This is a genomic window from Streptomyces sp. NBC_01224 (assembly GCF_036002945.1).
Lineage (GTDB): Bacteria > Actinomycetota > Actinomycetes > Streptomycetales > Streptomycetaceae > Streptomyces.
In genome coordinates this window covers 4,965,872-5,022,852 of the sequence record NZ_CP108529.1, presented here as the reverse complement: position 1 = coordinate 5,022,852, position 56,981 = coordinate 4,965,872, and the positions used below count along the sequence as shown (strand labels likewise).

The 56,981-nt window shown below is 69.6% G+C and carries 50 protein-coding genes, 1 tRNA gene and 1 pseudogene (2 of these 52 running past the window's edge); 23 read left to right on the top strand and 29 right to left on the bottom strand.

Annotated elements, in window-relative coordinates; genetic code table 11:
* From OG609_RS22455 to OG609_RS22445, 3 genes are all read right to left on the bottom strand, one after another.
* A protein-coding gene (locus OG609_RS22455; RefSeq protein ID WP_327274456.1) for a sodium-translocating pyrophosphatase crosses the window boundary here: on the bottom strand, positions 1-322 show its 5' end (the start). It extends 2,120 nt beyond the left edge of the window; only the first 322 of its 2,442 coding nucleotides appear in the window; the start codon lies at positions 320-322; the stop codon falls past the left edge of the window.
* Positions 323-616: 294 nt separating this feature from the next.
* On the bottom strand, positions 617-1,099 hold the full coding sequence (locus OG609_RS22450) for an ATP-binding protein (RefSeq protein ID WP_327274455.1): 483 nt from the start codon (positions 1,097-1,099) through the stop codon (positions 617-619).
* 410 nt (positions 1,100-1,509) lie between these two features.
* Entirely contained in the window at positions 1,510-1,863 is a 354-nt protein-coding gene (locus tag OG609_RS22445) for an STAS domain-containing protein (RefSeq protein WP_003967428.1), read from the bottom strand.
* 78 nt (positions 1,864-1,941) lie between these two features.
* Between OG609_RS22445 and OG609_RS22440 the strand changes: the two genes are divergently transcribed.
* Positions 1,942-4,479: a DEAD/DEAH box helicase gene (locus tag OG609_RS22440; protein WP_327274454.1), complete on the top strand. Its 2,538-nt coding sequence runs from the start codon at positions 1,942-1,944 to the stop codon at positions 4,477-4,479.
* Here OG609_RS22440 and OG609_RS22435 read toward each other — a convergent pair.
* The 7 genes from OG609_RS22435 to ssd all read right to left on the bottom strand — a co-directional run bounded on the left by OG609_RS22435 (position 4,361) and on the right by ssd (position 9,461).
* A complete protein-coding gene (locus tag OG609_RS22435) occupies positions 4,361-4,741 on the bottom strand; it encodes an Rv3654c family TadE-like protein (RefSeq protein WP_327274453.1) in 381 nt (126 codons plus the stop codon). The genes OG609_RS22440 and OG609_RS22435 overlap by 119 nt on opposite strands.
* Before the next feature lie 122 nt (positions 4,742-4,863).
* Positions 4,864-5,274, bottom strand: coding sequence for a TadE family type IV pilus minor pilin (locus tag OG609_RS22430; RefSeq protein ID WP_327274452.1), 411 nt, complete (start codon positions 5,272-5,274; stop codon positions 4,864-4,866).
* Entirely contained in the window at positions 5,261-5,461 is a 201-nt protein-coding gene (locus tag OG609_RS22425) for a DUF4244 domain-containing protein (protein ID WP_327274451.1), read from the bottom strand. The genes OG609_RS22430 and OG609_RS22425 overlap by 14 nt, the downstream gene beginning before the upstream one ends.
* Before the next feature lie 58 nt (positions 5,462-5,519).
* The gene (locus OG609_RS22420) at positions 5,520-6,314 is read right to left on the bottom strand and encodes a type II secretion system F family protein (RefSeq protein WP_327274450.1); all 795 of its coding nucleotides are present in this window, start codon (positions 6,312-6,314) and stop codon (positions 5,520-5,522) included.
* Entirely contained in the window at positions 6,311-7,192 is an 882-nt protein-coding gene (locus OG609_RS22415; RefSeq protein WP_327274449.1) for a type II secretion system F family protein, read from the bottom strand. Before OG609_RS22415 ends, OG609_RS22420 begins: the two co-directional genes overlap by 4 nt.
* Positions 7,189-8,337, bottom strand: a complete 1,149-nt coding sequence (locus OG609_RS22410; protein ID WP_327274448.1) for a TadA family conjugal transfer-associated ATPase — start codon at positions 8,335-8,337, stop codon at positions 7,189-7,191. The genes OG609_RS22415 and OG609_RS22410 overlap by 4 nt, the downstream gene beginning before the upstream one ends.
* The gene (ssd, locus tag OG609_RS22405) at positions 8,334-9,461 is read right to left on the bottom strand and encodes a septum site-determining protein Ssd (protein ID WP_385648427.1); all 1,128 of its coding nucleotides are present in this window, start codon (positions 9,459-9,461) and stop codon (positions 8,334-8,336) included. The genes OG609_RS22410 and ssd overlap by 4 nt, the downstream gene beginning before the upstream one ends.
* A gap of 500 nt (positions 9,462-9,961) precedes the next feature.
* On the opposite strand from ssd, the gene OG609_RS22400 reads away from it, so the two are divergent.
* The gene (locus OG609_RS22400; protein ID WP_327274447.1) at positions 9,962-10,801 is read left to right on the top strand and encodes an HAD family hydrolase; all 840 of its coding nucleotides are present in this window, start codon (positions 9,962-9,964) and stop codon (positions 10,799-10,801) included.
* Positions 10,802-11,329: 528 nt separating this feature from the next.
* On the opposite strand, the gene OG609_RS22395 is transcribed toward OG609_RS22400, so the two are convergent.
* Positions 11,330-12,154, bottom strand: a complete 825-nt coding sequence (locus OG609_RS22395; RefSeq protein ID WP_327274446.1) for an oxidoreductase — start codon at positions 12,152-12,154, stop codon at positions 11,330-11,332.
* A gap of 102 nt (positions 12,155-12,256) precedes the next feature.
* On the opposite strand from OG609_RS22395, the gene OG609_RS22390 reads away from it, so the two are divergent.
* Positions 12,257-13,252 (top strand): ATP-binding protein, encoded by a 996-nt coding sequence (locus OG609_RS22390; RefSeq protein WP_327274445.1) that lies wholly within the window; start codon positions 12,257-12,259, stop codon positions 13,250-13,252.
* Positions 13,253-13,360: 108 nt separating this feature from the next.
* Here the strand turns inward: OG609_RS22390 and OG609_RS22385 are convergent, their stop codons facing one another.
* Positions 13,361-14,701 carry a hypothetical protein gene (locus OG609_RS22385; RefSeq protein ID WP_327274444.1) on the bottom strand — a complete coding sequence of 447 codons (1,341 nt, stop codon included), beginning with the start codon at positions 14,699-14,701 and terminating at the stop codon, positions 13,361-13,363.
* A 286-nt stretch (positions 14,702-14,987) separates the two neighbouring features.
* Between OG609_RS22385 and OG609_RS22380 the strand changes: the two genes are divergently transcribed.
* From OG609_RS22380 to OG609_RS22355, 6 genes are all read left to right on the top strand, one after another.
* On the top strand, positions 14,988-17,783 hold the full coding sequence (locus tag OG609_RS22380; protein ID WP_327274443.1) for a bifunctional SulP family inorganic anion transporter/carbonic anhydrase: 2,796 nt from the start codon (positions 14,988-14,990) through the stop codon (positions 17,781-17,783).
* A 208-nt stretch (positions 17,784-17,991) separates the two neighbouring features.
* The gene (acs, locus tag OG609_RS22375) at positions 17,992-19,992 is read left to right on the top strand and encodes an acetate--CoA ligase (RefSeq protein WP_327274442.1); all 2,001 of its coding nucleotides are present in this window, start codon (positions 17,992-17,994) and stop codon (positions 19,990-19,992) included.
* A 218-nt stretch (positions 19,993-20,210) separates the two neighbouring features.
* A complete protein-coding gene (gene nhaA / locus OG609_RS22370) occupies positions 20,211-21,617 on the top strand; it encodes a Na+/H+ antiporter NhaA (RefSeq protein WP_327274441.1) in 1,407 nt (468 codons plus the stop codon).
* 47 nt (positions 21,618-21,664) lie between these two features.
* Positions 21,665-22,198, top strand: coding sequence for a phage holin family protein (locus OG609_RS22365; protein ID WP_327274440.1), 534 nt, complete (start codon positions 21,665-21,667; stop codon positions 22,196-22,198).
* Complete coding sequence (locus OG609_RS22360; RefSeq protein WP_327274439.1) at positions 22,195-23,286, top strand: alpha/beta fold hydrolase; 1,092 nt, start codon at positions 22,195-22,197, stop codon at positions 23,284-23,286. Before OG609_RS22365 ends, OG609_RS22360 begins: the two co-directional genes overlap by 4 nt.
* A gap of 106 nt (positions 23,287-23,392) precedes the next feature.
* Complete coding sequence (locus tag OG609_RS22355; protein WP_229845996.1) at positions 23,393-23,596, top strand: hypothetical protein; 204 nt, start codon at positions 23,393-23,395, stop codon at positions 23,594-23,596.
* A gap of 117 nt (positions 23,597-23,713) precedes the next feature.
* Here the strand turns inward: OG609_RS22355 and OG609_RS22350 are convergent, their stop codons facing one another.
* From OG609_RS22350 to nth, 3 genes are all read right to left on the bottom strand, one after another.
* A complete protein-coding gene (locus OG609_RS22350; RefSeq protein ID WP_327274438.1) occupies positions 23,714-24,919 on the bottom strand; it encodes a MarP family serine protease in 1,206 nt (401 codons plus the stop codon).
* An 88-nt stretch (positions 24,920-25,007) separates the two neighbouring features.
* Positions 25,008-25,853 (bottom strand): NUDIX hydrolase, encoded by an 846-nt coding sequence (locus OG609_RS22345; RefSeq protein ID WP_327274437.1) that lies wholly within the window; start codon positions 25,851-25,853, stop codon positions 25,008-25,010.
* A 62-nt stretch (positions 25,854-25,915) separates the two neighbouring features.
* Positions 25,916-26,863 (bottom strand): endonuclease III, encoded by a 948-nt coding sequence (gene nth / locus OG609_RS22340; RefSeq protein ID WP_442817993.1) that lies wholly within the window; start codon positions 26,861-26,863, stop codon positions 25,916-25,918.
* 253 nt (positions 26,864-27,116) lie between these two features.
* On the opposite strand from nth, the gene OG609_RS22335 reads away from it, so the two are divergent.
* Positions 27,117-27,791 carry a Crp/Fnr family transcriptional regulator gene (locus OG609_RS22335; protein WP_014046869.1) on the top strand — a complete coding sequence of 225 codons (675 nt, stop codon included), beginning with the start codon at positions 27,117-27,119 and terminating at the stop codon, positions 27,789-27,791.
* 86 nt (positions 27,792-27,877) lie between these two features.
* Here the strand turns inward: OG609_RS22335 and OG609_RS22330 are convergent, their stop codons facing one another.
* The 4 genes from OG609_RS22330 to OG609_RS22315 form a co-directional block, all read right to left on the bottom strand.
* The gene (locus tag OG609_RS22330) at positions 27,878-28,708 is read right to left on the bottom strand and encodes an MBL fold metallo-hydrolase (RefSeq protein ID WP_327274435.1); all 831 of its coding nucleotides are present in this window, start codon (positions 28,706-28,708) and stop codon (positions 27,878-27,880) included.
* A complete protein-coding gene (locus OG609_RS22325; RefSeq protein ID WP_327274434.1) occupies positions 28,705-29,613 on the bottom strand; it encodes an NUDIX hydrolase in 909 nt (302 codons plus the stop codon). Before OG609_RS22325 ends, OG609_RS22330 begins: the two co-directional genes overlap by 4 nt.
* A 259-nt stretch (positions 29,614-29,872) precedes the next feature.
* Positions 29,873-30,343, bottom strand: coding sequence for a RidA family protein (locus OG609_RS22320; RefSeq protein WP_114245273.1), 471 nt, complete (start codon positions 30,341-30,343; stop codon positions 29,873-29,875).
* Positions 30,343-30,501 (bottom strand): DUF4177 domain-containing protein, encoded by a 159-nt coding sequence (locus OG609_RS22315; RefSeq protein WP_003967454.1) that lies wholly within the window; start codon positions 30,499-30,501, stop codon positions 30,343-30,345. The genes OG609_RS22320 and OG609_RS22315 overlap by 1 nt, the downstream gene beginning before the upstream one ends.
* Positions 30,502-30,572: 71 nt before the next feature.
* Between OG609_RS22315 and OG609_RS22310 the strand changes: the two genes are divergently transcribed.
* Both OG609_RS22310 and OG609_RS22305 read left to right on the top strand, forming a co-directional pair.
* Positions 30,573-31,559: an ArsA family ATPase gene (locus OG609_RS22310; RefSeq protein ID WP_327274433.1), complete on the top strand. Its 987-nt coding sequence runs from the start codon at positions 30,573-30,575 to the stop codon at positions 31,557-31,559.
* The gene (locus tag OG609_RS22305) at positions 31,556-32,935 is read left to right on the top strand and encodes an ArsA family ATPase (RefSeq protein WP_327274432.1); all 1,380 of its coding nucleotides are present in this window, start codon (positions 31,556-31,558) and stop codon (positions 32,933-32,935) included. Before OG609_RS22310 ends, OG609_RS22305 begins: the two co-directional genes overlap by 4 nt.
* 13 nt (positions 32,936-32,948) lie before the next feature.
* On the opposite strand, the gene OG609_RS22300 is transcribed toward OG609_RS22305, so the two are convergent.
* Positions 32,949-33,299, bottom strand: coding sequence for a WhiB family transcriptional regulator (locus tag OG609_RS22300; RefSeq protein ID WP_176740522.1), 351 nt, complete (start codon positions 33,297-33,299; stop codon positions 32,949-32,951).
* A gap of 386 nt (positions 33,300-33,685) precedes the next feature.
* On the opposite strand from OG609_RS22300, the gene OG609_RS22295 reads away from it, so the two are divergent.
* On the top strand, positions 33,686-35,929 hold the full coding sequence (locus tag OG609_RS22295; RefSeq protein ID WP_327274431.1) for a transglycosylase domain-containing protein: 2,244 nt from the start codon (positions 33,686-33,688) through the stop codon (positions 35,927-35,929).
* A 96-nt stretch (positions 35,930-36,025) separates the two neighbouring features.
* Here the strand turns inward: OG609_RS22295 and OG609_RS22290 are convergent, their stop codons facing one another.
* Entirely contained in the window at positions 36,026-36,490 is a 465-nt protein-coding gene (locus tag OG609_RS22290) for a GatB/YqeY domain-containing protein (RefSeq protein ID WP_327274430.1), read from the bottom strand.
* 79 nt (positions 36,491-36,569) lie between these two features.
* On the opposite strand from OG609_RS22290, the gene OG609_RS22285 reads away from it, so the two are divergent.
* A complete protein-coding gene (locus tag OG609_RS22285) occupies positions 36,570-37,508 on the top strand; it encodes a metallophosphoesterase (RefSeq protein ID WP_327274429.1) in 939 nt (312 codons plus the stop codon).
* Positions 37,509-37,609: 101 nt separating this feature from the next.
* Positions 37,610-37,683 (top strand) — tRNA-Pro (locus OG609_RS22280).
* A 410-nt stretch (positions 37,684-38,093) separates the two neighbouring features.
* Here OG609_RS22280 and OG609_RS22275 read toward each other — a convergent pair.
* From OG609_RS22275 to OG609_RS22260, 4 genes are all read right to left on the bottom strand, one after another.
* Entirely contained in the window at positions 38,094-40,394 is a 2,301-nt protein-coding gene (locus OG609_RS22275; RefSeq protein WP_327274428.1) for an MMPL family transporter, read from the bottom strand.
* 133 nt (positions 40,395-40,527) lie between these two features.
* The gene (locus OG609_RS22270) at positions 40,528-40,797 is read right to left on the bottom strand and encodes a hypothetical protein (RefSeq protein WP_327274427.1); all 270 of its coding nucleotides are present in this window, start codon (positions 40,795-40,797) and stop codon (positions 40,528-40,530) included.
* A complete protein-coding gene (locus OG609_RS22265) occupies positions 40,794-41,123 on the bottom strand; it encodes an ArsR/SmtB family transcription factor (RefSeq protein WP_327274426.1) in 330 nt (109 codons plus the stop codon). Before OG609_RS22265 ends, OG609_RS22270 begins: the two co-directional genes overlap by 4 nt.
* A gap of 392 nt (positions 41,124-41,515) precedes the next feature.
* Complete coding sequence (locus OG609_RS22260) at positions 41,516-42,910, bottom strand: hypothetical protein (RefSeq protein ID WP_327274425.1); 1,395 nt, start codon at positions 42,908-42,910, stop codon at positions 41,516-41,518.
* Between the two features lie 162 nt (positions 42,911-43,072).
* Here OG609_RS22260 and OG609_RS22255 point away from each other — a divergent pair, with 162 nt between their 5' ends.
* Positions 43,073-44,386 carry a molybdopterin-dependent oxidoreductase gene (locus tag OG609_RS22255; RefSeq protein ID WP_327274424.1) on the top strand — a complete coding sequence of 438 codons (1,314 nt, stop codon included), beginning with the start codon at positions 43,073-43,075 and terminating at the stop codon, positions 44,384-44,386.
* Positions 44,387-44,735: 349 nt separating this feature from the next.
* Here the strand turns inward: OG609_RS22255 and OG609_RS22250 are convergent, their stop codons facing one another.
* The 3 genes from OG609_RS22250 to OG609_RS22240 are packed head-to-tail and all read right to left on the bottom strand — an operon-like array spanning position 44,736 to position 46,989.
* Entirely contained in the window at positions 44,736-45,563 is an 828-nt protein-coding gene (locus tag OG609_RS22250) for a class I SAM-dependent methyltransferase (RefSeq protein ID WP_327274423.1), read from the bottom strand.
* Entirely contained in the window at positions 45,560-46,237 is a 678-nt protein-coding gene (locus OG609_RS22245) for a TIGR04282 family arsenosugar biosynthesis glycosyltransferase (protein WP_327274422.1), read from the bottom strand. The genes OG609_RS22250 and OG609_RS22245 overlap by 4 nt, the downstream gene beginning before the upstream one ends.
* Positions 46,234-46,989: a glycosyltransferase family 2 protein gene (locus tag OG609_RS22240; protein WP_442817992.1), complete on the bottom strand. Its 756-nt coding sequence runs from the start codon at positions 46,987-46,989 to the stop codon at positions 46,234-46,236. Before OG609_RS22240 ends, OG609_RS22245 begins: the two co-directional genes overlap by 4 nt.
* A 114-nt stretch (positions 46,990-47,103) precedes the next feature.
* Here OG609_RS22240 and OG609_RS22235 point away from each other — a divergent pair.
* A pseudogene (locus tag OG609_RS22235) lies at positions 47,104-47,388 on the top strand (response regulator); the annotation flags it as partial.
* On the opposite strand, the gene OG609_RS22230 reads toward OG609_RS22235, so the two are convergent.
* Positions 47,364-48,449: an NAD-dependent epimerase/dehydratase family protein gene (locus tag OG609_RS22230; RefSeq protein ID WP_327278137.1), complete on the bottom strand. Its 1,086-nt coding sequence runs from the start codon at positions 48,447-48,449 to the stop codon at positions 47,364-47,366. The pseudogene OG609_RS22235 and the gene OG609_RS22230 overlap by 25 nt on opposite strands.
* 356 nt (positions 48,450-48,805) lie before the next feature.
* Between OG609_RS22230 and OG609_RS22225 the strand changes: the two genes are divergently transcribed.
* From OG609_RS22225 to OG609_RS22200, 6 genes are all read left to right on the top strand, one after another.
* Positions 48,806-49,627, top strand: a complete 822-nt coding sequence (locus OG609_RS22225) for a hypothetical protein (protein ID WP_327274420.1) — start codon at positions 48,806-48,808, stop codon at positions 49,625-49,627.
* Entirely contained in the window at positions 49,624-51,882 is a 2,259-nt protein-coding gene (locus OG609_RS22220; RefSeq protein ID WP_327274419.1) for a hypothetical protein, read from the top strand. Before OG609_RS22225 ends, OG609_RS22220 begins: the two co-directional genes overlap by 4 nt.
* Position 51,883: 1 nt before the next feature.
* Positions 51,884-53,650 (top strand): vWA domain-containing protein, encoded by a 1,767-nt coding sequence (locus OG609_RS22215; RefSeq protein ID WP_327274418.1) that lies wholly within the window; start codon positions 51,884-51,886, stop codon positions 53,648-53,650.
* A 15-nt stretch (positions 53,651-53,665) separates the two neighbouring features.
* The gene (locus OG609_RS22210) at positions 53,666-54,343 is read left to right on the top strand and encodes a vWA domain-containing protein (protein WP_327274417.1); all 678 of its coding nucleotides are present in this window, start codon (positions 53,666-53,668) and stop codon (positions 54,341-54,343) included.
* Between the two features lie 356 nt (positions 54,344-54,699).
* Positions 54,700-55,671 carry a protein phosphatase 2C domain-containing protein gene (locus OG609_RS22205; RefSeq protein WP_327274416.1) on the top strand — a complete coding sequence of 324 codons (972 nt, stop codon included), beginning with the start codon at positions 54,700-54,702 and terminating at the stop codon, positions 55,669-55,671.
* Positions 55,668-56,981: the 5' portion of a hypothetical protein gene (locus OG609_RS22200; RefSeq protein ID WP_327274415.1), read on the top strand. 339 nt of this gene lie beyond the right edge of the window; 1,314 of the gene's 1,653 nt are visible here — the first part of the coding sequence; the start codon lies at positions 55,668-55,670; its stop codon lies beyond the right edge, outside the window. Before OG609_RS22205 ends, OG609_RS22200 begins: the two co-directional genes overlap by 4 nt.

The following is a 56,981-nucleotide window of genomic DNA, read 5'->3' as shown; positions in this document are numbered from 1 at the left end:
GCAGCAGAAGCAGGAAGAAGACCACGACGGCAAAGATGCCGACGGTACGCAGCTGCCTGGCCAGATAGGCATTCGCGCCCTCCTGGACGGCTGCCGCGATCTCCTTCATACGGTCGGTGCCCTCGCCGGCCGCCAGCACCTGGCGCACCAGCAGCCGGGCAACGACCAGCGCGGCGATGGCGACGACCGCGACGACGATCACGATGACGCGGTTGTCATCGGTGAGTACCGCGGCCGCGAGAGATGCGGGTCGATCGGAAGGTGTGGAAAGTGCGGAATCTTGCGTCAGTCCTGCCAGTGGGGTGTTGAAGAACTCCGCCATACGTCCTCCTTGACGCTCAGCGCTCAAGACGTGGACGGATTGTAGGGAGCGGGAGCTGATCAAAACAGTGCGCGGTAAATGTAATTGACCTTAACGGCGGATCGGCAAATGATCGCGACCGCGGTTCGACCCGAATGCAGTAATGGGGCAGGCACATTTTCTGTAGATCAATGATCACACAGAAATGAAAAAAGGCCCTGCTCAGCAGGGCCTCAAAAGAGGGATCAAGGAATGGACCGGGGGATGGATTCGGGGGGATCAGGACGGCCGGCCCCCCGTGACGCCCGCGGCGCCTCAGGGAAGCACCGTCACGGACGTCTTCGGCCAGCTCATGCGGATCACTCCGCCGTTGGCCCCCGATCTGACTTCCACATCATCGACGAGGCCGCTGATGACTGCGAGACCCATCTCGTCCTCGCCGTCGGCGTCGGCCTCGGAATCCGGGCCATCGAGTCCCACGCCGGGCGTGGCGCCGCGTGTCGCGGAGGCTCCGGCGGGTCCGCCGGGAGCGGGCTCGGTACCCGGCCCGGGCACCTCGTCGCCGACCTCGATGGAGAAGGACTTCTCCTCCTCGATCAGGACGACGGAGACGGGAGCGGTGATGCCATGGCTGCGGTGCAGCCCGACTGCGCGGCTGCAGGCTTCTCCGACGGCGAGTCTGACCTCGTCGAGCACGGCTTCATCGACCCCCGCCCGGCGCGCCACGGCGGCTGCCACGAGGCGGGCCGTCCTGACGTGTTCGGGCTGGGCGCTGAAGCGGAGTTCAACGGTGGCCATGCGATCCCCCTCAGACGTACGGGCGTGCATCCCAGGGACCCGGGCGGGCTGCCCGACACCCCTGCTCTTCTTCCGGTCTTCTTCCGGAACTGGCGAAGCCGTCGGCCGACCGGCCTGGTCGCCGACCGCCGGCCCACTGACGGACAGCTGTCGACTGACCGACAGGCGCCCGAACCGGCAGACGGCTCACTCCCAAGCGGCCGAATGCCGAACAGCCGACCGGCAAGCAGCCGACCGGTAGAGCCGGACACCGACGGGTTGCTCAGCAGTCGGGGCACTGGCTACCCAGGTCCCGACCGTTGACTGCCCGACCGGCCGACTGCCTGACTGAGGCAACCGGCGGTCAGGCCGCCCGCAGGTCACGGCTACCGGTGCACCGGCCGCGCGCCGGACCGGCCGCGGACCGACCGTCAGTCGGTGGCCGCAACTGCCTCGTCGACCGTGGTGTGAATCGGGAACACCTTGGTCAGACCAGTGATCCGGAAGATCTTGAGAATGCGCTCCTGGTTGCAGACCAGGCGCAACGAGCCCTCATGGGCCCGGACACGCTTCAGGCCGCCCACGAGCACGCCGAGGCCGGTGGAGTCGAGGAAGTCGACGCCTTCCATGTCGACAACCAGGTGATAGCTGCCGTCATTCACCAACTCGACCAACTGCTCGCGCAGCTTGGGCGCGGTATACACATCAATCTCGCCACCGACCTCGACGACCGTACGGTCGCCACCAGGGCCGGACACATTGCGAGTCGACAAGGACAGGTCCACGGATCCTCCAGCACCTTGCTATCGAGCGGTCGCCCCTCGGTCTCCCCGGCGGAGCCAGGGGACGGATCGCCAGCCGCGATGGCATTCAATCACTTACCAGCAGCCATGCACGACGCCTTGGGACCATTGTCCGTCACGCCAGTGACACACTCGGTGCCGATGGCCAAGAATCACCGCCCCAGTCGACCACCCGAGAACAGGGACTCCCGCCCCTCTCCCGCCATGGTCCTCGACCGGCTCGCCGCAGCGGCGGGCCGGTCCGCGCGCATCACTCATACGGAGCACTTGCCCCCGCGTACGGGAACCCATGCCATCTGGCCCGATCGCATCCGGCCAGAAGTGATCGCCGCAATCCAAAAAGCCGGAATCGACCACCCTTGGACGCACCAGGCGGCCGCCGCCGAGCACGCCCTGGACGGCGAATCCGTGGTCATCGCCACCGGCACGGCGTCCGGCAAGTCGCTCGCCTACCTCGCCCCGGTGCTCACCGCACTGCTCGACGGCTCCGAGGCCCCGAACGGCCGTGGCGCGACCGCCCTGTATCTCGCCCCCACCAAGGCCCTGGCCGCCGATCAGAGGCGTGCGGTGAAGGAACTTGCGGCACCGCTCGGCACCGCCATCAGGCCTGCGGTCTACGACGGCGACACCCCGGTCGAGGAACGCGAGTGGGTGCGCCAGTACGCCAATTACGTCCTGACCAACCCCGACATGCTGCACCGCGGGATACTCCCGTCCCACCCCCGCTGGTCCTCCTTCCTGCGCGCCCTGCGCTTCGTCGTCATCGACGAGTGCCACACCTACCGGGGTGTCTTCGGCTCCCACGTCGCCCAGGTCGTGCGCCGGCTACGCCGTCTGTGCGCCCGCTACGGAGCGGATCCGGTCTTCCTCCTCGCCTCGGCCACCGCGGCGGAGCCCTCCGTCGCGGCGGGCCGCCTCACCGGTCTCCCGGTCAAGGAGGTCGCCGACGACGCCTCTCCGCGCGGCGAAATGGTCTTCGCCCTGTGGGAGCCGCCCCTCACCGAGCTGCACGGCGAGAAGGGCGCGCCCGTACGCCGTACCGCCACTGCCGAGACAGCCGACCTCCTCACCGATCTGACCGTCCAGGGCGTCCGCTCGGTCGCCTTCGTGCGCTCCCGGCGCGGCGCCGAACTGATCTCGGTCATCGCCAAGGAACGCCTCGCCGAGGTGGACCGTTCCCTGCCCGCCCGGGTCGCCGCCTACCGCGGGGGTTATCTCCCCGAGGAACGCCGCGCCCTGGAGCGTGCCCTGCACTCCGGTCGGCTGCTCGGCCTGGCCGCCACCACCGCTCTCGAACTCGGCGTCGATGTCTCCGGCCTGGACGCCGTCGTCATCGCGGGCTATCCCGGCACCAGGGCGTCGCTGTGGCAGCAGGCGGGCCGCGCCGGACGCTCCGGCCAGGGCGCCCTGGCCATCCTGGTGGCCCGCGACGACCCGCTGGACACCTTCCTCGTCCACCATCCCGAAGCGCTCTTCCAGCAGCCCGTGGAGTCGACCGTCCTCGACCCGGACAACCCGTACGTCCTCGCCCCGCACCTGTGTGCCGCCGCTGCGGAGCTCCCGCTCACCGGGCCCGATCTGGAGCTCTTCGGCCCGGCCGTGGCCGAATTGCTGCCGCAGCTGGAGGCCGCGAGGCTGCTGCGCAAACGCGCATCGGGCTGGCACTGGACCCGCCGCGAGCGCGCCGCCGATCTCACTGATATCCGCGGCGAGGGCGGCCGCCCCGTCCAGATCGTCGAGGAGGGCACCGGCCGACTGCTGGGCACCGTCGACGAATCGGCCGCGCACACCGCCGTCCACGAAGGCGCCGTCCACCTCCACCAGGGCCGCACCTATCTGGTCCGGAAGCTGGATCTGGAGGACTCGGTGGCTCTGGTCGAGGAGGCCAACCCGCCGTACTCGACGACCGCACGCGACACCACCGCCATCGCCGTCCTGGAGACCGACACCGAGATCCCGTGGGGTGACGGGCGGCTCTGCTACGGCTCCGTGGAAGTCACCAACCAGGTCGTCTCCTTCCTGCGTCGCAAACTGATCAGCGGCGAGGTCCTCGGCGAGACCAAACTGGATCTGCCGCCCCGCACTCTGCGCACACGCGCCGTGTGGTGGACGGTCACGCAGGACCAGCTCGACGCCGCCCGTATCAACCCGGAGATCCTGGGCGGCGCCCTGCACGCCGCGGAGCACGCATCGATCGGGATGCTGCCGCTCTTCGCCACCTGCGACCGATGGGACATCGGTGGCGTCTCCGTGCCGTTGCACCCGGACACCCTGCTGCCCACGGTCTTCGTGTACGACGGTCATCCGGGCGGTGCCGGATTCGCCGAGCGGGCCTTCCACACCGCCCGTACGTGGCTGACCGCGACCCGCCAGGCCATCGCGTCCTGCGAATGTGAGGCGGGCTGCCCGTCCTGCATCCAGTCCCCCAAGTGCGGCAACGGCAACGATCCGCTGCACAAGCGCGGCGCCGTGCGCCTCCTCAGCGAACTCCTCCGGTCCGCACCGCCGGACCCGGGGGAGCCGGGCCCTCCGGAACCGTCGGAGGCGACGGATCCGGGGAGCCGGGGGCAGACGCCGGAGGGCCGGCCCGGGACCTGACCGCCGGTTCGTACGGCCCGAAACTCACCCGGGCCGTCACATCGGCGATCTCCCCACGCACGGTGCACCGGACCACCACCGCCCCCTGTGCCGCAGCCACATCCTCGGCCGCCCCGCATGCCTCCCCGGGCCCCTGCAGGGCCCGGTCGGCCGCGGCCAGCGCTGCCAGGTCCGCCGCACCGCCGGCCCGGTGCCGGGCGACCATCACCTGCCCGAGCGCCAGCACGACCGCGAACACCGCGCACAACGTGGCCGTGGTCATCGCCACCCACACCGTCGCCAGGCCTCTGTCCCGGTCCGGGGCCCGACCTCGATTCCGACCGTGATCCCCACTCCTGTGCAGCCACCCGAGGACGGCCTTCCGGGCTCCCCCTCCTGTCCCGGTCACAGCGTCACCCCCACCGTGTCCTCTGCAAGTGCTGCCGCCTCCGCATGGAGCTTGAGGGCCAGTGGACCGGGTCCGGGCATCGGCGCCGCCACTCGTACCCGCCACAGCTCCCCGGCCCGCTCCATCGCGACTTCCGCCCCATCGGGTGCCGCCGAACGAGTGGCTTCCAGCACCTGCGCCTCGGGTTCCGAGCGGGCCGCCGCCCTCGCCCCGGCCCGGGCCGCGTCCACGCAGCGGATCTGGGCGGAGGCGGCCATCAGCGCCCAGACCAGCGCCAGGGCGAACACCGCCAGCACCGGAATCGCCATAGCCGCTTCCGCCGTCACTGCCCCCCGGTCTCCGCCCCCGCACACGGTCCTGGAACGGCCTCCGGCGTACGCCCCAGAACTGCTCCTAGAACTTCGCATCGAGCGCGTCCTTGAGCAGTGATTGCAGTGCGGACATGACCGGCTGGCTGGTGACCACCTTGTAGAGCACCGCCGCGAACGCACAGGCCGCGATTGTCCCCACCGCATATTCGGATGTCGTCATTCCGTTGTCCGACCGGACTCGGCGCACCATGCTCCGCACCCAGCCCCTGATTCGCTGTGCCATTTCAACCCCCGCGAAATGCATAATTCATATTGAATAGATACTTACTAGTACTTTTCTGTCACCCGTTGTGAAGCAGGCCGGTCGCCAGACCGATCACCACCGGCGCCACTCCGACCGCCAGGAAGGCGGGCAGAAAGCAGAGCCCGACCGGTGCGGTGATCAGCACGCCTGCCCGCTGGGCACGCGCCACGGCCGCGCTCGCCCGCTCCGCCCGCATCGCCTCGGCCAGCCGCGCCACCGGCTCCGCCGCTGGAGCCCCGGTCGATCCCGCCCGGTCCAGGCAGCGGGACAGCGCACCCGCGCCCGGTATCTCCCCGAACCGCCCCCAGGCCACCGCAGGCTCACCACCGAGCCGGATCTCCGCGGCCGTCCGCGCCAGACGCATGCCGACCGGTCCGCCCAGCGATTCCCCCACCGCCTCCGCTGCCTCTCGGGGCCCGGCTCCGGCAGAAATGCAGGCCGCCAAGAGGTCCGCCGCCAAAGGGAGTTGACGTGAGACCTGCGCCGCTTCCACAGCGCCGACCCCCGATTCGCGACTGCGCCGGGCCCGCTGCCACCTCCAGGCGCCGTACACCCCTGCCAGCCCGGCCGCGAACCCTGGCAGTCCGCCGATCAGGACCACTCCTGTCGCCAAAGCACCCAGTGGCGCGATCCATTCCTTCACCCGGGCGCCGGAAACCGTCCGCCCGCGCCGACGCCTCTCCGGGCCGATGGCCAGCAGCACCGCACCCCGACGGTGTACCGTCCGCCTCCGCCGCCGCCTCGCCAGGGCGAGGGCCAGATACGCGACCGTGCCCAGAACCGCCCACACTGCCGCCGCCCGGTGAACGACTTCGCCGGTGACCCCGTTCACGCCGCCTCCCCCGCCCGTACGATCCGGCCGGCCCAACAAAGCCCGGCCGCTTCCAGCAACCCACCCGCCACCAGACAGACCAGCCCGGCCGGCGTGTGCAGCAGCACCCTCAGTGGATCGGCTCCGAGCGCCGCCCCCAGACCCAGCCCCAGCACCGGCAACAGCGCCAGCACAGCCACCGTCGACCAGGCACCGGCCAGTTGGGCCCGTAACTCCTCCCGTCTGCGTCGCTCCGCCCGCAGCGCACCCTCCAGGCGGTCCAGGCCCGCCGCGAGCCCGGTCCCGCCGTCCACCGCCACCCGCCAGCAGGCCGCCACCCCGGCAAGCCCGTCCAGACCCGGCTCCCGAGCCGCCTGCCCGAGCGCCCCCGGCACATCGCCGCCGAACCGCGCGGCAGCGGACACAGCGGCCTCCGCCGTTCCCATCACCCCGGTCCCGTGGACAGCGACGAGCAACGCCTGCCCCGGCTCGTGCCCGGCCCGCAGCTCACCCACGACGGCGCCGCACAGCGCCACCACACCATCGGCCCGGCGTTCGCGCTCCTGCGTCAGGGCCCGTCTCCGCAGCCACCGCCGCACCAGAGGCACCGCCACCGCCACCGCCAGCACCGGCAGCACGGATTCCCCCAGCACGGCGATGGCCAGCGCCACGGGCAGGCAAAGCCACTCCCGCCGCGCCCGCAATCGCTCCTGGAACCAAGCCCGAGTCTGCTCCCAGCGCTCACGGAGCGGCGACTCCATCACCCCGTCGAACAACAACACCCGCGCTCGCCGACGCCCCTGGTCCTGCACCACCACCAGCCAGGCCGCCACCCCGACGCACAAGACCGCCGCACAGCTCGCGCCGGGGGCCAGACCCACCGTCGCGCCACCGCTCACAGCGCACCCCCGGTCATCGACCGCAGCCGTTCCCAGCCCCGCTCCTGCACAAATCCGTCGGTGCCCCAGCGCAGTGCCGGCACGGTCACCACCAGCCCAGCCGCATCCCGCTCCAGGACCTGCACCTCGGCGATCCGCCGCTGCCCGGCCCGGTCCCGTACGAGATGGACCACCACCGACAGCGCTGCCGCCAACTGGCTGTGAAGTGCCGTCCGGTCCAGTCCCGCCGCCGTCCCCAATGCCTCAAGGCGGGCCGGGACGTGCTCGGCTGCATTAGCATGAACCGTCCCGCAGCCGCCCTCGTGGCCAGTGTTCAGCGCGGCCAGCAGTTCGGTGACCTCGGCGCCCCGCACCTCCCCGACCACCAGCCGGTCGGGCCGCATCCGCAGCGCCTGCCGCACCAGGTCTCTCAGGGTCACTCGCCCCGCCCCCTCCTGGTTGGCAGGGCGCGACTCCAGGCGCACCACATGCGGATGGTCCGGCCGCAGCTCCGCCGAGTCCTCGGCGAGCACGATTCGCTCACGCTCCCCGACCGCGCCCAGCAGACTCGACAAGAGGGTCGTCTTCCCCGCCCCCGTCCCCCCACTGATCAGATACGAGACCCGGGCTTCCACCAACGCCCTCAGTACCCGGTCACCGCCCGGCGGCACGGTCCCCGCCGCGACCAGCTCCGTCAGCGAGAAGGCCCTGGGCCGCACCACCCGCAGCGACAGGCACGTCGAGCCGACGGACACCGGCGGCAGCACGGCATGCATACGGGTGCCGTCCGGCAGCCGCGCGTCCACCCAGGGCCGGGCGTCGTCCAGCCGCCGCCCCGCCACGGCCGCCAGCCGCTGTGCCAGTCTGCGCACCGCGGCGGCGTCCGGAAAGGTCACTCCGGTGAGTTCGAGCCCGCCGCCCCGGTCCACCCACACCCGGTCCGGCGCGGAGACCAGGACATCCGTCACGGCCGGGTCGGCGAGCAGCGGTTCCAGCACCCCGGTGCCGACCAGCTCGCCGCGCAACTCATCGGCCGCGCCGAGCACTTCGGCATCGCCGAGCAGCCGTCCCTGGGCCCGAAGAGCTGCCGCGACCCCGGCCGGGGTCGGCGCCGCGCCGCTCTGTGCCAGCCGTTGCCGTACGGCGTCGAGCAGCGTCTCCGTCATGACACACCCCCACCGGCGCGTCCCCCTGCAGCCTCCGGAGCGAGTGCCCGCTCCCAGAACGCCGCGCAGAACCTGGCCAGTGGACCGCGCGCACTGCCGCCGGGCGGTGTGCCGCCGTCCTGAGTGGCCAGCAACCCGGCGTCGAGCGGGAGTTCCCCGGCAAGTGGCAGCCCCAGCGCCTGCGCCACCCACCGCTCGTCGAGGCCCGCCGCGTACGGGCCACGGGCCACCACCCGCAGGTCGTCCAGCACCATCCCGGCCATAGACGCCACCCGCTTCGCCGCCGCGACTGCGCGAAGCTCTCCGGGGACCACCAACAGCCCGAGGTCCAGCTGTGCGAGCGCCTCGGCCACCGACTCGTCGACCCGGCGCGGCAGATCGACGACCACCACCCCGCCGAGCCTGCGCGCGGCGGCCAGCACGGCCTGTATGGCCTGTGGCGGGATGACCACCCAGTCGTCGCGGCCCCAGCTGAGCACCCGCAGACCGTGCAGTGCGGGCAGCGACTCTTCCAGTGCGCCTCCGCCGACCCGCCCTTTGGAATGGGCGAAATCCGGCCATCTCATTCCCTCGGCCCGTTCGCCGCCGAGCAGCACATCGATGCCCCCGCCGAGCGGGTCACCGTCGATCAGCATGGTCCGCCGTCCGGCCCTGGCCGCGGTCACCGCGAGGGCGCAGGCCAGTGTGGATGCGCCGGATCCGCCCCGTCCGCCGATCACCCCGACGGTGAGTGCCGGCCGGCCCACGCCTTCCGCCGCATTGGCGATCTGATCGACGAGCCAGCCCTCCGAATCGGGCAGCCTCAGCACATATTCGGCCCCGATCTCCACGGCGCGACGCCAGACATCCGGGGCGTCCTGGTCCCGGCCTACGAGCATCACACCGCGCCTGCGTGCCGCTCCGCGGCACCGCTGGGCGGCATCGTCTCCCACGAGAACCATCGGGGCCTGCTCCCAGCCGCCTCTGCGTTCGGGCAACGAGTGATGAACTTCTGGTTCCGCTCCGGCGGCCGCGCACAGCCGCAGCAGATCATCGAGGAGTTCCACATCCTCGGTCACGATCAACGGTCCGCTCCGTCGCACCCCGACGGTCGGCAGACGATCCCGTGCGATGGATTCAGCCACGGTCTCCGCCCCCTTCTCGCTACACCTTCATCGCGGTTCGCGGTGATCTCGGAGCGTTCCGAGATCGGCGATTCCACAAGCCGCGGACTTCGCGACTGGAATCACCGTGCAGCGCTTCGGGAAATCGTGTGGATCTTGCTCAAAAACTGTGGACAACTCTGCCGTTGTGAATATCTCCGTCGCTCATACCGGCGACTTCCGGAGAGCAGCACTTCCGCTACGCACCGTGACGAGCCAAGATGGTGAGAGACGGAACGAGAAGTGGGCCATCGCGGCCGAAAGAGAGGCAGAATGCTTGATTCCGAATGGCAGAAACGCGTCCGGACATGCGACGACCCCCGCCGGGGGGGAGAGCGGGGGTCGTCCCCACGGCCGACTCGGGGGGGGAGGAGCCGGACCGGGTTAGCACGGTCGCGAACGATCCGTGACTTCCATGGTGTACCCGAGAGCCTTCTCAGGCAAACCCACGCGCCAGAGTTTACGCCGAATGGTGGGCCCCTATGCTCAGCCTTGTGGAAAACCGCTTCTTGCCGCGCACAGCAGCCTTCTTCGACCTGGACAAGACGGTCATTGCGAAGTCTTCGACGCTGACCTTCAGCAAGTCCTTCTACCAAGGCGGACTGATCAACCGCCGCGCTGTACTGCGCACTGCGTACGCACAGTTCGTGTTCCTTGCCGGGGGCGCAGATCACGACCAGATGGAGCGGATGCGGGAATATCTCTCCGCGCTCTGCAAGGGTTGGAACGTCCAGCAAGTGAAGGAAATCGTCGCCGAGACCCTGCACGATCTGATCGACCCGATCATCTACGACGAAGCGGCGACGCTCATCGAGGAGCATCACACCGCCGGACGCGATGTGGTGATCGTCTCGACCTCGGGCGCCGAGGTCGTCGAGCCTATCGGCGAGCTGCTCGGCGCCGACCGAGTCGTCGCCACCCGGATGGTCGTCGGTGACGACGGCTGCTTCACCGGCGAAGTGGAGTACTACGCGTACGGGCCGACGAAGGCCGAGGCGGTCAAGGCCCTCGCAGTGTCGGAGGGATACGACCTGTCGCGCTGCTACGCCTACAGCGATTCCGCGACCGACGTACCGATGCTGGAGTCGGTCGGCCACCCGCACGCAGTGAATCCGGACCGCGCCCTGCGGCGCGAAGCGACCCTTCGCGAATGGCCGATTCTCGCCTTTGACCGACCGGTCCGACTCAAGCAGCGCCTGCCGACGTTCTCGATGCCGCCGCGCCCGGCGTTGCTCGCTGCGGCAGCGCTGGGCGCAGCCGCCGTCACAGCGGGACTGGTCTGGTACACCTCCCGCCGCCGCACCACCACGACCTCCGCCTGATGCATGAGCCGGGCAGCGGCGCCCCGACGCACCCCCTGGGCCCCGCCGCCGGCCCGATCAATGGGATCAAGCAGGGCGACCGATCAGTCCGATTCACCCGGTCAAGCCGAGTTGTCCAACTCGCCCGTAATTGAACCTAAAAGTAAAGAAGTGTGGCTAGCACTACCGCTCGCCCCGGCTCTGGAGTAGAAAGGACTCAACGGCCCGCGAGACCAAGGACATCCGAGAGGACTACCTGATAACGCAGAGAAGGCCCCACGGACCGAGCATGAAAACCGAGCACCCACGCGACGTCGACCCGTCGATTACGGGCCAGCCGCACCAGGGAACGGGCAAAGCCCCCGACCTGATGGGCACATATCGAGGACGCCTGGTAACTGGGTAGACATGCCAGCGGCGGTACCGAAGACGGTACCGCCGCAACCCTATTTCCGGGCAGTGAAGTTACGGCAGTGGAGTCATCGCGGTGAAGTCATCGATTCGCCGCACCCGCCTGCCGCGCCCAGCCCGCGGACGCGACGCGCGCTGCTACGCAGCGCCGCGCTGCAGCGCCTCGCACACCGCAGTCGATTCCCTGACGCCCAGCTCCACGGCGCGCCCGCAGTGCGCGATCCAGGCCGCCATCCCCTCCGGCGTCCCCGACAGGTAACCCTCGAACGCAGCGACATACGCCGCCCGCCCCTGCTCGGCGTGGCCCACCTCGGCGGGGCAGATCGATTTGGGGTCGAGGCCGCTCCCGATCAGCACGATCCGCTCGGCGGTACGCGCGACGAGGCCGTTGTACGAACCGAAGGGACGCAGAGCCAGCAGTTCACCGTGCACGACCGCCGCCGTCACCAGCGCGGGCGCGGCAGTGCCCGAAAGGATCAATCCAGAAAGCCCTTCCAGCCGCCCCGCCACTTCCTCGGCATCCGGCAGCGGCGCTTCGATCAGCGGCTCGTCCACGGGTTCGCCTGCCAGCCGTGGCCGACCGACAGCATCCTCGGGCGCCGCGCCGCCCGCCGCAACCAGATGCAGCCGCGCCAGGACACGCAGCGGCGACTGCCGCCAGATGGAGAGCAGTTGACCCGCTTCGGCGGTGAGCCTCAGGGCCGCTCCGATCACATGCGCCTCACCGTCACCGCTGAAGTCGCTACGCCGGCGCACCTCCTCCAGATTCCAGTCGGCACCGGACAGCGCCGCCGAGCCACGGGCGCCGCGCAGCGCCGCTTCAGCGGTGACCTCGTTGCTGCGGCGCCGCATGACGCGGTGACCGTAGACCCGGTCGACGGCCTTGCGTACGGAGTCCACCGCGTCGGCGACCCCCGGCAAGGTGCCCAGGGTGGCGAGCGGATCAGAGGCAGTCGTACTCATAAGTAGCGAGGCTACGCGTCCCCTACACCGATACCGCCCGAGAGTGGCCTTCTTCACGAAGCATGACAGCAGACTGCAATCATGCCGCTACCCTAGGTGAACATGAAGATCGCTTTCGTAGGTAAGGGCGGCAGCGGCAAGACCACACTGTCCTCGCTCTTCATCCGCCACCTTGCCGCCAATGAAGCCCATGTCGTCGCGGTGGACGCCGACATCAACCAGCACCTCGGGGCCGCGCTCGGCCTCGACGACCAAGAGGCTGCGACGCTACCCGCCATGGGAGCCCAGCTACCTCTGATCAAGGAGTATCTGCGCGGCAGCAATCCCCGTATCGCCTCCGTCGAGACGATGATCAAGACGACTCCGCCCGGCGAGGGCTCGCGGCTGCTACGGGTCCGCGAGAACAACCCGATCTACGACGCCTGCGCGCGCACGGTCCGGCTCGACGACGGGGAGATCCAGCTGATGGCCACCGGGCCATTCACCGAGTCGGATCTGGGTGTGGCCTGCTACCACTCCAAGGTCGGTGCGGTCGAGCTCTGCCTCAACCATCTCGTCGACGGCCCCGACGACTATGTCGTCGTTGACATGACAGCAGGTTCAGACTCCTTCGCTTCCGGGATGTTCACCCGCTTCGACATGACGTTCCTGGTCGCCGAGCCGACCCGGAAGGGCGTCTCGGTCTACCGCCAGTACAAGGAGTACGCCCGGGACTTCGGGGTCGCGCTGAAGGTCATCGGCAACAAGGTGCAGGGCGAGGACGATCTGGACTTCCTGCGTGCCGAGGTGGGCGCCGATCTGCTGGTCGGCGTCGGGCACTCCGACTGGGTACGGGCCATGGAGAAGGGCAGGCCGGCCCGCTTCGAGCTGCTGGAGGCGGACAACCGGATGGCCCTGCAGGCACTGCAGAACGCCGCGGAGGATTCGTACGAGCAGCGGGACTGGGAACGCTATACGCGGCAGATGGTGCACTTCCATCTGAAGAACGCGGAGAGCTGGGGCAATGAGAAGACGGGCGCCGACCTGGCTGCCCAGGTCGACCCTGCCTTCGTGCTCGACGAGCGGTACGTGCAGGACGGCGCCGCTCAGCCCGCTTGATCCGTCGGCGCCCCGGCCGGGAGGATGCCCTCGTTCCGGCCGGGGCGCCATGGCGCCCTCAAGCGGCAGTCGCAGCCGAGGGACGTGCGGCTCGGTGGCCGAGCACGGTCACCGAGCCAGTGACCAGCCTGATCCGGCTTGAGTCTTGCCGGTCCCCGACGCCCGGTCCGCGTCTGGGCCCGAAGTCGCGGCCTCGTCGAGGAAGTCCGTCCAGCCCTTCGCCGGGGCCTGGCCGACATCGAGCCTGCCGAGCTTCGCCAACGTTGCCGGGTCCTGTGCGTCCAGCCAGTCGGCCAGCTGCCGGAAGGACACGCAGCGGACGCCCTCCTTGGCGCAGACCGTCGCGATGGTCTGCTCGACGGCCCGCATGTACGTGCCGCCGTTCCAGGACTCGAAGTGGTTGCCGATGATCAGCGGAGCACGGTTCCCGTCATACGCGCGCTCGAAGGCCTGGATCAGGCCGTCGCGCATCTGGTTGCCCCAGTACCCGTGTCGGCCCGGATCGCCCTGCGTCGTACCGGACTGGTTGAACATGAAGTTGTAGTCCATCGACAGGGTCTCGAACTCGCGCCCCGGAACCGGGATGAGCTGCATCGAAAGATCCCAGATGCCGTCCTTCTTCTCGGGCCAGACCTGGTTGTTGACGCCACTGGAGTCGTAGCGGAAGCCCATCGCCCGCGCTGCGGCCACCGCGTTCTCCTGCCCCTCCAGACAGGGGGTGCGGCCACCGATGAGCTCCTTGTCGTAGTCGAAGGGAAGCGGCTGCTCGCTCTTGAGGTCGGGGTCGTTGGTCTTCCAGCTCTTCACAAAGGTCTTGGCCTGGCCGATCTCGCTCTTCCACTGATCGACGGACCAGGTGCCGACGCCACCGTCGGGGCCGCAGAAGTGGCCATTGAAGTGCGTGCCGATCTCGTCGCCGTCCTCCCAGGCGCCGCGAACCTGGGTGACGGTGTTCCGGATTCCCTCGGTGTCGTTGAAGCCGATGTCAGAGCTGCCGACGCTGTGCTTCGGCGGGTCGTAGAGCTCCCGCTTACCTTCAGGCAGCAGATACACGCCGCTGAGGAAGTACGTCATGTTCGCGTGGTATTTCTTGCCCACCTCGCGGAAGTGCGAGAACAGCTTCTGGCTGTCCTCTCCGGCGCCGTCCCACGAGAACACCACGAATTGCGGGGGCTTCTGACCAGGTGCCAGGCGCTGCGCCACGGGCTGCTTCGGCTGACTGCCCGTGAAGGCGGTGGAGCCGTCGCCGATGAGGCGGAACATGCTTTCGGGTGCGGCTCGGGGGAGGTTCTTCTTCGCTCCGGCGTCTCGCTTCGCGGTACCGGGGCCGGCGGCTCCGGTTCTGGAATCCGAGCGGGAGGAGCAGCCAACCACTCCCACGGCGAGTGCAACGGCCATGACACCCAGGGCGACCCGCTTGGCGGCGATCCTCTTCGCGGCACCCATCATCCGCCCACCCTCTTCCTTGCGGGAAATTTGCGTTGAAGCGCAGACGCGGCGAGGTCAAAGGTCACACGCAGCTATGGCGGAATTAGTATGACAAGCCGAATGAAAAGCGGCTTATTCACTTGAACGGGTGATTGAATGAGCCATTTGATCGCAAGCATGGACAGAGATCTTTACTCTCCATTACGATCTATTTACTGAGAGTTGAGAAATCCCGCCGCTGCACGCCGTGACCCACGGCCGCGTCCCCCACGTTCCGCGACCGCGCTGCCCCGGAGGAGACGGGAAAATGTCCGCTTGCGTCCCCACTCGTCATGACCGCACATCCCGCAGTTCGCGCCCACCCCGCGCCTCGGGAATCAAACGACCGCACAGCCCGCCACCGCCGCCGCGCCGCGGACGATTCCGCATCGCGGGCGCTGACCTGTCCTCATCGATCACGGTCTTCCTGCTCGCCGTCCCTATGTCGCTCGGCCTCGCCGTCGCCATGGATGCCCCGCTGGAGGCCGGCCTCATCTCCGCCGCGATCGGCGGAATCGTCGCTGGACTGCTCGGCGGCACACCCCTCCAGGTCAGCGGCCCGTCCGCCGGACTGACCGTGGTCACAGCCGAGTTGATTCAGATCTACGGCTGGCGCACCACCTGCGCGATCACCATCGGCGCGGGACTTCTGCAGATCCTGCTGGGCTCGTTGCGGGCGGCGCGCAGCGCCCTCGCCGTCAGCCCCGCCATCGTGCACGGCACCCTCGCCGGCATCGGCGTGGCCATCGCACTCGCCCAGCTGCAAATCGTGCTCGGCGGCTCGCCTCAGAGTTCAGCCGTCGCCAACGCCCTCGCCCTTCCGGACCAGTTGGGGCGGGTGAGTCCGGCCGCCCCGCTGATCGGCGTGCTGACCATCGCCGTCCTGATCCTGTGGCCGCGGATTCCGGGGCGCATCGGCCGAGTGGTACGGCGGATTCCGGCAGCCCTCGCTGCGGTGGTGACCGCGACGGCGGTGGCCGCGATCACGGCGCCCGGAATCGCCCGGGTCGATCTGCCGTCCTGGCGCTCGCACGCACTGCCGGAGATGCCGCACGGCCCGGCACTCGCTCTGGCCACCGCTGTGTTAACAGTGATGTTGGTGGCCAGTCTGGAGTCGTTGCTCGCCGCGGTCGCCGTGGACAAGCTGTCGGCCGACCGTGCCGGCGGGCAAGCGGCCGCCCGATCCAAAGCCGACTTGACGTCGTCCTCGGCCTCGGATCCGGCTTCGGTTTCGGTTTCGGTTTCGGTTTCGGTTTCAGCCTCGGCCCAGGGCCCGGGCCCGTCCTCTTCGCCCCCGCCGGACCCGCCGGACCCGCCCGTCAGACGCTCTGATCTCGACCGTGAGCTGCGTGCCCAGGGCATCGCCAACACCCTGTCCGGGCTTGTCGGCGGGCTGGCGGTGTCCGGCGGTGCGGTGCGCAGTTCGGCGAATGTGCGGGCCGGAGCAACGGGCCGCGCCTCCACCGTGCTGCACGGCGTCTGGGTGGTGCTCGCCGCAGGGCTGCTGGTCACCGCCCTGGAGCAGATCCCACTGGCCGCGCTCGCCGCGCTGGTCATGATGGTCGGCATCCAGATGGTGAGTTTCGCCCACATCCGCAATGTCCATAAGCACCGGGAATTCCTGGTGTACGGGGCGACGATCACCGGCGTGCTCCTCTTCGGTGTGCTCAAGGGTGTAGTGATTGGCATCGCGGTGGCGGTGGCCGTCGCCCTGCACCGGCTGGCCCGGACCAGGATCACAGTGACCGAACAGGGCGGTCAGCATCTGGTGGTCGTACAGGGTCAGTTGACGTTTCTCGCGGTGCCCCGGCTCAGTCGGGCGCTCGCCCGGCTGCCCCAGGACGGGGATGCCGTCGTCGAGCTGGATGGCTTTTTCATGGACCATGCGGCGTACGAGACGATCCAGGACTGGAGCATTGCCCAGACGGCCCACGGCGGCCGGGTCGTCTTCACCGGCAGGTCCGGCGGACGGATCGCCGAGCCCGCCTCGGCGGCGCATTCCTGTTGCCGCCCCTGGACGCCGTGGCGCAACCATCACTGCCACGACCGGCCAGGCCAGACGCCCGAGACCCACCACGCCCGCCTAGGCACGGGCCCCGCCAGCGACTCCGGATCCGGTTCCGTCGAGGACCGCTCCCCCGAGCACCACACGCCCCACAACGCCCCCGGAGCCCACAGCACCCCCGGCCCCGCCGACTCACCCACCGCCGCCCCGCGCCGGACCGGCGGCAACCGCCTGTTCAGCGGCCTGAGTTCGTTCCAGCGGAACACCGCTCCGCTGGTGCGCGAGGAGCTGGCCCGGTTGGCCCGCGAGGGTCAACGCCCCTCCCAGCTCTTCATCACCTGCGCCGACTCCCGCCTGGTCACCAGCATGATCACGGCGAGCGGCCCGGGTGACCTGTTCACCGTACGAAACATCGGCAATCTGGTACCCCCGCCGGACGCCGAGTCGAGTGACGACTCGGTGGGCGCCGCGATCGAGTACGCAGTGGATGTGCTGAAGGTGGATTCCATCACCGTCTGCGGACACTCCGGCTGCGGCGCGATGCAGGCTCTGCTCGGCTCCAAACCGGGCCCGGACACTCCGCCGACGTCCCTGTGGCGCTGGCTGAGGCATGGGCTGCCGAGCCTGGAGCGGATGGCGTCCCGGCATCATGCCTGGGCCCGGATCTCCGGCCGTCTTCCGGCCGATGCGGTGGAGCAGCTCTGCCTCACCAATGTGGTCCAGCAGTTGGACCATCTGCGGGCCCATGGACCGGTGGCGCGGCGGCTCGCCGAGGGCACGCTCCAACTGCACGGGATGTACTTCCATGTGGGCGAGGCGCAGGCCTATCTGCTGGCCGAGGGCGCGAGCGCCGGGCTCGCGCTCGACGAGGTATTCAACCGCGTGGACCCTGGCGACGCACACGCCTCCTCCGATTCCCGCACCCTGGCCGATTCCCATGCCCTGGCCGGTTCCCACGTGCTGGCCGACTCCCGCTCCCCCGGCGACGCCGACACCCCCGGGCCTGCCGCCCCGGGTGATCCAGCCGGCTCCGGCGAGTTGGAACGTACCGGCGTCTGAACCACATTCGCCCCCGGTCCGTGAGACCTTGTGGTCCCGCCTCCGTGTCGCTCCATACGCTCCGTGTCGCTGTGTTCCGCACTGTGGTGCACCGCGCCTCGCCGCACCGGACCGCACGTGGAGGCGGGACCGTGTCTCCATACACGAGACACAGGTCTAAACCAATTCCGGGCAGACACTTGTCACCCGGCCTTTGGCCTGATGAGCTATGCCCCGGGACACAACGGACACCCTGGGAATGGGAGATGTCGTGAGCAACGAAAGCCTGGCCAATCTGCTCAAGGAGGAGCGGCGGTTTGCACCGCCTGCCGATCTGGCCGCCAATGCCAACGTCAAAGCGGAGGCGTACGAGCAGGCCGAGGCGGACCGGCTGGGCTTCTGGGCCGAGCAGGCCCGTCGCCTGACCTGGGCCACAGAGCCGACCGAGACGCTCGACTGGAGCAACCCGCCCTTCGCGAAGTGGTTCGCGGACGGCAAGCTCAACGTCGCGTACAACTGCGTGGACCGCCATGTCGAGGCCGGCCATGGCGACCGGGTCGCCATCCACTTCGAGGGTGAGCCCGGCGACAGCCGCGCCATCACCTACGCCGACCTGAAGGACGAGGTCTCCCGCGCAGCGAACGCCCTCACCGAGCTCGGTGTCCGTAAGGGCGACCGGGTCGCCGTCTATCTGCCGATGATCCCCGAGGCTGCCATCGCGATGCTGGCCTGTGCCCGCATCGGCGCGGCGCACTCTGTGGTCTTCGGCGGCTTCTCCGCCGACGCCATCGCCGCCCGTATCCAGGACGCGGACGCCAAGGTCGTCATCACCGCCGACGGTGGCTACCGCCGCGGCAAGCCGTCCGCACTCAAGCCCGCCGTGGACGACGCCGTCTCCCGTTTCGACAGCATCGAGCATGTCCTTGTGGTACGGCGCACCGGCCAGGACACCGCGTGGACCGAGGGCCGCGACGTCTGGTGGCACGAGATCACCGGTCGGCAGTCCGCCGAGCACACCCCCGAGGCGTTCGAGGCGGAGCAGCCGCTCTTCATCCTCTACACCTCCGGCACGACGGGTAAGCCGAAGGGCATCCTGCACACCTCCGGTGGCTACCTCACGCAGGCCGCGTACACCCACAACGCGGTCTTCGACCTCAAGCCGGAGACCGATGTCTTCTGGTGCACCGCCGACATCGGCTGGGTGACCGGCCACTCGTACATCGTCTACGGCCCGCTGGCCAACGGCGCGACGCAGGTCATGTACGAGGGCACGCCCGACTCCCCGCACCAGGGGCGTTTCTGGGAGATCGTGCAGAAGTACGGCGTCACGATCCTGTACACCGCGCCGACCGCGATCCGTACGTTCATGAAGTGGGGTGACGACATCCCCGCCAAGTTCGACCTGAGCAGTCTTCGTGTCCTCGGTTCGGTCGGTGAGCCGATCAACCCCGAGGCGTGGATGTGGTACCGCAAGCACATCGGCGCCGACAAGTGCCCGATCGTGGACACCTGGTGGCAGACCGAGACCGGCGCCATGATGATTTCGCCGTTGCCGGGCGTCACGGAGACCAAGCCGGGAAGCGCCCAGCGCGCCCTGCCCGGTATCTCCGCCACGGTCGTCGACGACGAGGCCAACGAGGTTCCGAACGGCGGGGGCGGCTATCTCGTCCTCACCGAGCCGTGGCCGTCGATGCTCCGCACCATCTGGGGCGACGACCAGCGCTTCATCGACACGTACTGGTCGCGCTTCGAGGGCAAGTACTTCGCGGGCGACGGCGCCAAGAAGGACGAGGACGGCGACATCTGGCTGCTCGGCCGGGTCGACGACGTGATGCTCGTGTCCGGGCACAACATCTCGACCACCGAGGTCGAGTCGGCGCTCGTATCGCACCCCTCGGTCGCCGAGGCTGCCGTGGTCGGCGCCGCCGACGAGACGACCGGCCAGGCCATCGTCGCCTTCGTGATACTGCGCGGTTCGGCTGCCGCCTCGGACGAGCTCGTTGCCGAGCTGCGCAACCACGTCGGCGCCACCCTCGGCCCGATCGCCAAGCCGAAGCGGATCCTGCCGGTCGCCGAACTGCCGAAGACCCGCTCCGGCAAGATCATGCGGCGTCTGCTGCGTGACGTCGCCGAGAACCGCGAGCTGGGCGATGTCACGACGCTCACCGACTCCTCAGTGATGGACCTCATCCAGACCCAGCTGCCGTCCTCCTCCTCATCCGAGGACTGACCGAGGCGAGTACGTCCCCGAGGGGCATCCGGCAACGCGCCGGGTGCCCCTCGGGCGTTTAAGGTGAAGATCACTTCGTACCGCCCCGCGCACCCCGGGTACAGTGGCAGCCGCGTCAACAAAGCAATAAGAAATCTCCACAGGGTGTGCCGGGAAGTCTGGTCGGCGAGTGCATCAGCCATGCCATCGCTGCCGTACCGACCCGGAGGTCCTCACTCGTGGCCACGCCCACCTCCACGCCCCCTTCCTCCCGCCGCACTTTTCTGGCGCGCCTGTCCCTCCCCGAGCGGAACTACCTCGCGGATGCCCTGCGCACCGAGACCGTCGGCGGAGTCATCCTGCTGGTCGCCGCAATAGCCGCCCTGGTGTGGGCGAACACCTTCGGTTCCGGTTACGCGGCTGTCAGCGACTTCCACTTCGGTCCCGGGTCACTTGGCCTCAACCTCTCCGTGGAGCACTGGGCGGCGGACGGGCTGCTAGCGATCTTCTTCTTCGTTGCGGGCGTCGAACTCAAGCGGGAACTGGTCGCGGGCGAACTGCGCGACCCCAGGGCGGCCGCCCTCCCGGTCGTCGCCGCACTGTGCGGAATGGCGGTTCCGGCCGTCGTCTACACACTCGTGGCCGTGACCGGCGGGGGTTCCACGCACGGCTGGGCCGTCCCCACCGCCACCGATATCGCCTTCGCGCTCGCCGTCCTCGCGGTCATCGGCACCTCGCTGCCGAACGCGCTGCGCGCCTTCCTGCTGACGCTCGCCGTCGTCGACGACCTCTTCGCGATCCTGATCATCGCGGTCTTCTTCACCGAGCAGATCAACTTCATGGCGCTGACCGGCGCCTTCATCGGCCTCGCCGTCTTCTATCTGCTGCTGCGCAGGAATGTGCGCGGCTGGTACATCTACGTACCGCTCGCCCTGGTCATCTGGGGCCTGATGTACAACAGCGGCATCCACGCCACCATTGCCGGTGTCGCCATGGGCCTGATGCTCCGCTGCACCCGGCGGGACGGCGAGACCCACTCCCCCGGCGAGCACATCGAGCACCTGATCCGCCCGCTGTCGGCCGGTATCGCCGTGCCGCTGTTCGCCCTCTTCTCAGCAGGTGTCTCCCTCTCCGGCGGCGCGCTGGCGGGCGTCTTCACGCGGCCCGAGACGCTCGGTGTCGTCCTGGGGCTCGTCGTCGGCAAGACAGTAGGCATCTTCGGCGGTACATGGCTGGCCACCCGCTTCACGAAGGCGGAGCTGAACAAGGACCTGGCCTGGGCGGATGTCTTCGCGGTCGCCTCGCTCGCCGGGATCGGCTTCACCGTCTCGCTGCTCATCGGTGAACTGGCCTTCGTCGGCGACGAGGACATGATCAACGAAATCAAGGCCGCCGTGCTGCTCGGCTCGCTGACAGCCGCCGTACTCTCCGGTGCACTGCTCAAACTCCGGGTACGCAGATACCGGACGCTGTACGAGGCGGAGGAGCTCGACGAGGACGAGGACGGCGTGCCCGACGTCTACGAGCAGGACGACCCGGAGTACCACCTGCGGATGGCCGCGATCTACGAGAAGAAGGCGGCCGAGCACCGCCGCCTTGCCCAACTGGCGGGGGCAGCGAGCAGCAAGCCGGACAGTCCGGCATGATCTGACACCAGATGTGTTGAGCAGGAGAGCAGGAGAGGGAGTCAGGGATGAGCGACCCCGGCAACAACGCGGGCAGTGCCGACCGCAGTCTCGGGCAGCTGGTCGCCGCGGCGACGGCCGAGATGTCCGCACTGGTGCACGACGAGATCGCCCTGGCCAAGGCCGAAGTGCGGCAGGACGTCAAGCGTGGCGTGACCGGGAGCGTGGCGTTCATCATCGCGGGCGTGCTGGTTCTGTTCGCGATCCCGGTGTTGAGCTTCGCGGCGGCGTACGGAATCCACTACCTGGGGCTCGGCCTCGCCGTGTCGTTCGCGATCGTGGGCGCCGCCTTCATCGTGCTGGGTGTGTTGCTCGCGCTGTTCGCCTTCGCCAAGTTCAAGAAGGTGAAGCCGCCGGAGAAGTCCATCGCTTCGGCCAAGCAGACGGCGGCCGTACTGCAGGGCGTCAAGCCGCACCCGCGGCCCGCTGTCACGGCGGGGGCGAGCCGTCCGGCCGCCGTGGGCAGCCGGCCGGCGGACAAGGCCCTGGAGAAGTCTTCGGTCCAGGACAAGGCGTCCGCTGTGGCACGCTCGTCCACATGACGGTCCCCGATTCCAGTGCATCCGGCCCAGTAGGCCCGGAAGGTCAGGCAGGCCCGGAAGGCCGGGTAAGCCCGAACGGTCAGGCGGGCCCGGACGGCTCCTCGGGCTCGACCGGCCGCTCAGGCCCCTCGGGCCCCTCCGGCCTGCCGAGTTCCCCCGGCCCGGCCGGCTCCGGCGGGCCGGTACGGCTCGACGGGCCGTGGACCCACCGGGACGTGGCGGCCAACGGCGCCCGCTTCCACATCGCTGAGCTCGGCGAGGGGCCGCTGGTGCTGCTGCTGCACGGCTTCCCGCAGTTCTGGTGGACCTGGCGCCATCAGCTCACCGCACTGGCCGACGCCGGTTTCCGGGCCGTGGCGATGGATCTGCGCGGGGTCGGCGGCAGTGACCGTACGCCCCGGGGTTACGACCCCGCCAACCTGGCGCTCGACATCACCGGCGTGATCCGCTCGCTCGGCGAACCGGACGCCGCCCTGGTCGGCCACGACATGGGTGGCTACCTCGCCTGGACGGCCGCGGTGATGCGGCCGAAGCTGGTGCGCCGCCTCGTGGTCTCCTCGATGCCGCATCCGCGCCGCTGGCGTTCCTCGATGCTCTCCGACTTCGCGCAGTCCCGCGCGGGCTCGTACATCTGGGGCTTCCAGCGCCCGTGGGTGCCGGAGCGTCAGCTCGTCGCGGACGACGCGGCGTTGGTGGGCCGGCTGATCCGTGACTGGGCGGGCCCCCGGACCCCTGAGTTCCCCGGCGATGCGGCGATCGACGTCTACCGGCGCGCGATGTGCATCCCGTCGACGGCGCACTGCTCGATCGAGCCGTACCGATGGATGGTGCGCTCCCTGGCCCGTCCGGACGGAATCCAGTTCAACCGGCGCATGAAGCGGCCGGTGCGGGTACCCACACTGCACCTTCACGGTTCACTCGATCCGGCGATCCGTACGCGGAGCGCGGCGGGGTCCGGCGAGTACGTCGAAGCGCCGTACCGTTGGCGACTTTTCGACGGTCTGGGGCACTTCCCCCACGAGGAGGATCCGGACGGGTTCTCGGTCGAACTCATCAACTGGCTCAAGGATCCCGAGCCCGACCGGTAGCCGTACGGGCACAGTTGTCCGACGAACAGCCAATTGCCCGGCGCATAGGCCAATTGGCTGGCGGATGGGCGGTTACCGACCATGAGGCACGGGCAGACGTCGAGGTATGGGCTGGACGCACGACTTCGGTGACGCAGCACGCAACCGTCGCTCGACCGCCACGGCGAGTCCGAGCACTCATGAGGGGGGCGGCCCCCAGGGCCGGGTGCACGATATGCATGTTCTGCATGATCCCCGGCTCGGTATTCCGCGCATTCTGCGCCGTCGGGCCCGCTGGGTCTCGGCGCGGCTGCGCCATCCACGCGGATGATGTCCGCCCCGGCCGGACGGTGAGCGTTCACCGGCCGGGCGGGACTTCCACGACTCTCCCGGCTGCCGCGGGGCAGCACGCCCAGGGCCTGTCCGGCGGATCAGGGCCGGAGAGGCTCTAGAGGGCGCACGCCTGGCTGTCGACCTGCTGGTTGGCGGTGCGGCCCTGCGCGATGTCCTGGCGGATCTCGTCGGCCGTCAGCGCATAGCCGGTGTCGGGGTCGTCGAGCGACTTCGCGAAGACGACTCCGTACACCTTGCCGTCGGGGGTCAGCAGCGGTCCGCCGGAGTTGCCCTGACGGACGGTCGCGAAGAGCGAGTACACATCGCGGCGGACAGTGCCCCGGTGGTAGATGTCCGGTCCGTCGGCGTCGATACGGCCCCGGACGCGCGCGGCCCGTACGTCGTACGAGCCGTTCTCCGGGAAGCCCGCGACGATGGCGCTGTTCCCGGTGTCGGCGTCGTGATCGGTGTCGGTGAACTTCAGCGGCTTCGCGACGAGGTCCGGTACGTCGAGTACGGCGATGTCGCGCTGCCAGTCGTAGAGGACGACCTTCGCGTCGTACAGCCGGCCCTGGCCGCCGATCTGGACGGTCGGCTCGTCGACGCCGCCGACGACATGGGCGTTGGTCATCACCCTGCGGTCGGAGAAGACAAAACCGGTGCCTTCGAGGACCTTGCCGCAGCTCGGGGCCGTACCGACGACCTTGACGATGGACTTCTTGGCGACGGCTGCCACGGGGCTGCCGACCAGCGCCGGGTCCGGGGCCCGGACCTCGGTGATCGGCTCGTTGACGAAGGGGCTGAAGACCTGCGGGAAGCCGTTCTGCGCGAGGACCGAGGAGAAGTCCGTGAACCAGGTGGAGGCCTGGGTCGGCATCACCCGGGAGACGCCGAGCAGGACCGACGAGCTGCGGACCTCCTTGCCCAGCGTAGGCAGTGAGGTACCGGCCAGTGCGGAGCCGATCAGCCAGGCGACCAGCAGCATCGCGACCACATTGACCAGGGCGCCGCCGGTGGCATCGAGAGCGCGCGCGGGCGACCACGTGATGTACCGGCGGAGCTTGTTTCCGAGATGGGTGGTGAACGCCTGGCCCACCGAGGCGCAGACGATCACGATGACGACGGCGACGATGGCTGCCGTCGATGAGACTTCGGAGCCGTTCGTCAGCTGGTCCCACAGGACCGGCAGCAGATAGACGGCTACAAGACCGCCGCCCAGGAACCCGATCACCGACAGGATGCCGACGACGAACCCCTGGCGATAGCCGATGACCGCGAACCACACGGCGCCGGCCAGCAACAGGATGTCCAGCACGTTCACCGTCTATAGCCTCGCAGATTCGTCACCGGGCCTGTTCCTTCGACTGGGTCCGGGCAGGGCCGGACAGCGCAGCACGGGAGTCAGCCTGTCATGCGCGCCAGTCGAGCGGCACCTGCTTGGCGGTGTCCCACGGGCGCTCCCAGCCCGCGAAGTGCAGAATCCGGTCGATCACTCCGGCCGTGAAACCCCAGACCAAGGCGGATTCGACCAGAAATGCCGGGCCTCGGTGACCGCTCGGATGGACCGTGGTCGCGCGATTGGCCGGGTCCGTGAGATCCGCCACGGGGACGGTGAAGACCCGGGCTGTCTCACCCGGATCGACGACGCCGACCGGGCTCGGTGACCGCCACCAGCCGAGGACCGGTGTCACGACGAAGCCGCTCACGGGGATGTAGAGCCGGGGCAGCACTCCGAAGAGCTGCACTCCGCGCGGATCGAGGCCGGTCTCCTCCCGGGCCTCCCGCAGAGCGGCCCTGAGCGGCCCTGTAGTGGCTTGGTCGCCGTCCTCCGGGTCCAGGGCGCCGCCGGGGAAGGAAGGCTGCCCAGCGTGGGAACGCAGGCTTCCGGATCGCTCCATGAGGAGCAGCTCGGGACCGCGCTCCCCCTCCCCGAACAGTACGAGTACGGCGGACTGCCGCCCGGCGCCGCTCTCCGGCGGCAGGAAGCGGCTGAGCTGGTCCGGCTCGATCGTCCGCGCGGCACGGGCCACGGGGTCGAGCCAGTCCGGCAGGCCCTCGGTCGTGACGGTGATGGCTCCGTCGTGGCCTGCGCCCGCCGCGGTGGCCGCGGCCGCTGCGACCGCCGCCGCGGGGCTCACGGCCGCCGGATTGACCCCAGCGGGGCTGACCGCCGCGGGCGCGGCTGCCGCTTCCGCACTCTGTTCGTGCGTGCTCTGTTCGTGCGTGCTCTGCGTGCTCTGTTCGTGCGTCTTCATAGGCACCCCTCGTCTCACAACGCCTGTCATCACGCATTTCGTTCCGGAGCGAGCGCCGGGCGTCAGTCGGCCCCCAGCGCCGGCGCGGGCTTGCCCGGGTAGTCCGCCGGCGGGCTCAGCCGCTGCCCGGGCTGACCGCCCATCTCGTACTTCAGCAGCTTTCTGGCCTTCTCCGGGTCGGTCTCGCCCTCCCCGTACGCCGGGCAGAGCGGGGCGATCGGACAGGCGCCGCAGGCGGGCTTGCGGGCATGGCAGATGCGGCGGCCGTGGAAGACGACGCGGTGCGAGAGCATCGTCCACTCGCTCTTGGGGAAGATCGCGGCGATCTCGGCCTCGACCTTCTCCGGGTCCTCCTGCTCCGTCCACTTCCAGCGGCGGACCAGGCGCCCGAAATGGGTGTCGACCGTGATGCCCGGTACGCCGAAGGCATTCCCGAGCACGACATTGGCAGTCTTGCGGCCGACACCCGGAAGCGTGACGAGATCGGCGAGCCGGCCCGGCACCTCGCCGCCGAACCTGTCCCTGAGAGCCACGGAGAGGCCTATCAGCGACTTGGTCTTGGCCCGGAAGAAGCCGGTCGGCCGAATGAGCTCTTCCAATTCCTCCGGGACGGCCGCGGCCATGTCCTCGGGGGTGGGGTAGGCGGCGAAGAGAGCGGGGGTGGTCTGGTTGACCCTCAGATCGGTGGTCTGGGCGGAGAGGACCGTGGCGACGAGAAGCTCGAAGGGGCTCCTGAAGTCCAGCTCGGGGTGGGCATACGGGTAGAGCTCGGCGAGCTCACGGTTGATCCTGCGGGCACGGCGGACCATCGCCAGATGCGATTCCGGTTTCGCACCGGGCTTTGCTCCGGGTTCCGCGGGTTCCGCGGGTTCCGCGGTGGACTTGGCTGCGGCCCGTGCGGCGGACTTCGACGCGGGCTTCGCTGCGGTCTTCGCTCCACCCCTCGGGACCTGCTCACCCACAGGGCGTTTTGTCGCTTTTGTCGGGCGACTCGCAGCCTGTTCGCCCACAGCTGAATCACGGCCTTCCGACACCCCATCAGCCCCCTTGGCCTGCGCTCTCACCGGCGATTTGGACACTCGGCCAGCCTAGAGCCACGCGCTGACATCCGCCCCGGTCGCCGCGTATCCACCCCCGATCGGCCCCCTGCCTCACGGTTCGGCACGCCCGTGCGTCAAACTGGTTTGTGATTGATCGCACTGTTTTACCGTCCGGCATGATGGGGACCACGGTTCCCTGAACAGGCCGACAAGGAGAGAACTCGTGGACGACGTTCTGCGGCGCGCCCCGCTTTTCGCGGCGCTCGATGATGAGCAGGCCGCGGAGCTCCGCGCCTCGATGAGTGAGGTGACCCTCGCACGCGGCGACGCGCTCTTCCACGAGGGCGACCCGGGCGACCGCCTCTATGTGGTCACCGAGGGCAAGGTGAAGCTCCACCGCACCTCCCCCGACGGGCGCGAGAACATGCTGGCGGTCCTCGGCCCCGGCGAGCTGATCGGTGAGCTGTCGCTCTTCGACCCGGGCCCGCGCACGGCCACCGCGACCGCGCTGACCGAGGTCAAGCTCCTCGGCCTCGGTCACGGCGACCTCCAGCCCTGGCTGAACGCCCGCCCCGAGGTGGCCACGGCCCTGCTGCGCGCCGTCGCCCGCCGGCTGCGCAAGACCAACGACCAGATGTCCGATCTGGTCTTCTCGGACGTACCGGGCCGTGTCGCCCGCGCCCTCCTCGACCTGTCGCGCCGTTTCGGCGTCCAGTCCGAGGAAGGCATCCATGTCGTCCACGACCTGACCCAGGAAGAGCTGGCCCAGCTGGTCGGCGCCTCCCGCGAGACGGTCAACAAGGCGCTCGCCGACTTCGCCGGACGCGGCTGGCTGCGCCTGGAGGCGCGCGCCGTGATCCTGCTGGACGTGGAGCGCCTGGCCAAGCGGTCCCGCTAGCCGCCCGCCGGTCGGCCCCGACCGCACGCCGTCTCCGTACGCAAGGCCCTGCCGCACGGCGGGGCCTTGCGCATATCCGTTCCGTCCTAGATCAGCCCGTGCTCGCTCAAGTACTCCAACTGCGCCAGAACCGAGAGTTCCGCCGCGGGCCACAGGGACCGGTCCACGTCCGCGTACACCTGCGCCACCACCTCCGATGCCGTCCGGTGTCCGGCCTCGACCGCCGTCTCCACCTGGGCCAGCCGGTGCGCGCGGTGTGCGAGGTAGAACTCGACCGCGCCCTGCGCGTCCTCCAGCACCGGGCCGTGCCCCGGCAGCACCGTGTGCACGCCGTCGTCGACTGTCAGCGAACGCAGCCTCCGCAGCGAGTCGAGGTAGTCGCCGAGCCGCCCGTCCGGATGCGCGACGACCGTGGTGCCGCGTCCGAGGATCGTGTCCCCCGTCAGCACCGCCCGGTCGGCGGGCAGATGGAAGGAGAGCGAGTCCGCGGTGTGCCCGGGGGTCGGCACGACGTGCAGCTCCAGGCCCCCGGTGGTGATCACATCGCCCGCGGTCAGGCCCTCGCCGCCGAGGCGCAGCACCGGGTCCAGGGCGCGCACCTCGGTACGGGTCAGCTCGGCAAAGCGCGCCGCGCCCTCCGCATGGTCCGGGTGCCCGTGAGTGAGCAGGGTGAGCGCGATCCGGCGGCCCGCCCGCTCGGCGGTGTCGATGACGGCCCGCAGATGTGTGTCGTCCAGCGGGCCCGGGTCGATGACGACCGCCAGGTCGGAGTCGGGCTCGGCGACGATCCAGGTGTTGGTGCCGTCCAGCGTCATCGCCGAGGCGTTGGGGGCGAGGACGTTGACGGTACGGGCGGTGGCGGGGCCGGACAGCACCCCGCCGCGTGGCTGGCCGGGCAGCGCGGCCGCGTCGCTCATACAGCTTCACCTCCCGCGCCACCTGCACCTGTCGGCCCGCTCGGGATGTGCTTGGTGAACTCGTCGTGTCCCGGCCAGCTCAGCACCAACTCGTCACCCTCCAGCCGCGCCTGTGCCAGTACGGGGGTGAGGTCCTGGGAATCCGCCGCCTTCAGGGCCTCGGCGGCTGTCCCGTACGGTCTGAGCGTCCGCAGCGTCGACACGGTCGGCGGCATCATCAGCAGCTCGCCCCTGTCGTACCCGTCGGCGGCCTCTCCGGGCGCTGTCCACACCGTGCGGTCGGCCTCTGTGGAGGCGTTGCGGGTGCGCTGGCCCTCGGGGAGCACGGCGACGAAGAACCAGGTGTCGTAGCGGCGCGGTTCGAACTCGGGGGTGATCCAGCGCGCCCAGGCACCCAGCAGATCGGAGCGCAGCACCAGACCCCGCCGGTCCAGGAACTCGGCGAAGGAAAGCTCGCGGGCGACCAGTGCCTCGCGGTCGGCCTCCCAGCCGGGGCCGGTGGTGTCGCTGACGACCGTGTCGGCGGTCGGGCCGGCGAGGAGAACACCCGCCTCCTCGTACGTCTCACGGACCGCCGCGCAGACGATGGCCTGCGCCTCGGCCGGTGTATCGACGCCGAGCCGCTCGGCCCAGCTCTCCAGCGCGGGTCCGGCCCAGCCGACGAGCCGGTCGTCATCGCGCGGATCGACCCCGCCACCCGGATAGGCGTACGCCCCGCCGGCAAAGGCCATGGATGCGCGGCGGCGCAGCATGTGGACGGCGGGGCCGCCCTCGGTGTCAGCGGCAGGATCCCGGAGCAGCATCACGGTGGCGGCCCGCTTCGGGGTCGCGGCCGTCAGCTCGCCTGCGGCGAGTGCCCGGATCCGGTCGGGCCATTCCGGTGGGTACCACTGACCATTGGACATGGCCGGAGGCTATCCGGAACCGCGACGATGTTCGAGAGGCACGTTGATCCGTACATGCCCCGTACACATGATCCCGCCCGGTCATCACGACCGGACGGGATCAGGGAATCGACAGCGGACGGCAGCGAGCGCCCGAGGACCACGGCGGGCGTACGGCTCAGGCCCTGAGGACCGCGGTGCACGGCAGCGAGCGACGCCTGCGACCCGCAACAGACGCACGGTTCGGGCCCCGACAGACCACCCGCAGCAGACCTACGGCTCAGGCCCCGACCAGCTCGACCTGGACCTCGACCTCCACCGGCGCGTCCAGCGGCAGCACCGCGACGCCCACCGCGCTGCGCGCATGCACGCCCTTGTCGCCGAGGACCGCCCCCAGCAGCTCACTGGCGCCGTTGATCACGGCCGGCTGCCCGGTGAAGTCGGATGCCGAGGCGACGAAGCCCACGACCTTCACGACTCGTGCGATCCGGTCCAGGTCGCCCGCGACGGACTTCACGGCGGCCAGCGCGTTGAGCGCGCAGGTCTTCGCCAGTTCCTTGGCCTCGTCGGGCGTGACCTCCGCGCCGACCTTGCCGGTGACGGCGAGCTTGCCGTCCACCATCGGGAGCTGGCCGGAGGTGTATACGTACACCCCCGACTGCACGGCCGGCTGGTACGAGGCCAGCGGCGGCACGACGTCCGGCAGCGTCAGCCCGAGCTCGGCGAGCTTCGCCTCGACGGCGCCCGCCACTACGCCTTCTCCCGCTTCAGGTAGGCCACGAGCTGCTCGGGGTTGTTCGGGCCGGGAACGACCTGGACCAGCTCCCAGCCGTCCTCGCCCCAGGTGTCCAGAATCTGCTTGGTCGCGTGCACGAGAAGGGGCACGGTCGCGTATTCCCACTTGGTCATGGCCCGACTGTAATGCCTGGCACGCACAGCCTCGTGCGTAGCCCGCGGCCCGACTGGTTAGGCTCGAATACGTGAGCAGGTTCCAGGTCGTCAGCGGCAAGGGTGGTACCGGTAAGACCACGGTCGCCGCCGCCCTCGCGCTCGCCCTCGCGACCGAGGGCAGGCGGACCCTCCTCGTGGAGGTCGAGGGCAGGCAGGGCATCGCCCAGCTCTTCGAGACGGAGCCCCTTCCGTACGAGGAGCGCAAGATCGCCGTCGCGCCGGGCGGCGGCGAGGTGTACGCCCTCGCGATCGACGCCGAACGCGCCCTTCTCGACTACCTCCAGATGTTCTACAAGCTCGGCAGCGCGGGCCGGGCGCTCAAGAAGCTCGGAGCGATCGACTTCGCCACCACGATCGCGCCCGGTGTACGGGACGTACTGCTGACCGGCAAGGCCTGCGAAGCCGTACGCCGCAAGGACAAGCAGAACCGGTACATCTACGACTACGTGATCATGGACGCCCCGCCCACCGGGCGCATCACCCGCTTCCTCAATGTGAACGACGAGGTGGCGGGGCTGGCCCGGATCGGCCCGATACACAATCAGGCGCAGGCCGTGATGCGGGTGCTGAAGTCCCCGGAAACTGCTGTCCATCTGGTGACGCTGCTCGAGGAGATGCCGGTCCAGGAGACCGCGGACGGCATCGCGGAGCTGCGGGCCGCCGAACTGCCGGTCGGCCGGGTCATCGTGAACATGGTGCGACCGCATCTGCTGGACGAGGACGCGCTGCGCACCGCCGCGGGCGGCCGCCGCAAGGAGATCGCCAAGGCGCTGACCCGGGCGGGCGTGACCGGCTCCGCAGGGCTCGTACGCCCCTTGGTCGAGCAGGCGGCCGAGCATGCCCAGCGGGTCGAGCTGGAGCGCGAGCAGCGCGAGGTGCTCGCGGGCCTGGAGCTGCCGGGGTACGAACTCCCGCTGATCGGCGAGGGCATGGACCCGGCCGGGCTCTACGACCTGGCGACCGAACTCCGCAAGCAGGGCGTGGGCGAAGGGGTGGGACAAGGGGTGGGTACATGACACAGGGCACGGACGCGGACACGGCCACAGACAGAGCCACCGCACCCGCACCCGCGCTGGACACCGACGCACTGCTCGACGACCCCGGCATCCGGATCGTCGTGTGCTGCGGTTCGGGTGGGGTCGGCAAGACCACGACCGCCGCGGCGCTGGGCGTACGGGCGGCCGAGCGCGGCCGTAAGGTCGTCGTCCTCACCATCGACCCTGCGCGCAGGCTCGCCCAGTCCATGGGCATCGACTCGCTGGACAACATCCCGCGCCGGGTGTCGGGCATCGATGGCGAGGGCGCCGGGGAACTGCACGCCATGATGCTCGACATGAAGCGGACCTTCGACGAGATCGTCGAGGCGCACGCGGACGGCGAGCGGGCCCGCGCGATCCTGGAGAACCCCTTCTACCAGTCCCTGTCTGCCGGTTTCGCGGGCACACAGGAGTACATGGCGATGGAGAAGCTCGGGCAGCTGCGCGCGCGCAACGAGTGGGACCTGATCATCGTCGACACCCCGCCGTCGCGCTCCGCGCTGGACTTCCTGGATGCACCGAAGCGGCTCGGTTCATTCCTGGACGGAAAGTTCATCAAGCTGCTGATGGCCCCGGCGAAGATGGGCGGCCGGGCAGGGATGAAGTTCCTCAACGTGGGCATGTCGATGATGACCGGCACCCTCGGCAAGTTGCTCGGCGGTCAGTTCCTGCGCGACGTACAGACCTTCGTGGCGGCGATGGACACCATGTTCGGCGGCTTCCGCACCCGGGCCGACGCCACGTACAAACTGCTGCAGGCGCCCGGTACGGCGTTCCTCGTGGTCGCGACACCGGAGCGTGACGCGCTGCGCGAGGCGGCGTACTTCGTGGAACGGCTGGCCGCGGAGGACATGCCGCTGGCCGGCATGGTGCTCAACCGTGTCCATGGCAGCGACGCCGCCCGGCTCTCTGCCGAGCTCGCACTTGCGGCCGCAGAAAATCTTGACGGGGTCGGCATTGTGGATCAGACGGCCGGGAAGGCTGGACTTCGTGACCCGGCCGACTGGTCGGTCGCCTCTCCCGAAGCCGTTGCCGATCCCGATCCTTCCGAGCACGAGGACCTCGAAGACCGCGAGCCAGATCCCGAACCGGCTCCCGAAGTCGCAGCCAGGACCGAGACCGTGACCGAGGCCGCTTCCGTCGAGCAGCTGACCGCAGGTCTGTTGCGGCTGCACGCGGAACGGATGCAGGTGGTCGCGCGCGAACAGCGCACACGCGACCGCTTCACCGCCCTGCACCCCGAGGTCGCCGTGACCCAAGTGGCCGCGCTGCCCGGTGACGTACATGACCTCGCGGGGCTTCGGGCCATCGGGGACCGGCTCGCGACCGGTTCCACCCCGGCCGGAGCTGCGTAGCCGCCCGTCCGCTCTACCCCACCGCGGCGTACCTCTCGTGCAGTTCGTCGTCGTCCAGCCCGATCGCCACGGGCAGGATGCCCGTGGACTGCTCGTACTCGCTGCGCGCGGTCTCCAGCAGTCGGCGCCAGGACGTGACAGTGGGCCGCCTGCGCAGCAGTGCGCGGCGCTCCCGCTCCGTCATTCCGCCCCATACGCCGAATTCGACGCGATTGTCCAGCGCATCGGCCAGGCACTCGGTCCGCACCGGGCATCCGGTGCACACCGCCTTGGCCCTGTTCTGCGCTGCCCCTTGTACGAACAGTTCATCCGGATCGGTAGTGCGGCAGGCTGCCTGCGCACTCCAGTCGGTTACCCAGCCCATCACGGCGCCGTCCTCTCCCGAATCGAGGCTCCCCCACGGCGGTAGCGGCATATTCACCGCTGCCAGTTGAGGACGTTACGGAAGGCAGCGACAGCACAACACCCCCTTCGGGCCCAATCTTGAATGGCCCGAACGGACTATGCGTATACGGCAGATCACCCAGGGGAGTGAGGCGAGGACATACCTGAACGCCCCGGCGGAATCCCGACAGTTCACCTGGGTCACAACGGACGTTCGGTGACACAGGGGGAGAATTCGGGAGTGCCTGAACTCGTGGCCGGATCGTGCACGAGGGTTGATACGCAACGGGGCTGCTGTGACAGTTGTGAGCAGCTTAGGCCAAGGCATATACGTGTGTCCGGCGAATGAGAACGTAGGCTGCCCCCATGCCAAAGAAGCGCTCGGGCGGGGGTCTCACGACGACCCAGCAGGCCGCCAAGTTCCTCGGTGTCGCCGCACTTTCCGGAGTTGTGCTCGCGGGCATCGCGCTGCCGGCCGCCGGAGCACTGGGTCTCGCCACCAAGGGGACGGTCGAGGGATTCGACGAGATCCCGGCCAATCTCCGTACTCCACCACTGAGCCAGCGCACCACGATCCTGGACAGCAAGGGCGGAATGATCGCCTCCGTCTATTCGCGCGACCGCACAGTGGTCGAGCTGAAGGACATCTCGCCGTACATGCAGAAGGCGATCGTGGCGATCGAGGACGCCCGCTTCTACGAGCACGGGGCGATCGACCTCAAGGGCATCCTGCGCGCGCTGAACCGCAATGTGCAGGAGGGCGGGACCGCGCAGGGCGCCTCGACCCTCACACAGCAGTACGTGAAGAACGTCTTCGTCGAGGAGGCCGGCGACGACCCGGACAAGGTCGCGCAGGCCACTCAGCAGACCATGGGCCGCAAGATCCAGGAGCTGAAGTACGCGATCCAGGTCGAGGAGAAACTCGGCAAGAAGCGCATCCTGACGAACTACCTGAACATCACCTTCTTCGGGCAGCAGGCGTACGGCGTCGAGGCCGCCTCGCAGCGCTACTTCTCCAAGCACGCGAAGGACCTGACGCTGGGGGAGTCCGCGCTGCTGGCCGGCATCGTGCAGTCGCCGAGCCGCTACGACCCGGTCAACGACACCGCCGAGGCGACCAAGCGCCGCAACACCGTGCTCCAGCGCATGGCCGATGTCGGGGACATCTCGCAGGCCGAGGCCGACAAGGCGAAGTCGAACCCGATCAAGCTGAAGGTCAAGAAGCCGCAGAACGGCTGCATCACGGCCGTCAGCGGAGCCGGTTTCTTCTGCGACTACGTACGCCAGGTCTTTCTCTCCGACCCGGTCTTCGGCAAGACCAAGGAGGACCGGGCCAAGATCTGGAACCGGGGCGGTCTGACAGTCCGGACGACGCTCGACCCGCAGTCCCAGGAGTCGGTGCAGAGTTCGATCAAGAGCCACGTCTACAAGTCGGACAAGGTCGCGACGGCCGTGACGCTGGTCCAGCCGGGCACCGGCAAGGTCATGGGAATGGGCCAGTCCAAGCCGTACGGCTTCGGGTCCAACGAGACCCAGTACAACTACTCGGTCAACAAGAGCATGGGCGGCTCGAACTACGGCTTCCCGACCGGTTCGACGTTCAAGCCGTTCCTCGCCGCCGCGGCCATAGAGGGCGGCAAGCCGGCCACGCAGATCTACCCCTCCCCGTACGAGATGGACTACCCGGACACGGTGCAGTCCTGCGGGAAGCCATGGGTCAACGACGGCACCCCGAAGTATCACCTGGAGAACGAGAGCGAGTCCGAGAAGGGGCCGTACCCGCTGAAGGTGGCGATGGAGAAGTCCGTCAACACCTACTTCGTGCAGATGCTCCAGGACATCGGCATGTGTCCGGTCTCGAAGATGACCGACAAGCTGGGCGTGGTGCAGGGCGACGGCACCAAGCTGCCGCAGAACCCGTCCACACTGACCCTCGGTTCCAATGGCCTGTCGCCGCTGACGATGGCCAGTGCCTACGCCGCCTTCGCCAACCGCGGTACGTACTGCACACCGATAGCCATCGAGTCGGTGAAGACGGCGGACGGCACCTCACTGCCCGTACCGAAGACCAGCTGCTCGCAGGCGATGTCGCAGACGACGGCGGACACCATCAACACCCTGCTGCGCGGCGTGGTCGACTCCGGTACGGGCCAGCAGGCCGGCCTCCAGAGCCGCGACAACGCGGGCAAGACCGGTACGACCGACGCCCGTAAGAACGCCTGGTTCGTCGGCTACACGCCGAACATGTCCGGCGCGGTCTGGGTCGGCAGCCCGTCCCAGAGCGTCGAGATGGAGCGCATCACCATCGGCGGCGTGTACCAGGACAAGGTGTACGGCGGACAGGTCCCCGGACCGATCTGGCGTGACGCGATGACGGGCGCCCTCAATGGAGTGCCCGCCCCCGCCTTCAACACCGTCAACATCCCGGACCCGCCGGAGCAGCACGGCGATGACGAGGACCACGGCAGGCCGGGCCCCGGGGGCAAGAAGCCCGGCAAGAAGCCCGGCGGCAAGAATCCGTTCCCCGGCATGAGCATCCCGCCGGGCATGATCGGCGGGAACACCGGCGGCCGCGGCGGTCAGACCAACGGCGCTACGCAGGGTCCCTGACCCGTACGGTTCACGCACATGAAGGTGGGGCGCCCCGGATCGATCCCGATCCGGGGCGCCCCACTTCGTACGTCCCTGTCCGCGCGCCCCGCGACCTCAGCCCGCCAGGAGCTTCTTCACCGCGGCGGCCACCCGGCCGCCGTCCGCGAGCCCCGCGACCTTCGGGTTCACGATCTTCATGACGGCGCCCATCGCCCGCGGCCCCTCGGCCCCGGCGGCCTTCGCCTCCTCGACGGCGGACGCCACGATCGCCCCCAGCTCGTCGTCGCTCAGCTGCTTCGGCAGGTATGCGTCGAGCAGCTCACCCTCCGCCTTCTCGCGCTCGGCCTGCTCGGTCCGGCCGCCCTGGGCGAAGGCCTCGGCCGCCTCGCGGCGCTTCTTCGCCTCCTTGGCGATCACCTTCTGCACCTCGTCGTCGGAGAGCTCGCGCGCCGTCTTGCCGCTGACCTCCTCCTTCGTGATGGCGGTGAGGGTCAGCCGGAGCGTGGACGAGGTCAGCTCGTCACGCGCCTTCATGGCCGTGGTGAGGTCTTCCTTGAGCTTGGACTTGAGCGTGGTCATGTACTGATTGTGGCAGGTACGGGGCGCCCACCGCCCGCCGGTTTTCTCTCCGCCGCACCGTGTCTGCGACGATGGGCGCATGCGCGCACGCTACGGAGTACCCCTGAAAGTCACGGCAGTCGGCGCAGCGGTCGGCGCTGTCGGCCTCGCCTACGCCGCCGGATTCGAGGCCCGCTCGTTCCGCCTGCGACGGGTCACCATCCCCGTACTCCCGTACGGGGCACGACCGTTGCGCGTACTCCAGGTCTCCGACATCCACATGGTGAGCGGCCAGCGCAAGAAGCGCGCCTGGCTGCAGTCGCTGGCCGGCCTGCGCCCGGACTTCGTCGTGAACACCGGCGACAACCTCTCGGACCCCGAGGCCGTACCCGAGCTGCTCGACGCGCTCGGTCCGCTGATGCAGTTCCCGGGTGTGTACGTCTTCGGCTCCAACGACTACTACGGCCCCAAGCTCCGCAACCCTGCCCGCTACCTCTTCGAGAAGGCCCAGGGCAAGCACGGCCTCAACGGGAACGCCCCCGCGGTCGGCGTCGTCCACAACCCGTGGGAGCCGATGCGCGACGCCTTCGACGAGGCGGGCTGGCTGGGCCTGTCCAACACCCGCGGCCGCCTCAAGATCGACGGCCTGGAGATCGCCTTCACCGGCCTGGACGACCCACACATCAAGCGCGACCGCTACGCGGAGGTGGCGGGCGGCCCCGAGACGGGCGCCGACCTCTCCATCGGCGTGGTCCACGCCCCCTACCTGCGCTCCCTGGACGCCTTCACGGCGGAGGGTTACCCCCTGATCCTGGCCGGTCACACCCACGGCGGCCAGCTCTGCATCCCCTTCTACGGTGCCCTGGTCACCAACTGCGATCTGGACACGGACCGGGTCAAGGGCCTCTCCACCCACTCCGTCGAGGACCACCGCGCCTACCTCCACGTCTCCGCAGGCTGCGGCACCAACCGCTACACCCCGGTCCGCTTCGCCTGCCCGCCCGAGGCGACCCTGCTGACCCTGACGCCCCGGGACTGAGCGCCCATGACCCCCTCGCCCTCAGCAGCACATAAACCGGATTTCGTCTGCGGGCGCGGGTGGGCTAAAGTAATCGATGTCGCCGGGATACCGGCGGCGATCGGGGTGTAGCGCAGCTTGGCAGCGCGCTTCGTTCGGGACGAAGAGGTCGTGGGTTCAAATCCCGCCACCCCGACAGCCGTAAGACCAGGTCAGGGGCCTGATCCACTAAGTGGATCAGGCCCCTGAGTGGTTTCTGGAGATCGTTCGGGAGAAGGCCTTGGTCGTGGTCTCCCCGAGGACAGCCTGCGGTCACCTGCGAAGTGGGGCGCTACAAGGCAGCTGTACGTATGCCATCGCGAAGCCACTTGCCGCGTTCGTCAACAGTCGAGTGACAACTCAGAAACCAGCAGGCCAGTGCGCTGCCGGGCTCGGTCATGGCGCGGCCACGGCAAGCCGGGCGTTGCCGTGCCCGCCGAGTTTCAGAAGGCCCACCGCTGCCACCGTGACAGCGGGCTGCCGCCCGAGCAGCAGACACGGCGGTCGCCCGTTCAACGCCGACGGTCGGCGTTGAACGGGCTGGGCCTGCCACACCCTCGGTCGACGCTAAGCCCCGGCCACCCGGGAAGGCTCCGCCGACGGAGCGCGCGCGATCAAGCCGGTCCTGAGACTCCAGGCCCGCTCTCCGAGCAAGGACATCGCGGCAGGCAGCAGCACACCACGTACAACGGTGGCGTCGATGAGGATGGCCAGTGCCATGCCGAGGCCCATCATCTTGTACTCGATGGCGGACAAGGTCATGAAGACCGTGAAGACACCGGTCATGATGAGCGCCGCGCTACTGACGACGCCCGCACTGGCCGCTATGCCTCCGACGACCGCCTCATGCGGCTCCGTGCCCGCGAGCCACCGTTCCCTGATCCGGCTGAGAATGAAGATGTGGTAGTCCATGCTCAGGCCGAACAAGATGATGAACATGAACAGAGGTAGCCAACTCACCACTCCCCCATAGGAGTTGAACCCCAGGAGCGACTCCAGGTTGCCGTCCTGGAAGACCAGGGTCAGCACCCCGTAAGCAGCGCCGATGGACAGCAAATTGAGCAGGATCGAAGCCAGCGGGATGGTCCATGAACGGAACGTCACCGCAAGCAGGAGGAACGCGAGGCCGAGGATGAACGCGAAGACGATCGGGGTCCGGCTGTTCACCTGATTCGCGAAGTCGTGCGGCATGGCGGTCTTGCCCGCGACCGCGTAGTCGACCCCCTGCACCGTGCCGAGAGTCGCGGGGAGAACCTGGTCGCGCAGGGTCGCCAGGGCCCGATTCGCAACGGGATCGGTGACGGCACCCTCCAGCGGCACGCGTACCACCATCGCGTCGCCGGCCGGCACGACCGTGATCGGTTCCCGCAGCGCACCACGGCCGACGGCGGCCTGCTCGTGGAGCCCGTCGATCGCCTCTCGTACCTCGGGGGTGTCGGCCGACGCGCCGTCTGCACGGTCGATGACCACCCGGGCCGCTGTCGCGGCCCCCGGGAACTCCTGCTGCATGGTGGTCGCGGCGTCCACCGCGGTCGAGACACCGGGCGGCAGGCTGGCGGTCACTGCGGCGTCCTGCAACCGGATCCCGAGCGCGGGCAGCGCCATGAGCAGCAGGGCCACGGCTGCCGTAGCGCCGGCCGCCACGGGCCGCCGTACGACCGCTCGTGCCACCCGCCTCCAGAGGCGCGACTCCTTTGCCGCGATCCTGCGCCGGCCGAGCCAAGGGATACGAGCCTTGTCGACCCGGTCGCCGAGTGCGGCGAGCAGCGCGGGCAGGATGGTCACGGAGCTGAGCACCGCGAGGCCGACCACCAGGACGGTGCCTGCGGTCAGGCCCTTGAAGACATCCACACCGGTGAACAGCAGGCCGATCATGCAGACCATCACGGTCAGGCCGGAGGCCACGATGGCATGGCCCGAGGTGCGTGCCGTTATCCGCAGCGACTCCCGCACGTCGTGCCCGGCGGCCCGTTCCTCCCGCACCCGACGTAGGTAGAACAGCGCGTAGTCGATGCCGACAGCCATGCCGATCAGCAACACGATGGCGGAAGCGGCGCTGTTGAACGGTACCCACTGGCTGACGAGTTGCAGCAGACCGAACGCGGCCGCCACGGTGGTCGCCGACAACAACAGTGGGATGCCGGCGGCGATAAGAGAGCCGAAGGCGACGAGCAGGATCAGGAGCGTCAGCGGCAGAGAGGTCGTCTCGGCACGTTTGAGGTCGTCCTTGATTCCGTCGTTGACCGCCTCGGAGAGGCTGTGGTCGCCCGCCTGGGCGAGCTGTACCTGCGGATGGCGCTCCTGCACCCGCTTCACGGCCTTCACCGCAGCCGCGTAGTTGGCCTCGAACTTCCCCTCGCTGCTTGCCACTTCGAAGGTGATCAGACCGGAGCGGCCATCCTGCGACACCCAGCGCTCACCGTGCGCCACCAGTGGGGAACCGACATCGCGCACCGTGCCCGGTGTCCGGCGCAGCTCGGCCACCAAATCCCCTGCGGCCTCGCGTAGTTCGGGGTCGTCCGCGAACCGGCGGTCGCCGCTGGCGCCACGCGACCGGATCAGCACGTTCTCCCGGATGGAGTCGCCGCTGCCCTGCGCCTGCACCATCTGCTGGGCGCGACCCGCCTCTCCGGGATCGACTGAGCGGGCACCGTCCCCCGTCGCAAGTGCGCTGGACAGTACGGCGACCACGACGAGTGCGAGCCACCCGGTGATCGCCAGGGCGCGGTGCCGGGTGGACCAGCCCGCGACAGCAGCTATCACGCCGGAACGGTCGGGCCCGGCCGTTTCGGAGCGGGGCGGTAAGCCCCCTGCGCCCGTATCGGGGACGCCGGGCGGGCGGGGGACGGACTTGCTCTTGGGCAGCATGAGCTGCTCTCCTCTTCATTGGTGGGGTGTTCCTGCGCAAACTCGCCTGCGGCGAGGTGGTTCGTCTCCCCATGCCTGGGCCGTCGAGTTGCCGCTCGACGGCCCAGGGCTCTTTCAGAGCCCCCGCGCGGGGTTACTCGACGTCCTTGAGGACCCGCTCGATCGAGTCCGTGCGGCCCTGCAGTTCCGAGACCTGGCCACCGATCTCGGCCAGCTTTCGCTCGATGTTCTGCTGCCCGGCGACAGCGGCTTCGGCGAGCTTCTTGTACTCGCTCTCGCGCGCCATCTGAGCCTTGGCCCGCCAACTGATGGCGCCCTGCCAGATGATCGTGACAACCACGGCGATGAGCAGGACGAAGATGCCGACGGTTCCGATGACTTCCTGCCACTCGTGATCGTTCATCGCTGTGATCCCCTCTCGATGGTCAGCGTCTCTACGGCGCTCTCGATGCACTCCGGTGTCAGGTGGACCGAGAAAGGGCTCACCTCGTAGAACTTCATTGCCTTTCCGTCCTCCGACAGCTCCAGCTGAGAGGAGACCAGACCGGCCGCCTCCAGCTTCTTCAGATGGACCTGGAGCAGCGCCCTGCTGATGTCCAGCTCGCGCGCCAGTTGGCTCACGTAGTTCCGTCCCCCCGCGAGGGCGGCGACGACCCGCAGCCTGTGCGGGTTGGACAGGGTGGCCAGCACCCGCACCAGGTCGTCGCCCGTCGGCGTGGGGTCTCTCATGTCAACATCCAGCACATGCCAAAAAATATTAGCAGGTGCCTTCGCGTCTGGGCATGCCCCGAAGGTGCGCCGCCACAAGCCGACGCTCACTCCGGGAACGCCGCCAGTCCCTGACCCGACCAGGACCCGCAACGTCCCCGGTGATCCGTACCGGAACCCGATCCTCGCGGCTACCGAGCGTGCCCCCGGCGGCGAACCCTGTCGGATGCGTGCGGAGCCCGTACCGAGGAGCGCTCACTGGGAGCACCGAAACCGGCACGTCTGCTCCAGCCGGTGCAACAACACACTCAAGCGCCGTACGGCGGCACCCGTCGGTGCTTGTCGGCGTACCGGAACGTCAACGTGGATTCGTCTGTACCTCGCGGCGGATGGGTTCAACGGTCTCTCTCTCGTCACCACCCGGTCCACAGCAGGTGGTTGACGAGCAGGGCGACGACGGCCTGGGCGGTCAGCCAGCCGCGCCGGGTGCCGGTGGGCAGAAGGGCGGCGGCGGGCAGCAGCCAGAGGATGAAGGGCTGCCAGATGCGTTCCGTCTCCGCCTTGCTCATCCCGGACAGGTCGGCGGCCAGGAGCGCCAGGAGCGCCATCAGGGAGAGCAGAATCAGCCGTTGGGGTGCACAGGTGGTGCCGGTGCGCAGGGCACGTACGGCACCGGGGGCGCCGGCCGCGACGCGGCGGAGCCCGGCCACCGTGGCGAGGCCCGCGGCGATCGTGGTGCAGGCGAGATTCGCCCAGACCCAGTAGGAGTACGGGCGCAGGCCACCCGCGCCCTGGTAGTAGCGCTCGACCAGCAGCCGGTAGCCCTCCCACCAGTCGTAGCCTGCCAGGGTGAAGAGGACCGGGACGACCAGCGCCCCGGTGAGGAAGAGGGGGACGGGGCGGGCGGTACGGGCGAGGACGAGGACGGCCAGCAGCAGGAACGCGATCAGCGTCAGACCGTAACTGAGGTAGCAGGTCAGCCCGAACAGCAGACCGGAGGCGAATGCGGCGGCGCGGGGGAGGCGGACCGTGTGGGTCGCGGCCAGGGCGAGGAGGGCCACGGACCAGGCGGCGACGGCGGCGAAGTAGGCGTCCGCCGAGGTGCCGGTCCACACCGCGACCGGCGCGAGGACCAGGAACGGGGCGGCGCGGCGTGCGAGGTGCTCGTCGGCCAGGGCACGGAGCGCGACCAGAGCGGCCGGGACGGCGGAGCTGCCCACCACGATGCACCAGACCCCGGCCCAGGCGCCGCCGCCGAGCCCGATGCGGTCGAGCAGGACGAAAGTGAGCGTGGCGCCCGGTGGGTGCCCGGCGACATGGGTGGGCCAGTTGTCCGGGGAGCCGAGCAGGATGTGGCCGTTGAAGCCGCGCAGGGCCGCACCGATGTCCTGGAAACGGTCGATGACCTGCAGATATTCATGCTTGGTGGTGAGTCGTTCGGCGATGCCCCGGCCCCAGCCGTCGATCAGCGCCAGCGAGAAGACCCAGGCGAGCGACGCCGCCCAGGCGACAGGGAGCAGCGCCCGTCGGCGGATACGGTCGGCCAGCGGCGGCCCGTACGCGACGACGGCGGCTGCCACGACGACGGCGGCCGGGGTGCCGGGGCCGGTGTGCGGGTACCAGGACGCCAGCAGGGGAGGCCAGTGGACGTAGAGGCTTCCGTCGGCGTCCTGGATCGACCTGCCGACGAGCACGGCGGCGGTGACGAGCAGAACGCCCGCGGCGGCGGCGATCAGGTCGAGGCGGCGGCCGGCGCGGTGCCCGGTGTTGTCCGTGGTGGGATGTGCTGTGCGGTCCTCGGTCTTCACGCAGGCACGCTATGCACAGCAGGGCGGTTACGCGTGATGCCACAGGATCGTGTCACCGAACCGTCAGATCTTGCTCCGGCTGCCCGCTCCGGGGTGTGACGTCAGAGATTCGTCAGGAGTCGCACGCCCTGCGGTCAGGCGTCCCGGGCATAGCTTCGGGACATGGGTGACAGACGTTTCGGAAAAGGCTCCCCCTCCTCACTTCCGGGCTCGGCATCGGTTCGTGGCCCGGCCTTCATCGGGCGGCTTCCGTCCGCGCCCGGGTTCTGGCGTAGCCCGGTGCGCGGCGTCAGGTTCACGGCCGTGCTCGGGCTGGTCCTGCTCGCCGGGATCACTCTGCTGTTCGTAACCGGCTTGCTGTCCTACGCCGCGTACAACCCGGACCTCGCACGGATCAACGACAAGACACCCGGCAAGGGACTGCTGGGCTTCTACCTCTTCGCCTGGCCGACCGGCCCGCACTGGCTGTACCGACTGACACAGGGACTGCATGTCACGGTGGGCATCGCCCTCGTGCCCGTGCTGCTGGCGAAGCTGTGGTCGGTGATCCCGAAGCTCTTCGCGCTGCCGCCGGCCCGGTCGGCGGGGCATGCGCTGGAGCGGTTGTCGCTGCTGCTGCTCGTCGGCGGGGCACTGTTCGAGTTCATCACCGGACTGCTCAACATCCAGCTGGAGTACGTGTTCCCGGGGTCGTTCTATCCGCTGCACTTCTACGGGGCGTGGGTGTTCTTCGCCGCGTTCCTCGCCCACACCGGGCTGAAGCTGCCGCGGGCCGTCCGGGTGCTGCGGGGCGGCCGGCTGGAGGGCTCCGCGCCGGGCGAGGCGGATGAACTGGCCTCGCCCGCCCCCGCCGCGCCGACCATCTCTCGACGCGGCGCGCTCGCCATGGCGGGCGGTGGGTCGCTGCTGCTGCTGATCACGTCGGCTGGCCGGAGCTTCGACGGGCCCCTGCGGCAGGTCGCCCTCCTCACCCCGCACGGCGCGGCCGAACCAGGCCCGGGGCCGAACGGCTTCCAGATCAACAAGACGGCCGCGGCCGTCGGAGTGACGGCGGCCGATACGGGGAGGGACTGGCGGCTCACCGTCAGCGGGCCCGCCGGGGAGATCCGGCTCGGCCGGGAACAGCTGCTGGCCATGGAGCAGTACAGCGCGGCGCTGCCGATCGCGTGTGTGGAGGGCTGGGCGACGTCGGACCAGTGGTGGCGCGGGGTACGGCTGAGGGATCTGGCGGCACTCGCGGGGTATCCGGACCGGCCGCCGGGGGTGCTGGTGGAATCCGTCCAGCGCCGCGGGGCATTCCGCGAAGTGGCGCTCCGCGACAACCAGGTGCGCGACCCGCGCTCGCTGCTGGCGTTGCAGGTCAACGGCGAGGACCTCTCGCTCGATCACGGATATCCGGCACGGATCATCGTCCCGGCGGCCCCCGGCGTGCTCAACACCAAATGGGTGGCCCGGCTGACGTTCGAGGCACTGTGAGCGGGAAGGCGGGGAACCGGGTGGATCCTCGAGTGGTTCTCAGGCGTTGGTACGGGGAAGGTCCGCTGCATCTCCTCCTGCTGGCCGCGACGTTCGCCCTCGCGGGCTATGCGGGCGTGCGGCTGCTGGCGGGCGACACGTTCGCGATCGTGGTGTGGTTCATCGGCTCCGCACTCCTGCACGATCTGGTGCTGCTGCCGCTGTACGCGTCGGCGGACCTGGTCCTGCGCCGGGCGCTCGGGCCCCGTACCGGTCTGGTCAACTACGTGCGCGTACCGGCCTTCCTCTCCGGCCTGCTCCTGCTGATGTGGTGGCCGCTGATCACCCGGCACGCGGTGCGGTACGAGCCCTACAGCGGGCTGTCCCTCGACGTGTTCCTGGGGAACTGGCTGCTGATCACGGGGTTGCTGTTCGGGGGCTCGGCGCTCCTGCTCGTCATCCGTACCGCCCGGTTGCGGCGCAGGGACACGAAGGGGCGGCCGTCCGCCTCCCACTGATCGGCGGGCTGCCATCTGCACGCCTGCGCGTACCGCAGCAGGGCCGGTGTGCCGAGCCGGGCCCAGGGGAACAGCGAGGCGGCCGCGGGGCCGGAGGCGCCGGTGTCGGCGGCCGCTGTGCCGCGGCCGTCGTCCAGCCGGACCTGGAGTCTCTCGTCGATGTCCTGTGGTGTCGTCTCGGCGATGAGCAGACCGCCCGGGGCGAGCAGGTTTGCCGTGCGGCGCAGGAGGAGGGGTGGGTTCCCGCCGATGCCGATGTTGCCGTCGAGGAGCAGGGCGGTGCCCCAGCGGCCCTCGCCCGGCAGCGGGTCGAAGACGGAGCGGTGCAGCGCCGCTCCGCCGAGTCGAAGGGTGTGGGCGACGGCGGTCTCGCTGATGTCGATGCCGAGTGCGCGATGGCCGCGGACGGCGAGCTCGGCGACCAGCCGGCCGGGCCCGCAGCCGATGTCCAGAACGGGGCCTTCGCAACGGCCCAGTGCCGACAGGTCGGCGGCATCGGCGTTCGCGCACCAGCGTTCGACGTCCAGGGGCAACAGCCGGCCGTCGGTACGGCGGAGGAAGAGCGGTCCGTGACCGTTACGCAGCGCGTCGGCGTACGGATCGGTGCCCCAGGACGTGGTGCCACGGTCGGGGGACGGGGGTGACGTGACCAGCCTGCTGCGGTGAGGGACCGGGTTCATTGGGTCTCCGCCGGGGTCAGCAGGGCGAGCGTCGCGGCGAACCGGCCGTGCGGCGCCGCGGCGGCGACGGCGGCGGCGTCCTGTGCGGTGTCCACATCGCGCAACTGCGGAAGGTCGCGCACGGTCAGCCCGGCGTCGACCAGGCGTCGGCGCTGGACCGCGCCGGTCTCGGGCACGGACATGGGGACGCCGAGCAGGAGTTCCGGGGCGGGGACGGCCAGGCCCAGAGCCCAGAAGCCGCCGTCGTCGGCCGGTCCGAACCAGGCGTCGCAGCCGTCCCAGGCGGCGGGACGAAGCGCGGCGGCCAGATGGGCGGCGGTGATCTGAGGGGTGTCCATGCCGATGAGGAGTGTCGGGCCGGTACAGCAGGCGAAGGCCGCGGCAAGCCGTTCGTCGAGGCGGCCGGTGCCCTGCGGCAGCACCTCGATGCCGGGCGGCAGCCACGGGCCCGGCCGTCCTTCGAGAACGACGGCGCGGCGCCGGGCGGGCAGGGTGCACACGGTCCGCAGGGTGTCACCGAGCGCCGCCTCGGCAAGCCGGGCGGCCTGGGCGGGTGTGAACGGCGGTGTGAGCCGCGTCTTGACCCGACCCTGCAGCGGTTCCTTGGCGATGACCAGCACGGTCGTCGGGCCGGACAAGCCCTCGGCCGCACCGGGGCCGGCTGGAGCGCTCACCGGGGCACCCCCGGGCGCACGGTCCCCGGAGCCGTCCCGGCCGGTGGCTGAAGCAGCACCGCTCGCATGTCGCGCACCGCCTGCCAGGTCCCCCGCCAGGTGCCGGTGACCTTCGACTTTCCGCTGCGGGGGAGATACGGAACATCGGTCTCCGTGACCCGCAGCCCGGCGTCCGCCGCGCGGACCACCATCTGCAACGGATAGCCGCTGCGCCGGTCGGTGAGGCCGAGTGCGAGCAGTTCGGCCCGGCGCCCGGCCCGCATCGGGCCGAGGTCGTGCAGCCGCAAGCCGGTGCGGCGGCGCAGCATCCGGGCCAGCGCGAAATTGCCGGCCCGGGCGTGCAGCGGCCAGGCACCGCGGCCCTCGGGGCAGCGGCGGCCGAGCAGCAGGTCGGTCTCGCCGTCGGCGATCCGGCGTACGAAGGCGGGGAGCAGGCCGGGGTCGAGGGAGCCGTCGCAGTCACAGAAGCAGACGAACTCCGCCGCGGCGGCGAGCAGTCCGGCATGGCAGGCGGCGCCGAAGCCGCGCCGCGGCTCGTGCACGACAGTCGCACCGAGCGAGCGGGCCAGTTCGGCCGAGCCGTCGGTGGAGCCGTTGTCGACGACGATCGCGCGCCAGCCGTCCGGGACGGCGGTCAGCACCCGCGGCAGGGCCGCGGCTTCGTCCAGACAGGGCAGGACGACGTCGGCACTCGGCGCAGGGATATGGGCGGACGGAGGGCCGGCCAGGGGGGAATCGGTCACGCCGCTCACCCTACGGAGCGGAAACCGACATTTCGGGCTCCATTTTCTTACGAAAAATGGATGTCGGCCCAGTAGCAGCGGACGGGTGCCGCGCGTGCATGCCTGGGTGGTGAAGTGGAGAACATCCCGGACTATTCAGGCCCAGGTGCTCACTCCTGTCCCGGTACCGAACGCGGCCACGTCCTCGTCGTCGACGACGATCCGACGGTCGCCGAGGGCGTCGTCAGCTACCTGGACCGGGCGGGGTACGACGTCGAGCGGGCGGGCGACGGTCCGACGGCGCTGGAGTGCTTCGCCGGACGCCGGCCGGACCTGCTCGTCCTCGATCAGATGCAAATGCCGCCCGGCACGGACGGGTTCGAGGTCCGCCGCCGGATGCGGGCTCATGGTTCCGTGCCGGTTCCGATGTTTGGGCGCATTCCTCGCAACGGGGCCGTCGCAAACTCCGCCATTCCCTTCGCGAACCCTTCTTGCGGTTTCCAGCCCAGCTCGTCCCGCAGTCGTCGTGAGTCCGCGGTGACATGGCGTACATCACCGAGCCGGTATTCGCCGGTGACCTTCGGAGCAGGGCCACCATGTGCCGAAGCCAGTGCCGAGGCCATCTCGCCGATGGTGCGGGGATCCCCACTCCCCGTGTTGTAAACAGCAAAACTGCCCGGCCCGTGTCCTTTGACGGCTTCCAGTGCCAATAGGTTCGCGGCCGCCACATCCCGTACATGGACAAAATCCCTCCGCTGGCAGCCGTCCTCAAAGACCTGGGGGGCCTCTCCACGGGCCAGCGCCGAGCGAAAGAAAGAGGCGACACCGGCGTACGGTGTGTCGCGCGGCATCCCCGGCCCGTACACGTTGTGGTAGCGCAGCGACACCGCGGACCCGCCCGTCGCGCGCGCCCAGGCCGCGGTGAGATGTTCCTGGGCGAGCTTGGTGGCCGCGTACACATTGCGCGGGTCCGTGGGCGCGTCCTCGGTGACCAGGCCAGGCGCCAACTCCGCTCCACAGCAGGGACAGTGCGGCTCGAACCGGCCCGCTTCCAGGTCAGCCGCCGCCCTCGGTCCCGGCCGGACCGTGCCGTGGCGAGGACAGTCGTAGCGTCCTTCGCCGTAGACCACCATCGAACCGGCCAGGACCAGGCTTCGCACACCCGCCTCGGCCATCGCCGCAAGCAGCACCGCTGTCCCGAGATCATTACACCCGACGTACTCGGGCGCGTCCGCGAAGTCATTGCCCAAGCCGACCATCGCTGCCTGATGACACACGGCGTCGATGCCCCGCAGGGCCCTGTCCACCGCCTCCCGATCGCGGACGTCCGCGACGATTCGCTCGGCGTCGCAATCTGCGGGGGCTACGGCCGCGCCGTGTACCGAAGACAGCAGCGCGTCGAACACGACTGCCTGATGCCCGGCCGATGTGAGGGTATGGACGATCTCCGACCCGATAAATCCGGCTCCACCGGTAACCAGTACGCGCATGGCGCCCACGCTAGGCCGCCGGCGAATCACATGGCCGGATCCGGCGCGGCACGTCACGGGATCGTAAGAGATGTCCTACGGACGCCTGCAGACGAAACGAACGCGAACTCGGGGACATGGAACTCGACTGCCCCGGCGCCGAACTCCGATTCCAGGACGTGACCGAACGCTTCTGGCGCTAGCCACGAGCCGCTGACCAGCACGTGTCCCCGATCTGATCTCCTGGGACCCCGATTGGCTACGGAAGCCCGGCTTCCCGCTGTGGGTCAATTGGCGTAGACCCACAGGACTTTGGTGTCATACAACTGGGGCGACCGATCGAGTAGTTGCTGTCTAAAGCCCTTGGGGAGATCGCCATGTCTGGTGAAGCCACGCACTGCTGGGTCGTGGTGCTGGACATAGAGAACTTCAGTTCCCGGTCCGATCCGATCCAGCGTTCCCTGCGAAGCGGGATGTACGAGGTGCTCCGTGAAGCGCTTGTACGGGCCGGGCTGTCGGCCGATGGCATCGTCACCGAGGACCGTGGCGACGGGGTCCTGATGATCGTTCCTGCGGCCGTCTCACCGATCGTTCTGGCCGGACCGTTCGTACGCGCCCTTGACGACGAGCTCAAGCAGAAGGCGGTCGTCTACAGCCCCGCTCACGCGATGCGGTTCCGGGTCGCTATGCACCAGGGGCTTGCCTCGCGAGACGGTGAGGGCTGGTCCGGAGACGCCGTCAACACCGCCTGTCGACTGGTCGACGCGGGGCCGTTGCGCGAGGTCCTGGCCGCGTCGGCTTCGTCGCGGATGGTCTTCGTCGTGTCGGACGAGATCTACCGGGCGGTCGTCCGGCACGGGCACCGCTCCATCGACCCCGCCGCGTATCTGCCGATGCCGTTCCGGACCAAACACGGCGAGCTCATCGAGAGCTGGGTAACCGTGCCCGGATCTCCGGCCCCAGCCGGTCTCCGCGCGACGGCACTGGATCGTCCCGGGCAGGCCGGGCCCCCGGAGACGGGCGGACCCGAGGCCGGCGGTCCTCAGGCGGCCCCGGACGGGCAAGGGGGAGCAGCAACCGGCCCGGGCGGCCGGGTAACGCCGAACGGAGCCGGTATCAGCGTCGGAACCGTCCACGGTGATGTGTTCCAGGGCAACAAGACCGTCAATGTCAACACGAACGGCCCAGTCCGGCCATGACAACACCGACGGGGGGAACGCCGGCCGCGGGCGGCGCCGCGGGAGCAGCACCGCCCGCGGCCGGTACGGGGGGCGGGCCGGGTGGGGCGGCGGGTAACGCCGCCCCACCCGGCCCGGCGCAGGCTGCAGGCGAGGGACAGCCCCAGTCCGCAGACGGCGCGTCGGGTGCGCAGGGCAACGGGGAGGGCGGCGTCCAGGGCGAGCCTCCGCGTTCCGGCCCCGGAGCCGAGTCCTTCGAGGCCACCGGCCGGATGGGGCAGGGGTCTCTGCGCCACGACCGGGTACGCAATGCCTTCGCCAACGTCGAGGGCGATGTCTTCGGCGGCGACAAATACGTCCTGCTCCTGGGCGGCGCCCAGCGGCGCCTGCGGACCATCTCACCGCTCCTGGACGAACGGGTGCGCTTCGCATACCAGGAGCCTCCTGGTCTGTCGGCCGCCCGGGAAGCGCTGGCGGGCCGGCATCTGCTGATCCTGCGCGGCGCCCCCGGCCACGGGAAGACGGCCATGGCCGTCCGCCTGCTCCAGGGCATGGGTGCCACCGCCAAGTACCACCTGGACAGTGATGTCGACTTCGCCTCCCTCGTCGACCTCCTGGAGCGCGGTGGGGACTCCATCGAGCGCGGTGCGGCTTTTCTGCTCGACCAGCCGTCCGCGATCGCCGGGCTGCGCGGAGAGGTGTACGAGAAGGTACAGGGCGCACTCGCCCTCGCGGGCGCGTGGCTGGTGATGACGGTCTCCAGCACCGAGGTCGCGGACAGCGAACTCCTGACGGCGGTCGTCGACGTCACCGAGGCGCCCGACCAGCGCGGCATCGTCTCCTCGCATCTGCGCTGGCGTCTGGGCGACGCGGTCCGCGACCGGCTCCTCGCCGACGACGGCATCGGGAAACTGCTGGACGAGCTGCTCGACGGCGACCCCGCCTGCAAGCAGGCAGCCGATCTCGCGGCGGCGATCACCGAGGAGTGGGAGACCGGCCAGCTGGACCCTGAGGGCATCAAGAAGCGCCGTGCCCGCCAGGCCGACGAGGACTTCGACATCTGGGTCGAGAGCCTGCGGGAGCCCGCCGCCCGGACTCTCGCAATCGCCCTCGCCGTGCTCAACGGCCTGCCGCAGGAGTACATAGCCACCGCCGCCCGTGCCCTGCGCGAGCGGTTGGAGGACGACCGCCCGCATGTGCTGATGGCCGGGCCCAACGGTGAACCGCCCCGCATCAAGGACCCCTTCGCTGCCCCGCGCCGCACGCAGCTGACCCGGCTGCGTGCCCGTGACATCGGCAAGGAGAACGGCGAGCCGGGCCGCGCGCTGGAGTACAAGGACCCCTCCTATCCACGACGGATCATCCGGCACGCATGGATCCAGTACGAGATCCAGAACGAACTGCTCGACTGGCTGTCGGCTCTGGTCGTGGACCCGGCCGAAGAGGTCCGGGTCTACGCGGCCGCGGCCCTCGGGGTAATCGCCGCGGAGTCGTACACCTACCTCTGCGATCAGGTCTTCCATCAGTGGGCGCAGAGCGAGAACCCGCTGCGGCGCGACGCCGTCGCCTATGCCCTTCAGATCGCCTCGCGTGACCCCTGGATCAGGGAGCAGGCCGACATGCTGGTGGAGGGATGGTTCGCCGATCGGAGACGGCCCTATGCGCAGGCGACGGCGGCACGGGTGTACGGCATGGGTGAGGACCCCGAGCTCGCCGTTGCGGCGCTGGCCCGCCTCACCGTCGTCGACCGGGCAACCGTGGCCGTGGCCGTCGGCCGCAGCCTGACTGATCTGCTCGCGCAGAACACCGACTCGGCGGAGCTGGTGCTCCGCACCCTCCACGAGCGGTCCGCCGACCACCGAAGGCGGCCGACGGCGCTGCTCTCGTTCCTGATCGTGGCGGCCCAAGTAGTGGTGGGCAGGGGCGAGTCGGGGACCGACGGTTACATGGAGCAGTGGCCGGCCCTCCTCTATCTGGCGCACCACCGAGAGGAGTTGCGTGCACCGTTCATCGCCCTGTGGCGTGAGTCGCTCAACCAGGCGGAATTCGGTGAGGAGGCCCAGCAGGTGCTGCGCAATTGGGCCGCGGTCGCCGAACGCGATCCGTCTCTGCGTGCCATGTTCCAGCTGATGGTGGGCGCAATCGCGTACGGGGACCCGAGGACCGGCCGGATCCTGCGGCGGTGCGCGGCCGACTGGGTCGACCCGGACGAGCTGGCACCGCTGCCCCTGACTACTGCCGTCGTCCATGCTCAGCTCGATCTGGAAAGGGTGTGACATGACAGTCTCACTGATCCTCAACAACCGTCCGGTGTCCCGCGGTCAACTCGCCACCCTGCCCAATCTTCCGCCGAACTTTGCGGTCGTCTATCCCCTTGACGGCGGTGGCTGGGAGGTCGAGTCGCCCAAGCACCGGACGATGACCCAGCGGTGGCTGGGCAAGAACAAGCTCTGCTACGTCGTGGACCTGGGTGATCACCGGCGAACGGCCAAGCTCACCAAGACCCCGTTGACCTGCAAGGACCAGGCGCACCGGTTCGAGGCGACGATCGACGTCGGATTCCGGGTGCATGATCCGGTCGCGGTGGTGCGGAGCAATCTCCCCGATGTGCTCAGCGCCGTCTATCCGCATCTGGTCAGCAAGATCCGGCCGCACGCGGCGCAGTTCGCGATCGAGGAGGCCTTCGAGGCCCAGGCCAGGATCAACGGGGCGCTGGCGCTGCCCATCCCGCTGCCCGAGGGCATGACGCTGTACTACTGCGATGTGCAGCTCGAACCCGACCAGGCGGCTCGTGAGTTCATCCGCAGCCGCACCAAGGCGGGCCGAGACTCGGAGATGGGCCGCATGCAGCACAAGGCTGCCGTCGGGAACACCCGCCACCAGGAAACGATCAAGGACATCGAGCAGGAGGCCCGGATCGAGCGGGACAAGAGGGAACGCGCCGCCCTCGCCTCCGTACAGCTCGACTTCCGCAGCCTTGTCCTCGAACACCTGGCGAAGCACCCGGACGACACCGAGAAGGCCATGGATCTGCTGATGCGCTGGGAGGAGGGCCGACAGCTGCGAGCCCTGGACCAGGAGCAGCGGCAGGTCGAGATGGTCCGGTACATGATCGACAAGGGCATAGTGCGGGAGGTGGATCTGCCCGGCCTGCGCGAGGGTGTGCTCGGGCCGTCGGCCAGTGTCTTCGGCGGGATGCTGCCGCCCGCTACCGGGGCGCTTGCGCAGACGGCTCCGGTGGCCCCGCAGTCGCTGCCGCCGGTAGCGCGGACGGCACCGCCCGCGCCCCAACCGCCGGCGACCCCGCCGTGGGGCGGGACCCGTCCCGACGCCGCGCAGCGGTCCGGTGGCACCCCGTCCGCCCCGCCGCCTGACATCCGCCCGACGACGGTCGGCCTCGCTCCGGTCTACGTCGTCCTGGACACCTCCGCGTCGGCCGCCGGCTGTGTCACCGAACTCCGCGACTCGCTCCGGTCATTGCAGACCCTGCTCGCCAACAGCCCGGATGTGGCCTCGGCCGTACGGCTGTCCGTACTGACCTTCTCCGACACGGCCGACGTCCGGATGCCGCTCACGCAGGTGTCGTGGCAGACCGGCGTCCCCGACCTCCAGGCAGGAAACGGCTGCCGGTACGAACCCATTTTCCGCCGCCTGCTGGAGCTCGTACCTCTGGAGACGGAACGGCTCAAGCAGCAGGCGCCGCGTGTGAACCGCCCCACCGTCTTCCTCCTCGCCGCGGGCGACCCGGAGGACGGCGGCCAGTGGCAGGCCGCACACCAGCAGCTGATGCAGCACCAGTACCGGCCGAACATCGTCGCCTGCGGCATCGGTGCGATCAACCGGCGAACGGTGGCACGGATCGCCAGCCCCGCCGAATTCGCTGTCGCGGCGAACGCACACGCGGACCTGGCGGAGTCGGCAGCGCAGTTCTCGATGCTCCTCCAGAACACCGTGCTCCACCTGGGGCGAAGTGCAGTCGCCGGCTCCTCCGAGCTGCGACTGGAACGCCCGCAGGGACTGAGCCCCATCGAAGATGTCGAGTAGAGAGAGTCGAACGAAATGGCCGAAACCCTCGGGCAGTTGCTGCCGGTGTATGTACTGGCGGACGAGTCCGGTTCCATGCATCCCTACGTCGGTGACCTCAATGCCGGACTCGCCTCGCTCCACCGGGCAATGCTCGGCGAGCCGATGGCCGCGGCGAAGGTCCGTTTCTCGGTGCTGGGGTTCGCCAACAGTGTGACCGAGCGGCTGATACTCGCCGATCTGCGGGCCGAGAACGAGCTGCCACGCCTTACGGCGAGCGGCGGCACGAGCTACGAGGCGGCCTTTACCGCCCTGCTGAGAAGGCTCCCGCAGGATGTGGACACGCTCAAGAGCCAGGGTTACCGCGTTCACCGGCCCGCGGTGTTCTTCCTCAGTGACGGACAGCCGAACTTCGGAGAGGCGTGGCAGGACAGACACCGGGAGCTCACCGACCGCTCGGTGACCAAGGCGGCGCCCAACATCATTGCCTGCGGCATCGGCCAGGCCGAGGCCGAGACGATACTCAGCGTCGCCACACAGTCGGAGTTCGCCTTCATCTCGGTGCCCGGTGCCCAACTGGGCGAGTCCATCGCTCAGTTCTTCACCGCGCTCACCAAGAGCGTGGTGGAGTCGGGCAATGCGATGGCGTCGGGCCAGGCGGAGCTGGTGGTCGAGCGGCCGGAAGGCTTCCGGCTCGCGATTGACGAGGTGTGAGCGTGGCGCGTTTCTTCGGGTGGCGACGGGAGGACGAGGGGGAGCCCTCCGAATCCTCCGGCGCCGCCGAGTCCCCGGCCGGGGACCGAATGCCGGACGCCCGGGCCTCGGCCGTATCCAGGGACGGCCGACCCCCCGCTCTGCCACCGGCCGACAGACCGCATTCCGGGCCGCCGACGCCGGGACACGGGTCGGCGCCGGGACACGGGCCCGCGTTCCCGGCGCGTCACGCGCCTCCGCCAGGGCAGGGAGCATCCACCGGCTACGGGCCGTCGGCCGGTCACCGGCCTCCGCCGGGCCAGGCGCAGCGGGCGGCGCCCGTCCTGCCCCACCAGCATCCCGACCGCGGTTCCTCGATGCCCGCACAGAAGACACGGGAGCCCCGGCCCCCAGGGGCACAGCCGCCGGCCTGGGCCCGTTTCGTGCTCGGCCGGCCGACCGCCCGGTTCGAGCCGAAGCCGCCGCCCGCGGACCCCTATCGCCCCGACACGCTGTTCGACGGCTGGTCCACACGGGGGCTCACCGTCCGGCTGGCCTCCGTACGCGGCGACGCGCACCGCTTCGGTGGGCAGCCGCGCCAGGACGACATCGTGGTGGCGGCGCACGAGCCGACCGATGCGGTGGTGTTCGCGGTGGCGGACGGCGTCTCAGCGGCTCCTCAGTCGCATGTGGGCGCCGCGCTGGCCTGCCGTACCGCCGTCGCCGACGTGCTGAGGCAGCTGGACGAAGGACGGCCGCAGGTCGACTGGAACCGGACCGTCGCTGCGGCCGCGTACCAACTGTTCATGCGGGTGACCCGCGGTCCGGAGCCGACCCGGGAGCAGAAACAGGAAGCCCAGGCCCTGCTGGCCACGACCCTGGTGACGGGCGTCGTGCGGCTCACCGGGAGCGGACAGCTGGAGGTCAATCTGGTGCACGTCGGGGACAGCGGTGCCTGGATGCTCCATGAGAACCGATTCCACCTGCTGCTGGGCGGCAAGGAGGAGCGTGCAGACGGGGTCTTCTCCTCCGCGGTGTCGGCACTGCCGTGGGTGCCGCCGCAGATCGAGGGGACCTGGTACACGGTCCCCGAGGACGGGGTGCTGCTGATCGGGACGGATGGGTTCGGCGATCCGCTGGGCGACGGCACGGGGAGGATCGGGCAGGTTATCGCGTACGAGTTGGGTCGTCCGCCTCGTGAACCGCAGGCCGTCGCGCAACTGCTCGACTTCTCCCGCGAGACATTCGACGACGACCGGACACTGCTCGCGGTCTGGCCGCGTCACTGCCTCGACGAGAGCGGCGGCCCTGGAACCGCGGCAGCCCGGACAGGCGGAGCGCCGGGATGAGCGGGGCGTATCCGGGAGCCATGGATGCCGGCCGGGTGGTGAAGGGGCGGAAGTTCAACTCCGGCGGTCAGGGCTCGGTGTGGGCGGTCAAGGACCGGACCATCAACGGGACCTGGCCGGTGGCCTACAAGGAGTACCACACCAGGATCCGCCCCGAGCTCAAGCCCGAAGTCCTCGCCTCAATGGTCGACTTCATTCCGTCCCTGCCGCACGGCACCGGCCAGTGGCTCGCCGAGTGCACCGCTTGGCCGGCCATGCTGGTGACGGACTCCGCCGGGTTGAGTGGATTTCTGATGCGTCAGATCCCCGAGCGGTACTTCCACCGCTTCGACTTCGCGCCGGACGAGTCGCGGCCCGCGGGCTTCCAGTACCTGCTGAACCCCCCGGACTACTTCCAGAAGGCGGGCTTCAGCATCACACCCCGCCAGCGGTTCGAGCTGCTCCTGGACTTCGCCCGCACGCTGGGGCGGCTGCACGCCCTCGGCGTCGTCGTGGGCGACGTGTCGCCGAACAACGTGCTTTTCTCCCTGGACGGGACACCCAGTTGCTTCCTCATCGACTGTGATGCGATGGCGCTGCACGGCAAGTCGGCGCTCCAGACCGTGGAAACACCCAACTGGGATCTGCCTTCGGGCGAGCAGCTGGGCAGTGCGACGGGCGACGCGTACAAGTTCGGGCTGCTCGCCGCACGGCTCTTCGCAGGCGAGCAGGACGGCCAGGACCTGACGGTTCTGCGTGCTGCCGACCCGGCCGTGGGGCAGCTGGCCGAGCGGAGCCTGTCCGCCGATCCCGCCCGGCGGCCGTCGGCGGAGGAGTGGCTGAGCGCCCTGGCCGACGCGGCTACCACGGCGCCCGCGACGCTTCCGCAGGCCACACCGCCGCGAACCTCCGTACCGCGGAACACGGCGGGCACGGCGTCAGCACCGCCGGGTGCCGCACGGCCACAGCAGCCGCCGCGGACCGTGCCCAACACCCCGCCCGTGGCCCCCCGAACCCCCTATATGCCAAGGCCGACGCCGCCCCCGCCGGGCAAGTCCAAAGCCGGTCGGCGGTTCGTCGCGATCGTGCTGATCATCCTGGCCTTCGTCTACGGTCCCGATCTCTACGAGAAGATTGAGAAAGGGTTCCAATCCGGCAGCTCCGGCCAGTCGGGTCAGGGCATCGGGTCCAACAGCTCCGGCTCGTCCGCTCAGAACTCCGAAGAAGGCCAGGCACGTAGCCTGAACGGCCTGCTGCAACGGAACGAGGGGAACCGTGGCGGTGTCGGCGAGGCGGTCCGCCGGATGACCGCCTGTCCGGGCCGCTCCGGG

What these genes read in the sequence shown, in the direction of transcription:
- OG609_RS22330 (WP_327274435.1), bottom strand. Translation starts at nt 28,708, where the DNA reads ATGAGCGACGCGGCCGCGCTGCCCGGCCAGCCACGCGGCGGGGTGCTG.
- OG609_RS22255 (WP_327274424.1), top strand. Translation starts at nt 43,073, where the DNA reads ATGGGTGACAGACGTTTCGGAAAAGGCTCCCCCTCCTCACTTCCGGGC.
- OG609_RS22385 (WP_327274444.1), bottom strand. Translation starts at nt 14,701, where the DNA reads ATGATGGGTGCCGCGAAGAGGATCGCCGCCAAGCGGGTCGCCCTGGGT.
- OG609_RS22365 (WP_327274440.1), top strand. Translation starts at nt 21,665, where the DNA reads ATGAGCGACCCCGGCAACAACGCGGGCAGTGCCGACCGCAGTCTCGGG.
- OG609_RS22345 (WP_327274437.1), bottom strand. Translation starts at nt 25,853, where the DNA reads ATGAAGACGCACGAACAGAGCACGCAGAGCACGCACGAACAGAGCACG.
- OG609_RS22270 (WP_327274427.1), bottom strand. Translation starts at nt 40,797, where the DNA reads ATGAACGATCACGAGTGGCAGGAAGTCATCGGAACCGTCGGCATCTTC.
- OG609_RS22210 (WP_327274417.1), top strand. Translation starts at nt 53,666, where the DNA reads ATGGCCGAAACCCTCGGGCAGTTGCTGCCGGTGTATGTACTGGCGGAC.
- OG609_RS22225 (WP_327274420.1), top strand. Translation starts at nt 48,806, where the DNA reads ATGTCTGGTGAAGCCACGCACTGCTGGGTCGTGGTGCTGGACATAGAG.
- OG609_RS22295 (WP_327274431.1), top strand. Translation starts at nt 33,686, where the DNA reads ATGCCAAAGAAGCGCTCGGGCGGGGGTCTCACGACGACCCAGCAGGCC.
- OG609_RS22290 (WP_327274430.1), bottom strand. Translation starts at nt 36,490, where the DNA reads ATGACCACGCTCAAGTCCAAGCTCAAGGAAGACCTCACCACGGCCATG.
- OG609_RS22390 (WP_327274445.1), top strand. Translation starts at nt 12,257, where the DNA reads ATGAAGATCGCTTTCGTAGGTAAGGGCGGCAGCGGCAAGACCACACTG.
- OG609_RS22435 (WP_327274453.1), bottom strand. Translation starts at nt 4,741, where the DNA reads ATGACCACGGCCACGTTGTGCGCGGTGTTCGCGGTCGTGCTGGCGCTC.
- OG609_RS22355 (WP_229845996.1), top strand. Translation starts at nt 23,393, where the DNA reads ATGGGCTGGACGCACGACTTCGGTGACGCAGCACGCAACCGTCGCTCG.
- OG609_RS22400 (WP_327274447.1), top strand. Translation starts at nt 9,962, where the DNA reads ATGCTCAGCCTTGTGGAAAACCGCTTCTTGCCGCGCACAGCAGCCTTC.
- OG609_RS22395 (WP_327274446.1), bottom strand. Translation starts at nt 12,154, where the DNA reads ATGAGTACGACTGCCTCTGATCCGCTCGCCACCCTGGGCACCTTGCCG.
- OG609_RS22430 (WP_327274452.1), bottom strand. Translation starts at nt 5,274, where the DNA reads ATGCGAAGTTCTAGGAGCAGTTCTGGGGCGTACGCCGGAGGCCGTTCC.
- OG609_RS22380 (WP_327274443.1), top strand. Translation starts at nt 14,988, where the DNA reads ATGTCCGCTTGCGTCCCCACTCGTCATGACCGCACATCCCGCAGTTCG.
- OG609_RS22325 (WP_327274434.1), bottom strand. Translation starts at nt 29,613, where the DNA reads ATGTCCAATGGTCAGTGGTACCCACCGGAATGGCCCGACCGGATCCGG.
- acs (WP_327274442.1), top strand. Translation starts at nt 17,992, where the DNA reads ATGCCCCGGGACACAACGGACACCCTGGGAATGGGAGATGTCGTGAGC.
- OG609_RS22360 (WP_327274439.1), top strand. Translation starts at nt 22,195, where the DNA reads ATGACGGTCCCCGATTCCAGTGCATCCGGCCCAGTAGGCCCGGAAGGT.
- OG609_RS22300 (WP_176740522.1), bottom strand. Translation starts at nt 33,299, where the DNA reads ATGGGCTGGGTAACCGACTGGAGTGCGCAGGCAGCCTGCCGCACTACC.
- OG609_RS22215 (WP_327274418.1), top strand. Translation starts at nt 51,884, where the DNA reads ATGACAGTCTCACTGATCCTCAACAACCGTCCGGTGTCCCGCGGTCAA.
- OG609_RS22450 (WP_327274455.1), bottom strand. Translation starts at nt 1,099, where the DNA reads ATGGCCACCGTTGAACTCCGCTTCAGCGCCCAGCCCGAACACGTCAGG.
- OG609_RS22220 (WP_327274419.1), top strand. Translation starts at nt 49,624, where the DNA reads ATGACAACACCGACGGGGGGAACGCCGGCCGCGGGCGGCGCCGCGGGA.
- OG609_RS22250 (WP_327274423.1), bottom strand. Translation starts at nt 45,563, where the DNA reads ATGAACCCGGTCCCTCACCGCAGCAGGCTGGTCACGTCACCCCCGTCC.
- OG609_RS22275 (WP_327274428.1), bottom strand. Translation starts at nt 40,394, where the DNA reads ATGCTGCCCAAGAGCAAGTCCGTCCCCCGCCCGCCCGGCGTCCCCGAT.
- OG609_RS22285 (WP_327274429.1), top strand. Translation starts at nt 36,570, where the DNA reads ATGCGCGCACGCTACGGAGTACCCCTGAAAGTCACGGCAGTCGGCGCA.
- OG609_RS22425 (WP_327274451.1), bottom strand. Translation starts at nt 5,461, where the DNA reads ATGGCACAGCGAATCAGGGGCTGGGTGCGGAGCATGGTGCGCCGAGTC.
- OG609_RS22230 (WP_327278137.1), bottom strand. Translation starts at nt 48,449, where the DNA reads ATGCGCGTACTGGTTACCGGTGGAGCCGGATTTATCGGGTCGGAGATC.
- OG609_RS22305 (WP_327274432.1), top strand. Translation starts at nt 31,556, where the DNA reads ATGACACAGGGCACGGACGCGGACACGGCCACAGACAGAGCCACCGCA.
- OG609_RS22205 (WP_327274416.1), top strand. Translation starts at nt 54,700, where the DNA reads ATGCCCGCACAGAAGACACGGGAGCCCCGGCCCCCAGGGGCACAGCCG.
- OG609_RS22440 (WP_327274454.1), top strand. Translation starts at nt 1,942, where the DNA reads ATGGCATTCAATCACTTACCAGCAGCCATGCACGACGCCTTGGGACCA.
- OG609_RS22315 (WP_003967454.1), bottom strand. Translation starts at nt 30,501, where the DNA reads ATGACCAAGTGGGAATACGCGACCGTGCCCCTTCTCGTGCACGCGACC.
- OG609_RS22410 (WP_327274448.1), bottom strand. Translation starts at nt 8,337, where the DNA reads ATGACGGAGACGCTGCTCGACGCCGTACGGCAACGGCTGGCACAGAGC.
- OG609_RS22265 (WP_327274426.1), bottom strand. Translation starts at nt 41,123, where the DNA reads ATGAGAGACCCCACGCCGACGGGCGACGACCTGGTGCGGGTGCTGGCC.